This is a genomic window from Actinophytocola sp. (genome assembly GCF_049647105.1).
Taxonomy (GTDB): Bacteria; Actinomycetota; Actinomycetes; order Mycobacteriales; family Pseudonocardiaceae; genus Actinophytocola.
Window position 1 is genome coordinate 1 of record NZ_JBARWZ010000123.1, and the last position, 50448, is coordinate 50448.

The following is a 50448-nucleotide window of genomic DNA, read 5'->3' on the forward strand; positions in this document are numbered from 1 at the left end:
GACTCGCGGGTTCCCAACCGTGGACTCGCGGGTTCCCAACCGTGGACTCGCGGGTTCCCAACCGTGGACTCGCGGGTTCCCAACCGTGGACTCGCGGGTTCCCAACCGTGGACTCGCGGGTTCCGGACCGTGGACTCGCGGGGTTTAGGTGATTCCTGGGGAGCCGCCGTCGGTTATTGGTAGGCCTGCTTCGTCCCAGGCTCGGAAGCCGCCTATCAGGTCGGTCGCGTGTGGCAGGCCGATCCGGCGCAGGTCGCGGGCAGCGAGGCTGGATGCGAAACCCTCGTTGCAGAACACGATCACCGTGCGGTCTTCCGAGATCTCCGGGATGCGGTGCGGGCTTCTCGGGTCGAGCCGCCACTCCAGCACCACCCGCTCGACCGGCAGCGCGTTGAGGATCTCCCCTTCGGCCAGGCGGTTGTAGTAGGGCCGGATGTCCACCAGCAGCGCACCTTCCCGCTGCAGCCGGTAGGCCTTGAGCGCGTCGACCCGCTCGATCTCGGCCCTGGCCTCCGCCAGGAACGTCTCAGCAGTCACAGCACCTCCACGCGTGGTCCGGCACTCCGATGGTGACACCGTCCTGCCCACCGGCACACCTCAGACCACGATGTGGGAAGTACTTCCACGACGAGTGGACGAGCAGGTCGTCAGCGGAGCCGCTTCACGACCGCCAGGAACGCCGCGCCCTGAGACTCGTCGAGCGTCAGTACGGGACCGGAGGTGTTCTTGGAGTCGCGGATGCCGAACGCGGTCTCAGCGTGTGCGATCTCCACACAGGACCCGTTCTGTCCACCACTGAAGCTGGACTTGCGGAACTCAGTCTCCCGCATCACTTCACCTCCTTCATAGCTCTCTCGATGATCTTACGGGTGGTCTTCTGGTCAGCCGCCAGCGCGTGCAACCGAGTCAGCGCACGCTGATACTCGGTGATCTCCTCGATCTTCTCGAAGTACTGCCCGCCGGTGAGCAGTTCGAGGTAGACGAGGCCGGGATCGTTCTCCATCTCGGGCGGGAACTTCATCACGGTGAAGGTGCCGCCCTCCTGGGCGGGACTCGCGCCCGCGTCGAACGGCAGTACCTGGATGTCGACGCGTGGCTGATCCGACATGTCGAGCAAGTGCTTCAACTGGCCGCGCATGGTCGCCTCGTCACCACGCTGCCGGTGGAGCACCGACTCGTCGAGCACCGTCCACAGGTGGACCGGCTCGTGCGGGCGATCGAGGATCTGTTGCCGCCCAAGGCGAAGGTCCACACCCTGCTGAACCTGCTCGATGTCCAGCTCCGCGTTGCCACGCAACACAGCTGTCGCGTATTCGCGGGTCTGGAGCAGGCCGGGCACGACGACGGTGTCGAAGCTGTGCAGCTCGGCGGCGCCGGATTCCAGGCCAAGAAACAGGTCGAACCACTTCGGGGCCACGCCGGAAAGAGCTGTCCACCAGTTCTTCGCCTTGCGGGCAGCGGAAAGCAGCTCACGCATGAACGAGATCCGGTCAGCCTTGCCGTAGAGCCCGAGCAGCAACTCGAGGTCGGCGGCCGTGGGCAACTGCCCGGCTTCGAGGTTGCTGATGTGCTGGATGGTCCGGTCGAGCCGCCCGGCCGCGTCCTTCTGCGCGAGCTTCGCTTCGAGGCGCCACTTCTTCAGCGACAGCGCGATCGTCCGCTTGAACAATGCCGAACTGCCGGACCGGAGCGCCGGCGGGAGGCCTGACTCGTGCACGCCGTTCACCCCATCAGGCTACATAGTTGAGCTTGACTTTCTTGATTCCAACAAACCTAATTGAAGGCGGACTTGGTCAATCGCCGCCACGGAAACCTAACCCCGACCGTTTCGGCGCGATCACCGGGCCCCAGTCCCTGGCCCACCCAGTCTGACCTGCACAAACATCACAGAACCGAGCGCCGTCATGATCAATTTATCGCCGCCGTCGGTTTAGATTCATCCGATCGGGTGGAAGCATGAAAAGCAGAAGAAGGCGGGAGAACAGCATGCTGGGCACGAGTCTGGTCGTGAGTTCGTACGTGATCATCAAGGAGGGCTGCCCGATCGCGATCTCCGTCGACGGGCCCGACCGGGCACAGATCACGTGCGGGTGGATGCCGTCGGAGGCGTTCGAGTTCGTCGTGCAGCGCGAGGCGTTGCGTGCGCTGGTCGAAGTGGGCACCGACGCGCTGCAGGAGATGGCGCGACTCGACGAACCCGAGTAGTTCCCGGACCCCGGCCTGGTTCGCGACGCACGTCACCGCGTCGCGCTGTCACAGGGATCGCGTCGTCGGCATCTCGTGTTCGTACACGTCGCCGACAACGTCAGGAACCTCATGAACCTCGCTCTGTGGATTGTCGCCGGACTGCTTGCCGTGGCCTACTTCCTCGGCGGCAGCGGCAAGCTGATCATGCGGAAGGAGAAGATCGCCGCCCTTGGGGCCAGCGGAAAGTGGGTCGAGGACTTCAGCGCGGGCAGCGTCAGGGCCATCGGAGTCCTCGAGGTCCTGGCCGCGGTGGGCCTGATCCTGCCTGCCGTACTCGACATCGCGCCGGTGCTGGTGCCGCTGGCCGCACTGGGACTGGTGGTGATCATGATTGGGGCGACGATCACCCGCCTCCGGCGGCACGAGTACAAGCTCATGGCGTTGGACCTGGTCTATCTGGCCCTGGCCGCCTTCGTCGCGTGGGGCCGCTTCGGCCCCGGGTCCTTCACCGGCTGACCGGTGCGGTCAGCCGTTGTTCCGCATGGAGCGGCGGATCTCCTCGAGCTTGTCGAGCCCCGCCTTGTTCCGCGCCTCGAACTGGTCCTCGACCGCCCTGCCCTCTGGCGTGGCGTCGGCCAGCTCCTCGGCACCGATGCCAGTGTTGATCCTGTTCTCGACGCGGTCCCGCACATAGTCGAACGTGGGCACACCGGCGGCGGTGTAGTCACTGGGAGGTACCACCGGCAACGGCGAGTCCAGCGCCGTGCTCTCCTCGACGATCTCCGCGTCGACGGGTTCGTCGGTAGGTTCGTCGGTGGGGCCCTGGTCCGCGCTCATCGCTGCTCCGTTCGCCGTGAACGGTTCCGATCCTACCCGCACCTTGCCGGGCTCATTCCGAAACGGCGACGGGCACCGCGTCCCTCAGCGCGTTGGGGAGCGGTGCATCGACATCGGTGCCGGTGAGAGGACCGCCACGTCGCCGGTGGTGCCGTCGACACGGACCAGCGTGCCAGGGGCGAGCCGCGCCGACGCGTCCCGCGCGCCGGTCACGCACGGGATGCCCAGCTCGCGGGCCACGACCGCGGCGCGGGACAGCGGCCCGCCGAGATCGGTCACGATCGCGGCGGCCGGCCCGAACAGGGCGGTACGACCCGCGTCCGCGACCCGCACGACCGCGACCTCACCCGGTTCGACCTCCGCCCTGTCATCCGAGAGGATGCGGACCAGGCCCTCGACCACACCCGGTGACACGCCGAAACCGTGCAGCTGCTTGCCTTCCTGCGCCGGGTCGACCGCCGCCTCCGGGCGCCACGAACCGCTGACCACCGCGGGCATCCGCACCTGGCGCAGCCGTTCGCGGTCGGCGCGGCGGCGTTCGATCCGGCGCAGGGCGTCGGCGGGCGGGGTGAGCAGTTCGTCCAGTGTCAGGTAGAACGCGTCGTCGACGTCGACGAGACGGCCTGCGTGCACCTGCCGCGCGCCCCACTCGCGCACGATGCCACGCAGCTCGTCGGTGTAGCGGACGGTGGCGTCGACGGCCGTGTCCCGCTGCCTGCGGCCCGAGATCGCCAGCTTCTCCAGCATGGTTCGCTTCACGCGGGCAGGCGTGTCCGGTGTGGACTTCGCAGTGTCCTCTTCGGTCTTCTCCGCGTCGGCCGGGGTCGCGCCGGGGGTGTCCGAGTCCGCCGGGGCGGCCTCGGCCGGTTCCGGTTTCGGTTCGGCCGTTTCCGGTGCGGGCCCGGGTTCCGGCTCCGGCTTCGGGCGGCGGGCCGCGCCCAGCGCCGCCGCGAACACCAGTTCCGGCCGCTGCCGGAACGGCGTGCCGGACAGCTCGATCTCGCACGGCCCACGGTGCCCGATCCGCGCGAGCACCTCGTCGAACGCGGCGCCGAACTCCGGCGACTTCTGCCGCACCGCCTCGACGTCGCCCCACTCGGCGAGCGCACGCAGTTCGTCGTCGGCACTCAGCAGCTCCGCCAGGCCCGCGACGGCCGGGTACACCGGCTCGTGCTCGACGTCCACACCGCGGCCGAGCGCGGCGATGTCCGCCTTGGCCCGCTTCCGCAGCGGCGCACCCGTGAAGTACGCGACGAACTGCCCGAGCTGGGTGAGCGTCCAGCCCTCTGCCAGCCGGTCCCGCAGCAGCAGCGCCCGCACGGCCAGCGCGCCGTCCGGCAGTGTGGCCAGGTCGGCCGTCCGCTCCCCCGCCGACGTCGCCGCGAAGTCCCGCACGGACGCGCGGTAGCGCCGCACCATGCCAGCGAACCGGACCCACGCCGACACCCGCGCGGCGATCCCGCGCCGTGCGGGCCGCTCGAGCGGGAACAGGTCGGCGTCGGCGCGTGGCCCGATCAGCTGGTCGGTGACCGTGCGCTCGAACCAGCCGGGTGGTGGGCCCGCCGCGAGCGCCGACACCCCGGCGTACAGGTGGTGGCCGAACACCGCGTGGCCGCGGCTCGCCCATTCGTCCGCGACGGCCGATGGCAGGCCGAGGACCTGGGCGAGGGTCCGGCCGGCCGCACGCAGCCCGGCCGTGTGCACGTCGATCGACAGCGGCGTGAGGGACCCGGGGAACAGCTCGGCGGTCTGCTGCGCGGCGAACACCGGGTAACGCGGGTCGATCCGGTCGTCCATCTCGACCGCCATGCTCGGCAGTGCCACGGACGTGAGCGTGGTGCCGTCCGCAGGCGGGCGGCGGCGCGGCAGCACGTGCGCCGGGATCGGCAGCAGCACCGGGATGGACTCGGCGCCGTCCTTCGTCAGCTTGCGGCCACGGGCGCCCCGTGCGAGGTCTGCGACGACGTCCTCGGAGCTCCAGCCGCACTCGAAGCCCCAGTCCCGCGCACTGCCCTTGCGGTCCGATGTGGACATCGCGGGCCATGCCGGGATGCCGCGGGCCGCCACACCACGCAGCGTGTCGCGGGCGGCGCCCGCGACCAGGATGTCGGGCGCCGCGAGCGCCACCACGCCGACACGGTCGGACGTGACCGCGTGCAGCAGGAAGCGCACGAGGTCGTCGTGGTGCAGCAGCCGCCACTGTGTGTCCTTTGGCGCGGTCAGCAGCGTCGCGACCGTGCGGCAGGCCTGCCAGTCGAGCATCCGGCCGCCGAGCGGAGCCGTGCGGATCACGACGTGCTGGGATCCGCTGTCGCGCACCACCTTGTCCGCGTCGGACGCGTCCGGTCCGTGCACGATCGGGGTAACGAACCGGATCCCGTGCCGCGCCGCGGCGGTCGAGAGCCTGCGCAGCGCGGGAATGCCACCCGACCCCGGCACGTCGCGCTCGACCGGTGACAGGTGGACCACCACGTCCGTGCCCGCCACCAGCGACTCGGCGGTCGCCGCGTCACCCGCGGTGAACGTCACGCCTGGCGGCAGATCGGGGTGCGCCTCCTCGCCGACGCCGAGCAGCTCGTGCCCAGCACCCAGCGCGGCTCTCGCGAACGCTCGCCCGAGGTCCGACGTGACTCCGCTGATGAGAACGCGCATCGTGGCCCCTTCCCGCCGGCGCCGTACCCCCGCAACCCCGTCCGCGCGCAAGCGAACGGTCACTCGGCGGCACGGTACACGCGCAGTAACGGGGCCTCGAACCGACCTCGCCACCGAAACAGTCCTGTGACCTCGTCCTCGGTCAGGCCGCTCACCCGTCCTCCCACTCGACCTTCTGTCCGATGGGGACGGAAGCGGGGCCGAAGCCGAGGGCACCGGCCTGGTCACGGACGATCGAGGTCGTCCACCACGGTCGCGTTGGCCGGATCCGCCGGGTCGTAGGCGACGGTCGCCACGGTGCCGACGGGCAGGTGCGTGAAGGCACGCGCCTCCACCCGGAGGACGCGCCCGGCGGCGTGGGCCTCGAAGGTGTGGGCCTGGACCGTACGGTTCCTGATGCGCGTGGCGGTGGCGCGTGAGGAGATCAACCGGGCAGGCACCCGAGCCCCGGAGGAAAGCAGGGCCCCGCGCCGGGCGTCGGCTCGCTGCCAGCGGATCAGGAACACGAACACGAGCGCGAGCGCCACGAGCGAGATGGCGAGCAATGGCACGAGAAGGTCGTCGATCACCAGGGCCAGCAGGAGGAACAAGGCAACCTGCCCACCGAGGACCACGACCAGAACCCGCCGACCGGCACGCATGAACCGACGGTGGCCGACCCCTGCGTGCGGCGTCAACACCCTGCCCAAAGGTCCGCCCCGGCGGACGTCATGCGGGAGTGTTACGAGACTCGCCCCGGCAGCCAAGGTGACCACCGGGGCGAGCAATCTCAACGAGTTACCGCATCCAGGGCGTCAACGACGCCAAAACCATAGAAACCCTTACCGGAAGGCCCACCCTGGCAAGTAGCGAGCCAGGCACCAGTGCCGTCCGGGTCGTAGACCCCCGGCGGGCAGGCGAGCCGATCCGCCCGCAACCCAAGGGAAGCGGCCGCCAACGGCGCGGGCCAGTTACGGTGCGTGCTGCGGATCAACGCCAGCACACCGGTGGCATGCGGCGAGGCCATCGACGTCCCCTGCGAGTACCCGTAACCCCCGCCGGGAATGGTCGACAGGATCCGGCCGTTGCCGTCCGGCGTGCCGGCGACCTGTCGCGAGTCACCGCCGGGCGCGGTCACGTCGGCCTCGATGAGCCCGTAGTTGGAGTAGTACGACTTACGGGTCTCCGGCCCGATCGCCGAAACCCCGACGACACCCGGCAGTTCGGCCGGGATGTCCATGCACTCGTTGCCGACGGTGCGCTCGACCGGCGTCCCGTTGTTCGGGCTGCCGGCGTCGGTGATCTCGTGGGTCAGGTCCCAGTTGCTGTTGCCGAGCGCGGCGACGTTGATCACGTCACGACGGTGCGAGTAGTCGACGGCCCGCTTCACTGCCTGGATCACCGCCGACTGGTCCGGGTCGGTCTTGCACCACAGGAACCAGGGGTCGATGAAGTAGGAGTTGTTCGTGACGTCGATGCCCTTCTCCGCCGCCCACACGAACCCGCAGATGGCGTACTCGGGGTAGATGTAGCCGTCGTCGTCGACGACCTTCACCGACGCCAGCCGCACGTTCGGTGCCACACCGGCGACACCGATACCGTTGCGTGCCGCGGCGATGGTGCCCGCGACGTGCGTGCCGTGGGAGCTGGTGGTCGGGGCCCACGCGGCCGGGGACGTGTCTGGCACGCCCTCGTTCGTGCAGCCCACCGACTTCGACGCGTCCACGTTGGGCGCGAGGTCGGGGTGCGCCGCGTCGATGCCGGAGTCGAGCACGCCGACGAGCACCTCGCGGTTACCGCCGGAGATCGCGTTGGCCTGGTCCGACTTGATCGCCCGCACGCCCCACTGGTTGGCCTCGAGCGGTTCCGGCGTGACCGCACCCGCGACGGGCGCCGACTTCGCCGCGGTGGTCGCCACCGCGTCGATCTTGGCGAGCATGCCCTGCTGTTCCGCCGCACCGGCCGCACGTGCCGCCGCCTGGCCGAGCTCGGCCAGGTTCCTGGAGGCGCCCGCGGCGGCGACCCCCGGCTTGCCCCGCACGGTCGACGCGAACTCCGCGTCGGCCGACGTCGCGATGACGACCCCGATCTGTGGCCAGCTCTGCAGTACCTCGCCGCCCGCCGCGCGGATCGACGCCTCGGTCCTGCCCAGCGAGCCGTGCTGCGGGCCGAGGACGACGAAATGCGCCTCGGCCGCGTCCTGCGCGACAGCGGGGGCCGCGGTCGCCGCGGTGACGCCGGCAGCGGACACCGCCACCGCCGCCGCGACGAACGCTCGGAAGGTGGTTCTTCGCACTTGGGATACCTCCATCTGCCCGTTCCGCCCGACCCCGCCGGTCTGGCGGGCCGTGGAACGGCCGGATGCACGCAACCATCCGGATCGCCGAGGAACAAGGACCGTTCGGGCGTTCTTTGGCCGCGCGACGCCCTGACAGGACCTGGACCAGAGCGGTGCGTAGGCACGCGTGGCCGATTCCGTCACCTTGTGGCCGCTCGCCGGTTGCTCCGCCGCCACCGTGGTAACCCCCGGCGAGCGACGACGACAGCGTGAAGGAGCAGGCCATGCGTGCCGAGAGCCCCACAGACCTGCCGAAGCACTCGTGGTGGGCCGCGCTGAAGCGGACGTTCCGCGAGTTCATGGACGACAACCTGCTCGACTGGGCTGCCGCGCTCACCTACTACAGCGTGCTGTCCCTGTTCCCGGCGGTCATCGTGCTCGCCAGCGTGGTCAGCCTCGTCAGCGACCCCGACACGCTCATCGAGAACCTGCAACAGCTGGCGCCGGGCCAGGACGCCGTGGTGAACGTCGCGAAGGAACTGGCGTCGTCGTCGTCGATCGCGGGACCGGCGGCGATCATCGGCCTGCTGACCGCGCTGTGGGCGGCGTCGGGTTACCTCGGCGGCTTCATCCGCGCGTCGAACGTGGTCTACGACGTCGAAGAGGGCAGGCCGATCTGGAAGACCGTGCCGCTGCGGATCGCACTGACGCTCACGATGATGATCCTGCTCACGATCGCGGCCGTCGGCGTGGTCCTGACCGGCGGCATCGCCGACAACGTCGGCCAGGCACTCGGCATGGGTTCGACGGGCATCGTGGTGTGGAACATCGCGAAGTGGCCGGTGCTCGCGGTGCTGGTGAGCCTGGCGATCGCCATCCTGTACTGGGCGGCGCCGAACGTGCGGCATCCCGGGTTCCGCTGGCTGACACCGGGTAGCGCACTGGCGGTACTGGTGTGGGCCGCCGCGTCGGCCGGGTTCGCCGTGTATGTCGCGAACTTCGCCTCGTACAACAAGGTCTACGGATCGCTCGCCGGGATCGTGGTGTTCCTGATCTGGCTCTGGCTGTCGAACCTGGCCATCCTGTTCGGCGCCGAGTTCGACGCGGAACTCGCCCGAGGCAAGGAGATGGCGCAGGGCCTCCCCGAGTCGGAGGAACCGTTCCTGCCCCCAAGGGACACACGAGCTAGCCCGCCTTCCCGCGATTAAAAGTGTTGGTCCCGACCCAGCGACGCCTGCGGTCCGCAGGCGTCGCTGGCTGAGTGCCGTCACGTTCCCCTGAGGTCACTGTTGGTCAGACCCAAACCCTCGCACAAAGATTCATCGGGACAGGTCCCAACTAGCGGCTACCTGGGTTGGTCGCCGGTCCGGGTCTCCCCCCGCGCCCCTGCACCCAATAGAATTGGACATCTATATAGTCAATAGCTTATTGTGGCAACCAGGTCGGACAACGCCGTATCCATGGACGATGGGCTGATCAGGCGGAGGCGGGGACGGTCTCCGGGTTCTCCCCGGCAGGCACGACCGCCACGTTCTGTGTGCGGGACAGGCGTTCGTACGGAGCGGGCTCGTCGCCGAAGAAGACGGCCAGCGGGGCCCAGACGCCGACCACGAACAGCGACGCCAGCGAGCAGATCGGGATCAGGAGTTGTTGCGGCGCACTGAAAAAGTCCCAGTCGTCCACCGAAAGACCGAGCCACGCCAGCCACAGCGGCGAGAACAGCACCCCGTTGCGCACCAGCCACCCCAGCGGACCCGCCCGGTGGCCGTCCGTGCGTGCCACCCGCAGCAACATGGCGCGTTTGCCCACCGTGGTGTCGGTCAGCACGGGCACCACCCAGAAGTAACCGACCGCCAGCACCACGACGACCCACCCGCGGGAGACGTCGATGCCGAACAGCTTCACCAGGCCAAGCACGAGCACCAGCAGCACACCGAACGCCACCATGTCCGTCAGCAGCGCCAGCAGGCGACGGCTCGCCGTAACCCGCGTGGCGTAGCGGCGGCGGTCCCGTTCCGGGTCGAGGTCCGGCAGCATGCGGATCAGCGGGCCCGCCACGAGCCAGCCCAGCACCGCGCCCACCGTGTTGAGGATCAGGTCGTCCACGCTGAACAGGCGGTACGCGCACGGGTAGATGAACCACACACCGGTCAGCTGGGTCAGCTCGAAGAACAGCGAGGTGCCGAACCCGAGCGCGGCCGCCGCCATGAACCGGGTGCCGGCCAGGTACCGCAGGAAGAAGCCGAGCGGCGCCAGCAGCGCCACGTTCAGCGCGGTGCTCCACAGCGCCGGGTTGAGCCACGTGCCGGAGACCCCGGCCCGGGTCTCCAGGACGTCGACGAAGTAGAACGGCCGCAGCTGCGGCGTCGAGGCGTACGTCTGCTCCGCGCAGTACTCCCCCGGGTTGGCGGGCAGCGGGACGATCGTCTGCATCAGCGCCGCGAGCAGATAGAACAGAAAGCAGTAGAAGACGAGCGTCGTCCACCCGCCTGCCCGGCCGCGGCGACGGTACGTGACCACCGCGACCGGGAGCATCACGATCAGCGCGATCAGCGGAAACACCGTCAGCGCGGTCCTGACCGGCAGCAGGTAGGTCTCGAACACCCGCCGTTTCTACCTCACCACGCAGACGGTGCCGGTGGCGGCACCACCTGCGGCCGGTCGTCGCAGGTGATGGTGTTCGGCAGCATCCACGGCGCGAGCCAGCCGCCGTCGTTGCCACCCGCGTCGGTGACGGTGAACTCCGAGCCCGTCGCCGGGAAGTTGAACGAGCCGCAGTTGTTCACGCCCACGGCGCCGACGTTGCGCGCGTCGGTGTTCTCGAACGTCGCGTCACCCATCACGCGGGCACTCAGCACCGAGGTGCCCGTGCCATCGACCCTGGTGTCCGCGAAGCGCACGCCGCGGATCGCGTAGAGGTCCTTCACCGGCCAGTCGCTCACGAACATGATCGCGTTGTAGGTGTTGTCCAGGAAGTGGTTGCCGACCGCCTGGATGTCCGCGTCGATGTCCCGGTCCAGCGCGTAGAACCAGATCGCGCCGAGGCCGATGTTCCAGTTCAGCTCGTAGGTGCCGGCCCGGACGGTGGTGTTGTCCGTGATCCGCACGTGCCCGGTGAACGGCTCCGCGCCGAACCGCGAGCCGACGTGGATGCCGCTGCCCTCCCGGACCGGGTCGGCGACCAGGTTGTGCGACACCGTGTTGTCGGTGCCGCCGTACAGCGCGATCCCGTTGGCCAGCACCGGGGTCTGCACCGTGTTGTGGTCGAAGGTGTTGCGTGCGTTCTGCTCGTGCTCGGCCCACATGGCGAGCCCGTCGTCGCCGGTGTTGCGCACGAAGTTGTTCCGCACCACCGAGTCCGTGACGCCGGTGTGGAAGTTCAGCGCGTCCGCGACCTGGTCGGTGAGCACGTTGTCCTCGATCACGGTGTTCGACATCGGCCCGTCGAACCACAGGCCGACCTTGGTGTGGTGGATGTGCATGCCGCGGATCGTGGAGTCGCTCATCGCGCCGCCGATGCCGTTGACCTGGTCGGTGTCGATGCGTTCGCGGACGTCGCCCTCGATGGTGAACCCGGACAGGTGCACGTTCCGCGAGCCGCCGTCCTGCGCCGCCCGTCCGTAGAACCCGACGCCGGTGTGCGCGGACCCGTCCGGCGCGGGCGGGTCGAGCGCGACCTCCCTGCCCTTCACGACCGTGTGCCAGTTGCCGGCGCCGGTGATCGTCACGTCGTCCACGACGATGTGCCGGTTGACCTGGAACGTGCCCGGCGGCAGGTACACGGGCACGTTCAGGAACCGGGCCAGCGCGATGGCGTGCTCGATCGCGGGCGCGGCGTCGCGGCGGCCCGTGGGGTCGGCGCCGAACAGCCGGACGTCGAGCGCCCTCTTCTCGACGTGCGGCCGCCCGACCAGCTCGGAGTCGAGCAGGTCGATCACCGTCCACTCTGCGCGGTTGCCCGCCGTGAGCCGGACGGTGTCACCGGCGCGATAGGTGCGGTCGAGCCGCAGCCGCGCTTCGTCGTAGAAGTGACTGGGGCGGAAGGGTTTCGAGATCACGGGCGGCGGGTTCGTCTGCGACGGCACGCAGGCGCACTCGGTGATCCACCAGTCCGGGTGCAGCAGGTCGGCGCCGGGGTCGTTGGAGAACGGGTACTGGTTGTAGAGCCACGCGTACTGCGAGGTCAGCGTCATCGTCGCGCGGCGCTTGCCGTTCACCGAGACCTCGAGCGGCGCGGTGATGCCGCCACCGTCGCGCGCGTCCGGGATGCTGTACCGGACGGTGATCGCGTTCGCGTCGGCTGGCAGCGTGAACTCGACGTGCCGGCCGGGCAGGAGCCGGACCGCGGTGCGGCCGGACGCCTCGGCGGGCAGCGTGTATGCGGTGCGGTCGGGCCCGATGACCGTGCCGTCGGTGGCCGCGTTCTCGGCCTCCTGCTCCAGGAACGGGACGTCCGCGCCCCTGCCATCGACCAGCTGCGGCGCGAGCCCGGCCCGCGTGACGACCGGCTCCGCCTTCGGCCGCTCAGCCGCGGCGACCCCGTCGCCCACACCCAGAGCGACGACCGCTCCGACCACCAACCACGTCCGTGTCCAAGTCACGGCGGGACCGTAACCCAGATCACATTGAACTGATAGATACTTGCGCTGATTCGTCGAAAAATTGCGCTACTCAGCGCAGTCGGCGTGACGTTCGGTAGTCACGGTGACATAACACCTCGCACGCGTGCCGGTGCGGGGCGCAACAAGACCGAGGCCGGGGGCGATTTCCCCGGTAGAGCCATGGCGTCCCCACTCATCCGATGCGAAATGTCCCTTTTGGGGTTGCATGATGGATTCATTCGCCGTCAAAACGTATCGCTACCTGCGGATCTCGATGATCGCCGTGATCGTCATGCTCATCGCTTCGGTGATCATCGAATGGGTGAACACGAAGTCGGGTTGCCTGCAGGGTTCCATCAGCGCGTACTACTACACGCCGGTCCAGTCGATCTTCGTCGGTGCGCTCATCACCATCGGGGTGTGCATGATCGCCCTGCGGGGCACCACCGACTGGGAGGACACCCTGATGAACCTGGGCGGCATGCTCGCGCCGGTCGTCGCGCTGGTGCCGACGCCGGGCCCGGGTGGCTGCCGGTCGGTCGGGGAGGCCTTGTCCGCCGCGCCGGAGAACATCCAGAACAATGTCCTCGCCCTGTTCGTCGCGGGCATCATCGCGCTCGTCGCGGGGGCATTCACGCTGCGGGGTCAGGACGCGACCCCGCCGACCACCGCGCAGCGCCTCGGCATGATCGCGGCCGTGGTGATCTTCCTCGGCGGCGTCGGCTGGTTCGTCCTCGACCGCGCCGCCTTCGACCGCAACGCCCACTACACCGCGGCGATCACGCTGTTCGCCTGCATCGTCGTCGTGGTCATCCTGAACTCCCGCCGACAGGCCGAGGAGCAGCCTGGCGAGAGGAAGTGGGCGCCCGGTTACCTGGTGATCGCGGCGCTCATGGTCGCCAGCAGCGTGGTCATCGTGGCGATCACCCTGATCACCGGCTGGGAACACGGGATCCTGGTCGTGGAGGCGGCGCTCATCATCCTGTTCGCCATCTTCTGGGCCTACCAGACCAAGGAACGCTGGAACGCGTCCTGACTACGGTGCGGGGGTGCTGCCGTTCCTCGATCACGACACAGTCATGGCCCTGACCTACGCCGGAGCCGTCCACGCGCTGCGCGAAGCACTGCTGGACGGCCTCGACGTGGACGCCGACCCGGCCAGGACGGTCGTCCCGGTGCCCTCGGGCCAACTGCTGCTGATGCCGTCCTCCGGGACGCGGTACACCGGCGTGAAACTGGGGACGGTCGTGAACGAGGGCACCCCTCGGATCAAGGGCGTGTACGTGCTGATGGACGCCGCGACGCTCGCTCCGGTCGCGCTGTTGGACGGCCCGGCCCTGACCACCCTCCGCACCCCGGCGGTGTCCGCACTCGCGGTGGACCACCTTGCGCCGAGGTCCCCCGCCCGGCTCGTGGTCTTCGGCAACGGCCCGCAGGCACATGGCCACGTGGCGGCGATCAAGGCCATCCGCGAGGTAACCCATACGACAATGCTGGGCCGCGCCGACGATCCGGCCCCGATCCGGGACGCGGACATCGTCTGTTGCGCGACGACGGCCAGCACTCCCCTGTTCGCCGCAGGCCTGCTCCGTCCACACACGACGGTCGTGGCGGTCGGCTCCCACGAACCGGACGCCCGCGAGCTACCCGCGGAACTGATGGAGACGGTCGTCGTCGAGTCGATCCCCACCGCCCGCCGCGAAGCGGGCGACGTGATCCTCGCCGGGACGACCGACCTGATCCCACTCGCGGCGCTCGTCCGGCACGAGGCCACCGTGGCGGACGACCGCCCGCGCGTGTTCAAGAGCGTCGGCATGGCCTGGGAGGACCTGGCTGTCGCCGCCGCCGTCTACGAGGCCAGGACTTCCTGAACGCCCGGAGTCACCTCAGAACTGCAGGCTCCACGCGTTGATCGTGCCGGTGTCCTGTGCCGCGGCGTCACGGACGCGCAGGCGCCACGTGCCGTTCGCGACCTCGCTGGACGCGTTGACCGTGTACGTCGTCGCGATGTTGTCCGTGCTGCCACCCGACCGGTTGTGCAGGTTGTACACGCTGCCGTCCGGCGCCAGCACGTCCACGACGAGGTCACCGATGTAGGTGTGCCTGATGTCGACGGTCACCTGGAGACCGGCAGGCGCGTTCCCGGCGACACCCGTCACCGCGATCGGGCTTTCCACTGTGGACTGATCGGGAATCGCCACGTCCGTGGTGTTCTCGAAGCGCGGGCCGGTCGGTGGCGTCGTGCCCGCCGACAACGTCCAGATGGCGTAGGCGATCGCGTCGGTGTTGCGGTCCAGCGCGGTCACGTTGATGTTGCTCGTGGTGTCGCACGACGCGTGGTAGCAGCGGTCGAACGCCTGCCCCGCGGTGCCGCCCCACTTCGCAGCCTGCGACGAGGTCTTCGTCACCTCCGCACCGGTGAACAGGCCACCGACCGGGATGCCGACGTTCGCGAACGCGGCGTGGTCGGACCGGCCACCGACCGAGGTCAGCTCGGTCGGCACACCCATCGTCGCGAACGGCGCCTGCAGAACCTGTTGCAGCGCAAGGGATCCCGATGGCTGCCCGCTGGCCGAGTAGACGAAGTAGCCCGGGTTCGGCGAGCCGATCATGTCGAAGTTGACGTAGCCCTTGATGCGCGACCGCTCTGCGGACGGCAGGTTGTTCACGTAGTACGTCGACCCGATCAGGCCGCGTTCCTCCGCACCCCACCAGCCGAACCGGATCCGCTTGGCTGGGTCGAGGTTCTGGCTCGCGATGGTCAGCGCGATCTCCAGCAGCGCGGCGGAACCCGAGCCGTTGTCGTTGATGCCGGGCCCCGCGGTGACGCCGTCGAGGTGCCCGCCTGCCATGATCACGTTGTTGGCGTCGCCGCGCGGCCACTCCGCGATCAGGTTCCACCCGGTGGCACCGCCGGAGGTGAACGACTGCAACGAGGTCGTGTAACCGGCCGCGTTCAGCCTGCCCTGGACGTAGTCGATCGACGCGCGGTACCCGGGTCTGCCGTGCGCGCGGTTTCCACCGTTGCTCGTCGCGATCGACTGGAACTGGTTCAGGTGCGCCTGCACGTTCGCGACGGGGATGTCCGGCGCGGCAAGCACGGACGGCGGCGCCGCGGCCGCCGGTGCGGCGAACGCGACGAGCGCGCCCGCTGTCAGTGAGACGAGGAATGTACGCATGAGTCGCTGCCTCCAGCAGGGGTGGGAAGGACGACGACCCCGAGCGTGCAGCACGACTCGACCGGACACCTACAGCCGAACGAGTCCGGTAATTCCCGTACTTCCCATTAGGCGGGATTGGCTCCACGCTCACGGCTCACACACCGTGATCGCCGATGCTGCCCGACCAGGCTGATCGGTTGCGGCGGGGCGGAGCACGGCGCCAACCGCGGCTTCCCCACAGTACCCGCTGGTGCGGCGGCAGGACGCGGGCAATGCTGACCGCTGGCATCGGCAACACCCCCAGCGTTGCCGATGCCAGCGCCCCACCGACATTACCGGGTGTGATCAACCGGTTTCCGGACGCGCGTGCGGACGAACCGGTGGAACCACACCACAACCACCGATGCCACGACCGGTAGCCAGTTGATCACCCGCAGGCTGTTAACCGGGAAAAACTCCACCTCTCGCACGTGAAACACCCGGTGCCCCCAAACCGAGAAGACGAGGTACGGGGGCATGTACAACGTGCCCGCTCGTGGGCACAACCACGGCGGACGCGCATATCGAAAGGGTTTCCATGCGACGACGCCGATTAGTCTCGGCCGCGGCCGCCTTGCTCGTGGTGCCACTTCTCCAGGTGCTGCCCGCCTCGGCGGCGGCAGGGGCGCCGACCGCGGCGCCGCCTGCCGACGACACCCGTGAGCTGACCCGCAAGGACTTCACGCTCAACGGCAAGCCGGTGAACGTGCCGGCCAGCTACCAGCCAAGCGCCAAGCGGGCCGCGGCCGCCGGGGTCACCCCGCCGGTCGGCACCGTCCGGCCGTGGCTCGCGCTGGACGACGCCGAGGGCCAGTTGTACCTCAAGGAGTACACGCTCCGCGGTGCCGGCGACAAGATCGAGGTCTGGGTCGCGAACGACACGTCCTTCCCCGCAGGCGACTGCCGCAACCAGATCGCGGGGACGACCGACGTCACGGACGCCCAGGTCGCCGATCTCGTCACCCAGTTCGACACGAACATGTTCCCCAAGGAGACGGCGTCCTTCTCCACGCCGCCCGACCGGGACGGCACCAACGTCGACCCCGCGCTGGAAGGCCTCGACTTCTCCGGCGACGGTGACAACACCGTCGCGCTGATCGACAACGTGCGTGACGACAACTACTACACGTTCCCTGCGGCGCCGACCTACATCGCCGGCTTCTTCTCGGCCCAGTTCAACGAGCTGGTCGACCGGAACGTGATGACCATCGACGCGTTCGACTGGGCGCACCGCACCGGTGCCGAGCCCGCCGACGAACCGACGGCCGACCTGTGCACCAGCCGCCCGGCCCGCCCGCGCCTGTACGAGGGCACGTTCGCGCACGAGTGGCAGCACCTGCTCATGTACTACACCGACCCCTTCGAGGGGAACTGGGTCAACGAGGGCCTCTCGGACTACGCCCAGACGCTGGTCGGCTACGTCGACCCGCGCCTGACCGTGTTCGACAAGGGCGGCGACAGCCACATCTACTGCTACCAGGGTTTCGGCACGGTCCAGACGCCGTACAACACGAACCCGAGGGACTGCGGTGGTGCGGAGAACTCGCTGAACCTGTGGGGTGAGGGCAACCCGAACGCGGTGCTCGCGGACTACGGCAACGCGTACTCGGTCATGCAGTTCCTCTCCGACCGGTACGGCACCGACTTCATGTCGCGCCTGCACCGCGACGGCGAGCACCAGGGGCTGGCCAGCCTCGACGCGGCGCTCGAGGCCGAGGGTGTTTCCGACATGTACGACGTGCTGCACGACTACCAGTCGGCGACGCTGCTGGACAAGATCGTCGGCGACTCGAACCGCGGCATCATGCTCGGTGTGCCGAAGAAGCGGGTGACCTCGCCGAGCCTGCGCTCGACGGTGAACCTGGCCAACCCGCAGTCCTACGACGACCCGGGGGCCGCGCCGAACGGCGCCGACTTCGTGCCGTTGCAGAAGGCGGACGGCACGGTGCTGAAGGGCAAGGACCTGCGGTCGCTGTCGTTCGACGGTGCTGCGTCGCTGCCGTCGATCCCGCTCGAGTGGACGATCGTCAACGACGACCCGGACAGCGCCGGTGACCCGGTGCTGTGGTCGGGCAACGCCAACAACATCAACGCCACCGCGGTGACGTCCGTCGCGGTGCCGACGACCGACCCGACGCTGCGCTTCGAGGCGAAGTACGGCGCCGAGCTCGGCTACGACTACGGCTACGTGGTCGTGTCCACCGACGGCGGCGCGACCTACACGGCGATCGACGGTGACAAGACGGTTCCCGGTCCGCAGGGCCCGTCGCTCAACGGGACCACCGACGGTTTCGAGCCGCACTCGTTCGACCTTTCCGCGTACGCGGGCCAGACGGTGCTGGTCGGTTTCCAGTACATCAGCGACGGCGGCGTCAACGAGGGCGGTCTGAAGGTCGACGACATCACCGTCGGCGGCACGGCCGTCAGCGACGGCGCCTCGCTGGAGCCGTTCGACTCGCCGACCGAGATCAAGCCGTTCCCGGTGGACAACTGGAACGTGCGCCTGATCGCGTACGACGAGCGCAACCAGGTCGCGTTGCAGCTCGAGGCCGATGGCAAGAACAAGGTCAAGCTCGGCTGGCTGCAGCTGCTGCTCCTGACCCCGTTCCCGAAGGTCGTCGCGGTGGTCGCGTACGACGAGCCGACCGAGCTCGTCAACCAGTACGCGCCGTACACCCTGACGGTCAACGGCGTCGTCCAGCCGGGCGGCGCGAGCTGACCAGCTGAATGAACAAAACGGCCCCCTGCGCTCCCGGAGCGCAGGGGGCCGTGCCATGCCGGTCTCGCGGCGAACACCTCACCGACGCCGTGCTCTGACCTTCCGGTACGACCACCCCAGCAGCGCGAACAACACGATCCCGGACAGGATCAGGCTCGATCCGGTGCTCCACCCGGCCAACGGCAGCCACGAGAACACCCGCAGCCCCCAGATGATCCCGCCCGCGATGAGCCCCAGCCCGACGATCACCGACCCGGCGATCCGCAGCGGTGACGACACGCTGTCCTCCGCCGCCTTCATCGCGCGGTCCCGCACCGGGTCGACATGCTTCTCGAGCGCCGGGAACTCCGACGAGAGGATCAACAGGCCGGCGAGCACCAGCAGCAGGCCGGGCCCCGGCAGGACCAGCAACGCGATCCCGATCAGGAGCACGACCACTCCGGCCACCGCGATCGTCGCGCGTTTCACCTGTCTTCCGGCTGCCATGGTGTCGCATCTTGCCTTGTCCACACGGTTTTCGCACGGTTTCCGTTCGTTCGTCATGCGGATCACCCGCGCGTGCGGCACGGTGGACACGTGCGGACGACAGTGCTGTTATCGGTGATGGCGATGGTTGCGACGACGACGGCGGCTGTCCCGGGAGGTGACGCGCCAGGCGGACCCGGCGAACCCGCCGTGTACCAGCCCGCCGACAAACAAGGCTTCGGCACAGCCAACAGCGGCACGGCGAGCCCCGTCTGGTTCACCCTCGGCGGCGGCCGGATGACCGAGGTCTTCTATCCCGACCTCAGCACCCCCGCGGTGCGGGAGCTGCAGCTCGTGGTGACCGACGGCAAGTCGTTCACCGAGCCGGTGCGCGGCCGCACCGAGCAGGTCGGCGACCTGACCTTCCGCCAGACCGCCCACGGCACCGGCTGGACCGCCGTGACCACCTACGTCACCGACCCTCGGCGTGCGACGGTGTTGGTGGACCTCGACTTCCGGTCCCGCGAGTCGCTGCGGGTGTACGCCATGTACGACCCGGCGCTGTCCCGCGAGGGCGGCGACGACACCGGCTCGAGCGGCGACGCGCTGGTCGCCTCGGACGGCGCGGCGGCGTCGGCCCTGGTGGCGGGGCGTGGTTTCTCGGCGACGTCGACGGGCTACCTCGGCACGAGCGACGGCTGGACCGACCTTGCCGACCACCGCATGGACTGGCGGTATCCGAAAGCGGGCCCCGGCAACGTGGTGCAGACCGGCGAGCTGCGCGTGGACGGCAAGCGGCACCGGCACGACACCCTCGCCCTCGGCTTCGGCCCGACCCGGCAGTCCGCGGTGACCACGGCCCGCGCGTCACTGTCGACAGGCTTCGCGAAGGTGGCCGCGAGGTACGCGAAGGGTTGGCAGGACTACGTTTCCGGCCTGCGCACGCCGCGGCTGGGCTCCCGCCACGAACGTGCCGTGTACCGCAGCTCACTGCTGGTGCTGGCGGCGTCGGAGGACAAGCTCCACCCTGGCGCGTACATCGCGGCGCCGGGCTTCCCGTGGGCGTTCGGCTTCGACCGGGAGATCGCGCCGGAGTTCGGCTCCTACGCGCTGGTGTGGCCCCGCGACCTGTACCAGATAGCGACCGGCCTGCTGGCCGCCGGTGACACCGACGGCGCCAACCGATCCCTGGACTACATGCTGAACGTCCAGCAGCAACCGGACGGCCACCTGGCACAGAACACGAGGGTCACGGGCGAGCCGTACTGGACGAGCGTGCAACTCGACGAGACCGCGGCGCCGATGCTGCTCGCCTGGCTGCTTGACCGGACCGACGAGTCCACATTGGACGATCTCAGGCGCGCGGCCGAGTTCATGGTGAACTACCCGGACGCCCCCTTCACCGAACAGGAACGCTGGGAGAACCAGAGCGGCTACTCCCCCGCGACGATCGCGTCGGAGATCGCGGGCCTCGTGTGCCTGGCCGACCTGCTGACCCGCGCGGGCGACACGGAGACCGCCGAACGCTACCTGGCGATCGCCGACGAGTGGGCGGCGAAGGTCGAGGAGTGGACCGTCACCGAGACGGGCCCGCTGTCCCCCGACCCGTACTACCTGCGCCTGACGAAGGACGGCAACCCCAACGCGGGCACGACGTACAACCTGGGCGACAACAACGTCGGCGAGGTCGACCAGCGCACGGTCGTCGACCCGAGCTTCCTGGAGCTGGTCCGCCTCGGCCTCCGCCCGGCCGACGACCCGGTCATCCGCAACACGATCGCGGTGGTGGACAAGGAACTCGGCGAAGACACCCCCGCCGGCCGGCTGTGGCACCGCTTCACCAGCGACGGTTACGGCGAGCAGGCGGACGGCGGCCCGTGGAACGTGAACTGGCCGGCCCCGACCCGCACCTACGGCCGCCTGTGGCCGATCTTCGCGGGCGAACGCGGCGAGTACGAGCTGCTGGCAGGCGACCCGGCCGCGGCCCGCACCCGCCTGTCGACCATCGCCGCGACGGCGAACAGCGGCCTCATGCTCCCCGAACAGGTGTGGGACAACGCGGCACCACCCGGCATCCGCCCGGGCACCGCCACGACGTCGGCGACCCCGCTCGCGTGGACCCACGCCCAGTACATCCGCCTGGCCTGGTCCCTGGCCGAAGGCCATCCGGTGGAACGACCATCGGTGGTCGCCTGCCGCTACGCGAAGGACTGCTGACTCAGAGCACCTCCATGACCGTCCTCCGCAACGAGGTGGCGGCCATTGCCACGACGGCGTCGGCCACCGAGGACAGGATCGGCGAGTCGAGTTTCCACTGTTGCCAATACAGCGGTACGTCCATCGACGGTTCAGAACCCGCGAGTCCACGGTTCGGGACCCGCGAGTCTTCGGTTCGGGACCCGCGAGTTGGGGGTTCGGGCCGGTCGGCGAGCGTCACCAGCGCGCCCGCCCGCAGCCGGGGCTCGGCCTGCACCTCCGGCACCATCCCCCACCCCAGCCCCGCCGTGACCGCGTCCGCGAACGACTCGGACGCCGGGATGTGGTGCCGCAACGTGCTCGCGTCGCGGCCGCTCACCGCGCGCACGAACCTGTCCTGGAGGTCATCCCGCCGGTCGTACACCACCACCGGCGCCCGCGCCAGGTCCTCGGCGAACGACCCGGTGAACCACCGCGCCGCGAACGCCGGGGTCGCCGATGGCAGGTACCGCAGGCCGCCGAGCGGGCGCACCGAACAGCCCTGCACCGGTGCCGACGACGACGTGACCGCGGCCATCACCGTGCCGTCCCGCAGCAACGTCGTCGTGTGGTCCTGGTCTTCGCGGTGCAACTCGAAACAGACGGGCGGGTCCGTCGGCACCCGCGTGAGCGCGGGCAGGAACCACGTCGCGAGCGAATCCGCGTTGACCGCGATCGGCAGCCGGACCGGCTCACCGGCACCGCTCATGCCCAGCTCGGCACGGGCGTCCCGTTCGAGCGCCGCGAGCCGTCGCGCGAACCGTACGACGACCTGCCCCGACTCGGTGAGCCGTGCCGGTTTCGTCCTGGTCACCAGCACGCTGCCGGTGCGCTTCTCGAGCGCCTTCACTCGCTGGCTCACCGCGGACGGCGTCACGTGCAGCACGGCCGCCGCCGCGTCGAACGTGCCCTCGTCGGCCACGGCCAGCAACGTCCGGACCTGGTCGAGGGGCAGATCTGTCATCACGATCGCTAATGTTACGTAAGAATCCTTAGCTGTACTGTTGGTAGCTCCGCACCTAGCCTCGGGTTCATGAGAGACGCCCTGTTCGCGGCGGCCGCCGGGTTCGGCACCGGCCTGTCCCTGATCGTGGCCATCGGCGCGCAGAACGCGTTCGTGCTGCGGCAGGGCATCCGCCGGGACGGGGTGCTCGCCGTGGTCGCGATCTGCGCGCTGTCGGACGCGGCGTTGATCGCGCTCGGGGTCGGCGGCGTCGGCGCGGTGGTGGCGGCGTACCCGCGGGTGCTGACGATCGTCGGGATCATCGGCGGCGCTTTCCTGCTGTGCTACGGATTTCTCGCGGCGCGAAGGGCGTTCCGCCCGTCGGCCATGAACGTCACCGGCGCGCCGACGGGGTCCGCGCGCCGGGTCGTGTTCACGTGCCTGGCGCTGACGTGGCTGAACCCGCACGTGTACCTGGACACCGTGCTGTTGCTGGGCACCGTGGCCGCCCATCGCGGCGACCTGCGGTGGGCGTTCGGCGCGGGCGCCACGCTCGCGAGCCTGTGCTGGTTCGCGGCACTGGGCTTCGGCGCGCGCCTGCTGACCGGCTTCTTCGCGCGGCCGTCGTCATGGCGTGTGCTGGACGGCCTGGTGGCCGCCACGATGGCCGCCCTCGGCGTCTCGCTGGTGGTCGGCGCGACCTGACGGGAACGCGCGCCCGCGCGCGGCGACCACGACGGCCAGCACGAGCGGCATCAGCACCGGCGCACTCCACGGCAGCGCGCCGGGACCACCCCGGTCGAGCAGCAGGCCGCCGACCACCCCGCGGTCGAACCTGACACAGGTGTGAGGTTCAACCAGCTGTGACCGCGATCGCACCAGAAGGCCGCGTGGGCCGTGGGAGTCAGCCGTCGACGCGGGCGGTCACGCGTTCGCCGAAGCCGCTGACCTGGTCGGCGAGCCAGCCGCACGCCTGAGCGGCGTAGCGGCCCGCGGCCTCGCCCGCCTGGCCGCTCACGCGCGCCGCGGTGAGTGCCGCCGAGTCCGACACGTCGGCCAGGACGGCGGCCGTGTCGTCGAGGAGACCAGCCGTGCGGCCGGTGAGCCAGGCGACTCCGTCGGCAGCCTCGTCACGTGCCCGGTCGAACAGCTGGGACAGGGGAAGGTCGGACATTCGACACCTTTCACCGGAGCGGCTGACACCGCCGTGGATACCCGTGCACCTCGGGTCCCATGCCACGGACCCAGGTGGAGATAGGGTCACCTGCCGTGGAGCCCATGCCGCCTCAGCTCAGTGACCCGACCGACGCGCTCTCCTCGGTGCCCGCCGCCGGATCGCGGCGGGCCGTGCCCGTGGTGGGGCACCTGCGGTTCTACTACGGACCGATGGACTGCGGGAAGTCGACGCTCGCGTTGCAGGTCGACCACAATCAGGCCAGACAGGGTCGCAAGGGCCTCGTGCTCGTCCACCACGACCGTTCCGGCAAGCCGCAGATCACCAGCCGCATCGGCATCACCCGCCAGGCGATGGAGGTGCACGGCGAGGTCGACCTGCGCGAGCTGGTCCGCGGCCGATGGGCCGAGGGCCAGCGGGTGGACTACGTGATAGTCGACGAGGCCCAGTTCCTCACCCCCGCGCAGGTGGACCAGCTGGCGGAGCTGTCCGACGACGTGCAGGTCGACGTGTACTGCTTCGGCATCGCCACCGACTTCCGCAGCCGCCTGTTCCCCGGTTCGCGCCGGCTGTTCGAGCTCGCCGACGACCTGGAGCCGGTCCAGGTCGACGTGCTCTGCTGGTGCGGGCTGCCCGCCCGGTTCAACGCCAGGGTCGCGGACGGCGTGGTCATCCGCGCCGGCGACACAGTGCTCGTCGCGGATACGGACCGTGAATTACCGGATTCCACCCCGACAACTACCGTGCGTTATCAAGTTCTGTGTCGGCGACACTTTCGTGTGGGTGATCTCGGGCCGGCCGTCGCGGGACGAGGGCAGCTCAGCCTGGCCTGACCGGCCATCCTGGGCAACACTTACCCCCAAGTGGGCGACATCATTCGGCAACCTGACGAGTGTAGCGTCACGAACACGTTTACGGCGTACCGCTACGGTGGAAGCTATAGAAGCAGGGGTTGCCGCAGGTCACCCTGAGCGACCGGGCGCGGCGGGCGGGAACGTTTCACCGCACTCGGGCGTTGCTCTTGGTGAGCACCACCCTGGCTGCAGCTGGGAGCTCCAGCCGAACGAAAGGACGTCGCCATGGCCGACCGTGTACTCCGTGGAAGCCGACTTGGCGCGGTCAGCTACGAGACAGATCGTAACCACGACCTCGCGCCTCGGCGGACGATCCGCTACGCATGCCCGAAGGAGCACGAGTTCGAGGTTCCCTTCTCCGACGACGCCGATGTTCCCGCGATGTGGGAGTGCCGTCTGCACGGCACCGTGTCGAAGCTGATCGACGGCACCGAGCCGGAGACCAAGAAGGTCAAGCCTCCGCGCACTCACTGGGACATGCTCCTCGAACGCCGGACCATTCCCGAGCTGGAAGACCTGCTGACCGAACGGCTGCAGGAACTGAAGGTTCGCCGCAGCCGGTCCGCCTGAGCCCTCCCACACTGAATGCCACATCGGGACGCCCGATGTGGCATTCGGCGTGTTCACCGCTTCGTAGTCCTTGACGGGCATCGAGTCGTGCGGCCGCGGGCCGGGTCATTCGGCCAGGAACCCACGCTCCGGCAGGGCGACCCACCCCTTGACTGGTCTGGACCAATGCGTCATGGTGGTGACACTCCGGAATTACCCTGCATCGAGGAGTGACCATGAAGCGGCTACTGGCGACCCTGTTCGCCGTCGGGGTGGCGCTCACCATGGCGTCGTCCCAGGCGACGGCCACCCCGGGCCAGGACACGAGCGGCGCGAAACGCGCGTTCGTCGTGTCCGAGGCCCAGTTCAACCAGATGTTCCCGAACAGGAACCCCTTCTACACCTACAACGGCCTGACCACGGCGCTGGACGCGTTCCCCGCGTTCGCGGCCGCGGGCGGCGACACCATCGCGAAGCAGGAGGCGGCGGCGTTCCTCGCGAACGCGTCCCACGAGACCGGCGGTCTCGTGCACATCGTCGAGCAGAACGAGGCCAACTACCCGCACTACTGCGACTGGAGCCAGCCCTACGGCTGCCCGGCGGGGCAGGCCGCGTACTACGGCCGCGGCCCGATCCAGCTGAGCTGGAACTTCAACTACAAGGCGGCCGGTGACTACCTGGGCATCGACCTGCTCGGCAACCCGTGGCTGGTCCAGAACGACGCGGCCGTCGCGTGGAAGTCCGCGCTCTGGTACTGGATGACCCAGAACGGCCCAGGCACCATGACCCCGCACGACGCCATGGTGAACCAACGCGGTTTCGGCGAGACGATCCGCAGCATCAACGGCTCACTGGAATGCAACGGCGGCAACCCGGGCCAGGTCCAGAGCCGGGTCGACAACTACAACCGTTTCGTCGGCATCCTGGGCGTCCCAGCAGGCGGCAACCTGTACTGCTGACAACCACCTGGGGGTTCGGACCCCGCGAGTCCACGGTTCGGAACCCGCGAGTCCACGGTTCGGAACCCGCGAGTCCACGGTTCGGAACCCGCGAGTTGGGGGTTCGGAACCCGCGAGTCCACGGTTCGGAACCCGCGAGTTGGGGGTTCGGAACCCGCGAGGCTGAAGGGTCTCTTCGAGACTTTCACCGTCTCGAAGGGACCCTTCAGCGCATCACATCCGACGACGCGTCGCCCCAGCGCCAGTCCCCCGGGCGGGGACCGCGTGCGTCACTTCGAGAACAGCGACTTCACCTGGTTGCCGCGGCGGCGCAGGCCCCACTTCGTGACCCGGATCAGCGCCTCACGGATCACGTCGCTGCTCATCTTCGACACGCCGTACTCGCGTTCGGTGAAGGTGATCGGCACCTCGACGACCGTGAAGCCGGCCTCGATCGTGCGCCAGCCGAGGTCGATCTGGAAGCAGTAGCCGCGGGAGGCGACGTTGTCGATGCGGATCTTCTGCAGTGCCTCGCGGCGGTAGGCGCGGAAGCCCGCGGTCATGTCCTTGACCCTGGCACCGAGCGCCACGCGGACGTAGGTGTTGGCGCCCCACGACAGGAAGTACCTGCGTTTCGGCCAGTTCACGACCTTGCCGCCCGGCACGTACCGGGAGCCGATCGCGAGGTCGGCGTCGTCGAGCGCGTCGAGCATGCGCGGCAGGTCCTCCGGCGAGTGCGAGCCGTCGGCGTCCATCTCCACCAGCACGGCGTAGTCGCGCTCCAAGCCCCACGCGAACCCGGCGACGTAGGCGGCGCCGAGACCGTTCTTCTCGGTCCGGTGCATGACATGCACGTGCCCGTCGGACTCGGCGGACAGACGGTCGGCGATGTCGCCGGTGCCGTCCGGGCTGCCGTCGTCCACGATCAAGGCGTGCGCCTTCGGCAGTGCCGCACGCAGCCGGCTCACGATTCGCTCGATGTTGTCCCGCTCGTTGAACGTCGGGATCACCACGAGCACCGGCTCGAGCTGCTCCGCCATACGTCACCCTCCTCGCCGGCACGTCCCGCGTGCCGGTCCCTCGCTTCGTCTGTCAGTTGCTTGCTCTGGCACGCCGCCGGACCACGATCGCGACGCCGAGCGCGGCGAGTCCGGCGAACACCATGATCCACTCCGGGGCCGGGCCCAGTTGGTCGGACAGCGTAGTCGTCGACCGCAGCGGCACCGTCTCGACCAGGGCCGCGGGCGTGAACATGCCGGTCGACTGGCTCACGGAACCGTCCGGCCGGACGAACGCGCTGACCCCGCTCGTCGCCGCCACCGCCACCGCCCGCCCGTGCTCAACGGCACGCACGCGATCCATGGCGAGCTGCTGGTAGGTCATCTCCGTGTAGCCGAACGTGGCGTTGTTCGTCGGCACGGCCAGGAGGTTGGCCCCCTCGGCCGACTCCCGCACCACGCCGTCGAAGGCGACCTCGTAGCAGGTCGCGAGGCCCACCCTGGCGTCGCCCATGGCGAACACGGTCGCCTTGTCGCCCGGCACGAACTGCCCGGCGCGGTCGACCGCCGAGGTGAAGATCCGGAAGAACGACCGCATCGGCATGGTCTCGCCGAACGGCTGCAGCTGCCGCTTCGTGTACTGCTCGATCGGCCCGCGCTGGGGGTCCCACAGCAGCATCGTGTTGCGGGGCAGCCCGTCGTCCCCGAGCAGCACCGAGCCGACCGCGATCGGCGCGTCGATGGCCTTGGCCGCGTCGTCAATGCGGGCCCAGGCGTCCGGGTTGCGGTAGGGGTCGATGTCCGAGGAGTTCTCGGGCCAGATCACCAGGTCGACCTTGCCGGGGCCGATGTCCCTGGCGAGTTGCTCGGTTCGCGCGACGTGGTTGTCGAGCACCGCGCGGCGCTGGGCGTTGAAGTCGAGGCCCGCGCGCGGCACGTTGCCCTGGATGACCGCGACCGTCACCTCGCCGTCGTTGGCGTCCGTGCCGACCAGCGGCAACGCGCCGAACGCCGCCACGACTGGCAGCACGAACGCCAGCGCGGGCGCGACGATCCGGCGCGGCCGGCGATCGAGGATCGACGTGCGCACCAGCATGGCGAGCCCGAAGCCGGTCATGGTGACCGCGAGCCCGATCAGCGGTGTGCCCGCCACGGAGGCCAGCGGGAGGTAGATGCCGTCCGGCTGCGTGAACGCGATCCGCGCCCACGGGAACCCGCCGAACGGGAAGATCGAGCGCAGGTACTCCCCCGTGACCCACACCAGCGCCGCCCACACCGGCCAGGCCGGGAGGACACTCACCACGGCGATGCCCGCGCCCGCGAGGCCCATCAGCGCCGCCTCGAGGAGGGCCAGCGGCAGCCAGGCGACCACGCCGACGAACTCGCCGGTCCAGGCGAGCAGCGGGACGGTGAAGCCGAGACCCGCGCACAGCGTGTAGCCGAAACCGTCCCGTGCGCGGCGGCCGTAGATCACCGCGCCGAGGATGGCGAAGCCGATCGGCGCGAGCCACCACAGGGTGCGCGGCGGGCCGCTGAAGTAGATCAGCAGGCCCGCGGCGGTCGCGAGCACGACACGCAGGAGCACGTTTCGCCAGGCTGGCGAGCGTGCGTCCGTTTTGTCGGACACTGCCGGCTCATCCGGCGAGACTGCTGGTGCGACCACCCGGCAAGGGTACGGCGTCGGATCCGTGTGAAGGTCCGCGCCTGACACTCTTGGTTCCGGGGAGGCTTCCTAGCTCCGGTACTGCGCTGCGTAGCGGGCTTGTGCTGCCTCTTCCGCCTTTTCGTTGCGGGCGTCCCGGGTGGCGCGGGCGATGCCGTGCTCGTGGCCGTGTTTCGCTGCTCGCAGTTCACAGCTCTCGTCGACGTACGACAGGGAGAAGTAGACACCGACGATGGCGACCAGCAGCACCATCGCCAGCCGGAGGCCAAGCGGGCCGGGAAGCAGCAGGCAGGCGGCCGCGATCGGCGACAGCACCACCGCGCCGCGGGCCGCGTGACGCAACACCCACGTCCGCGCCGTCACGTCGTGCAGCACCCACGGCCTGAGTCGTTCGGGCAGCCTGCCACCCACCGCGTACCACAGCCACTGGAGGGGATTGGGACGTCGCATGGTTAGTACTCTAACATTTAGCACACTAACCATTAGGGGACTATGAACCATGCCACCCATCGATCTCGGCCCCGACCCGCTGGCTCTGGACCGGCAGGTCTGCTTCGCGCTGTCACTCGCCTCGCGCGGCGTCATCGCGATCTACCGGCCACTGCTGGAGCCACACGGACTGACGCACCCGCAGTACCTGGTGCTGCTCGCGCTGTGGGACCGCTCGCCCCGCACGGTCCGGGACATCGGCGAGACGCTGCGTCACGAGCCCGCGACCCTCTCCCCCATGCTCAAGCGGCTCGAGGCGCTGGGCTACCTCAGCCGCGCCCGCAGCGCCCGCGACGAACGCGCGCTGGCGGTCGACCTGACCGACAAGGGCCGGGCACTGCGCGCGGAGGCCGAGAAGATCCCGTACAAGGTCGTGGAGCGGCTCGGCATGGACCTGGCGGAACTGGAGGAGCTGCACGCGGTCCTGTCCCGCGTGCTGACCGCCACTCAGAAGACGCCGGGAGACACCAGCCCGGTCTCGTAGGCGACCATCACGGCCTGTGCCCGGTCCCGGATGCCGAGCTTGACGAAGATGCGGCTGACGTGCGTCTTCACGGTTTGCTCGGCAAGCACCAGCCGCGCCGCGATCTCCGCGTTCGACTCGCCCCGCGCCACCCGCACCAGGACCTCCCGTTCCCGGGGCGTGAGCCCGGCCAGCGACGGCGGCGTGCCCACCAGCGTGGGCTGACGCGCGAAGTGCGCGATCAGCCTGCTCGTCACCGCGGGCGCGAGCAGCGACTCCCCCGTCGCGACCACACGCACCGCCGCCACCAGCTCCTCGGGTGTCGCGTCCTTCAGCAGGAACCCGGACGCGCCGGCGCGCAGTGCCGCGTAGACGTAGTCGTCGATGTCGAACGTCGTGAGCATGAGGACTCGCGACGGGGTGTCCGCCAGGCGTTTCGTGGCCTCGACCCCGTCGAGGACCGGCATGCGGACGTCCATCAGCACCACGTCGGGTGTGGTCGCCGCGCACACGTCCAGGGCGGCCTGCCCGTCACTGGCCTGGCCGACCACGGAGATGTCGGGCTGCGCACCGAGGAGTGCCGCGAACCCGGCCCGCACCATGTCCTGGTCGTCGACCACCACCACGGTGATCGGTCTGCTCTCCTCGGTCACAGCGGCAGCTCCGCCCTCAGTCGCCAGCCGCCGTCCGGTTGGTCCACCTCGAACCGGCCACCAAGCAGCGTCACCCGTTCCCGAACGCCCACGAGCCCGTGCCCGCCTTCCTTCTCCGTGAGCGGGCCGCCATCTGCCGCCCGCTCGTTCGTCACCGCCACCTTGAGCGTCTGATCGGTGCGGGTGACGTCGACCCAGGTTCTCGCGCCGGGGGCGTGCCGGACCACGTTGGACAGGCCCTCCTGCACGATGCGGAACACCGCCAGCTGCAGCACCTGCGGCAGGTCCCCGGTGCCGGGGGCGACCGTCAGGGTCACCGGTGTTCCCGCCGCCTCGATCCGTGCCACCAGCGCGGGCAGTTCCCCGAGCGTCGGTTGCGGGGTGCGGTTCGGGTCGGCGCCGTCGTCGCGTAGCGCCGACAGCAGGCCACGTAGCTCCGATAGCGAGCCGCGGGCCAGCCGCGCGATCTCGGTGAACTCGGCGGCCGCGTCGTCGGGCAGGCCGGTCAGCCGGTAGCGGGCCGTCTCCGACTGGACGACGATCACCGACATGTGGTGTGCGACAACGTCGTGCAGCTCACGGGCGATCCGCGCACGCTCCTCCACGACCGACCGCAACTCCCGTTCCTCGGCGCTGACCTGTCGCTCCTCCGCCAGCTCCACGGCGATGCTGCGGCGGGCCCGGACGACGTCGCCGACGAGGATCCCGGCCCCGCACAGGGCCGAGGTGACCACGACCGCCGTCAGGTCGCCCCGGCCCGGCCAGATCCACAGCAGCAGGCCGAGCCCGGTCAGCACCCCCAGCATGGTGACCGAGAGCCGCCGGTGTCCCCTGGACGCGACGAGCCCGCCGAGCGCGGTGAGCGCCGCGGTGGTGGTGCCGGCCCACGGCCACGGCTCCCCGGACATCACCGGGGTCGAGACCACCGCGAGCGCGACCGCCGCCGCCAGTCCGGTCAGCCATGCCTCGAGCGGCATCCTGCGGTAGAAGAGCAGCGGCACGGCGCGGACGGCACTGAAGGCGAACGCGGCGGCCGGATCCGTGTGGTAGTGCTGGACGAGGTCGAGCGCGCCGAGCGCCACCAGCAGGGTCACGGTCGCACCGAGCCCGAGTCGGCGATAGGTCACGGCAGCCATGAGGCCCCGTTCCATGGATTCATGGGCACAACGCTATGAGCGGCGTGGCGGCCGGGCATCACACCGAGGAGCCAACCTGCGCGTAGTACCGGGGTACTACGAGAATCGCGGCATGCTCAGAATCGGATCGACTGTCCTGGGGGCTTCCGACGTGCAGCGCGCCGCACGGTTCTGGAGCCGTGCGCTCGGCTACGTGCCGCGCGACGAGATCGAGGAGACGTGGGCGGTGCTGGTGCCCTCCGACGGCGTCGGTCAGCACGTCTCGATCATGCTCAGCGAGACACCCGTCCAGGAGAAGCCGCGCGTGCACCTCGACCTCTACACCGCGACCCCGGCCGAGGAGATCGACCGGCTGCTCGGGCTCGGCGCCACCCGCGTCGACTGGCAGGACTACCCGCCCGACCCGGACTTCACGGTGCTCGCCGACCCCGAGGGCAACCGTTTCTGCGTGATCGACAAGCGGTAGCGGCTCGGGCAGATCCGATAGAAAACCGCAGACTCGCGGGTTCCGAACCGCAGACTCGCGCGTCCCGAACCGCAGACTCGCGCGTCCCGAACCGAAGACTCGCGCGTCCCGAACCGAAGACTCGCGGGTTCCGAACCGTGGACTCGCGGGTTCCGAACCGAAGACTCGCGGGTTCCGAACCGAAGACTCGCGGGTTCCGAACCGTGGACTCGCGGGTTTTGAGCCGGGGATTCGTGGGGGGTGCTGTTAGTCCATGACCAGGCGGCGGCGGACTACCTTGCCTGTTGCGTTTCTCGGTAGTGCCTGTACGAAGATCACGTCCCTTGGCACCGCGAACCTCGACAGGTGGGCGTGCACGTACTCGCGCACCACCGTCGGGCTGATCGCGGTCCCCGGTCTTGGCACCACGTACGCAGCGAACCGCTGCCCGAACTCGCGGTCGGGCACCCCGATCACGGCCGCGTCGAGGACCTGCGGCAACGTCATCAGCAGCTCCTCGACCGGCCGGGGAAAGACGTTCTCCCCACCGGAGACGATCATGTCGTCGTCCCGGCCGGACACGTACAGCCTGCCGTCCGCGTCGATGTAGCCGCGATCGCCGGTGACCATCATGTCGTCGTAGATCGCGTTGCTCCCGCCGCCCGTGTACCCCTCGAACAGCATGTCGTTGCCGACGCAGATCTGGCCGACGGCACCGGGCGCGACCGGGCGGCCGTCCGGGTCGAGGATGCCGACCCGCGTGCCGACCGGGCACCGGCCCGCGGTCGTCGGCGCGGCCTTCAGATCCTGCGGGTCGGCGATGCTCGCCCATGACACCTCGGTCGACCCGTACAGGTTGTAGAGCACGTCCCCGAACTCGGCCATGAAGTCGGTGACCAGCGACGCGGGCATCGCCGAGCCGCTGGACGCGACGATCCGCAACGACGACAAGTCGTAGCTGCGGATGACCGGGCGCGGCAGGTCGAGGATGCGCTGGAGCATGATCGGCACCGCGATCAGCGTGGTGCAGCGGTGTTCCTCGATCGCCTGCAGCGTCGCCTCGGCGTCGAACTTGCGGTGCAGCACCAACTGCGCGTGCAGCGGCATGCCGAGCTGTATCGCCGCGAGCCCCCACGTGTGGAACAGCGGCGCCGCCACCATCATCCGCTCGCCTGCCTGGAACGGGATCCGCGACAGCACGGCCGCCGCGGTACGGATGCCGTGCGGGTTGCGGCGCCGCGCGCCCTTCGGGTTGCTGGTGGTGCCGGAGGTCAGCACGATGATCTTGCCGGGCGACGACGGCGCCTTGATCCGCTCTGGCGACGCGTCCTCGATCAGCCCGTCGATCGTGAGGTCGCCCTCGTGGCCGTTGCCCCAGGTGAGGACGCGCGGCAGCGAAGCAGGCAGGTAGTGCATCAGCGAGATGAACTCCTCGTCGACGAGGAGGGCCGCCGGCCGGTGCGTCATCACCGTGTCCCGCACCTGGTTCGCCGACAGGCTCGTGTTCAGCAGCAGCACGCTCGCGCCGAGCTTCCCGCACGCGACGATCGCCTCGACCATGCCCGCGTGGTTGCGGCACATCACCGCGACCCGGCGCCCCTGCCGCACCCCGTGCTTCGCCAGCCCGTTCGCCAGGCGGGTGGTGCGCTGGTCCACCTCGGTGAAGGTCAGCGTGCCCAGCTCGTCGACGAGCGCCTGCTCCTGCGGGAAGCGCACGCAGATCGCGCGGTAGCCGCCCGCGACGGTCGCACCCCACCTCGCCAGCACGTTCAGCTGCCGCAGCAACCGGTCCGGCCGTCCCGGCGTCAGCACACCGGCCTTCGTCAGGATCCGCGCGACGGTCAGCTGCGACTGGCTCTTCGCGGTCTGGTCGATCCCCTTGCGTGAGGTGGTGATCGGGATGCCTGCGAGGTGGTGGTGGACGAGCGTGAACGCGCGAGCGGCGCGTTTCCGCAGCCAGGACGCGGTGATCGGGGTTTCCACGTTCGGCAGCGAGACGGTCAGGTGCACCTTGGTGCTCGCCCGGTCGACGGCCGCGAACCTCAGCGACACGTGCCCGCCGGGCCACTGGTCGCTGACGATCACCAGGTGCTCCTGCGGCCGGTTGACGAGGATCTCGAGCTCGTGGCGCGCCACCTGTCCCCGCTCGATGCCGAAACGTGTCTCGTACCGCCCGGCACCCGCCTCGCCGAGGTGCTCGCACCAGGCCACCTCGGCGACGAACCTCGGGTAGCCCTCGAGATCGGTCAGCAGTGACCACACCTGGTCGAGCGGGTGGTCGAGGATTTCCGTCACCTCGACGAGATCGGTCGCCATGCTCCTCCGTCCGCGGGGCGAAGGCCCAGAGCTAGTGTTACTAGCAGTATGCTCCATTCGGAGCAAGACCCGGTTCCGTGATATGGACGTTATATCGCACGCGACAGCAGTTCCGTGGCCACCCCGGGGTCACTCTCCAGCGGCGCGCGCACGCCGGTCGGCTCGAACCCCTGCCGCAGGAACAACCTCCGCGCCGCGTCGTTGCCGTCCGCGACCCGCAGCACAACCCGGGACCAGCGGTTTTCCGCTGCCCACCGCAACACGTCCGTGATCAACGAGTCGCCGACGCCGAGCCCGCGCGAACCGGGGCGCACCCACATCGACACGATCATCGGCGTGTCCTGTTCCGTTAGGTACGCACCCACCAGCCCGACGGGTGCGCCGTCCACGAGCGCCACCACCCACAGCCCGCCGCCCGCGAGGCGGCGCCGCCAGTCGTCCTCGGCGAAGCCTTCCTCGACGGCGAGCGACGAGCCGTAGGCGTGGGGCGCGTCGGCGAGCGCGGCCAGCCGGACGTCGCGCAGCAGCCGCCAATCGTCGCCGGTCAGCCGTATTGTCTCCATGCGCCGACGGTAGGACCGACCGGACGGGACCGCCTTCCTATTTCGCGGTGAGAGCCGTCGGCGGCACGACGATGGTCGCGGCCGCCCTCGTCGCCACCACCGGCGGGTCGAGCACGTCGGCGGCGGACGGACCGCGTTCCGGCGCGGCGCGGCAGAGCACCCGGGCCTCGAACGCGAGGTCGCGGGAGCGCGTGCCGACGCGGGTCACCGTCGCGGTCACCTCGACCACGTCACCGGCCTGGATGGGTGCGAGGAACTCCACGTTCGAGTACCCGGCGAGCAGGCTCTCGTCACCGTCGGTGTGGATGGCGAGATCGGTCGCCACGTCACCGAACATGGCCAGCCCGTAGGCGCCGTCCACCAGGTTGCCGCCGTAGTGCGCGTGCGCGTAGGGCACGTACCGCCGGTGCGTAACAGAGAAACCCACCTCGAGAGTCACGCCGCCACCTTCCTGTTCTCCTTCATCGCGTGTACGAGATAGCTCGCGACCTCGCCCGGCGTGGTGCCGCGGCCGAAGACCCGGTCCACCCCCAGCTGCCCGGCCATCATGGGGTCGAACCGGGGACCACCGGCGATCAGCACCGGGCGCCGGTCGCCCATGGCCTCGCGGAACGCCGCCGACATCTCCTGCGTGTTGAGGATGTGCGCGTCGCGCTGGGTGACGACCTGCGACACCAGCACCGCGTCGGCCTTCTCCGCACGGGCGCTCTTCACCAGCTCCGGCACGGTGACCTGCGCACCGAGGTTGACCACCTTCAGCTCGCGGTAGTACTCGAGGCCCTTCTCACCGGCGAAGCCCTTGATGTTGAGGATCGCGTCGATGCCGACCGTGTGCGCGTCGGTGCCGATGCAGCCGCCGACCACGACCAGCTTGCGCCGCATCATCTTCCTGACCTCGCCGTTGACCTCCGTCGGCGACAGCAGCGGGTACTCGCGCTCGACGACGGTGATCGCGTCGAGGTCCACCAGGTGGCGCACCGACCCGTAGACCACGAAGAACGTGAACTCCCCGCCGATGCCGTGCGAGTGCACGACCATGGCTGGCTCGATGCCCATCTTGTTGGCCAGCTGCATGGCCGCGCCCTCGGCCTTCGGGCCGGGCGGGATGGGCAGCGTGAACGAGGTCTGCACCATGCCGTCGCCGGTGGTGTCGCCGTACGGCCGGATGTGCTGCGCCGCGCCGCGGTTCGCCGAGCTCATTTCGTCTCCCCCGTCTCCAGCAGGTCGGCTGCCGGGTTGCGGTAGCCGTCGGCCTTCTCGATCACGCCGTCGGCGCCCTTTCCCTTGTCCGGCGGGCGTTTCATGAGTCCGAACGTGCCGTCGGCGATGGCGTCGAGCAGGCCGTCGCGGACGATCCGGTCGAGCAGGTCGACCGCCTCGCCGAGCACCTGGTGGGCACGCTTGACGATGAGCCCGCCGGGCGCAGGGCGGAAGTCCTCGCGCAGTCCCGCGGCCGCGTCGAGCACGTACCGCACGTTCTGCAGCGCGAGGTCGCGGTCGGACAGGAACGGCGTCACCACGGCCTCGGTCATCATGCCGACCAGCAGGATCGACTGTCCGGTGAGGACACCGGCGAGGTTGAAGAACCCGTCGAGCAGGTAGCCGTTGAACACGTCGCCCGTCATGTGCTTCGTGGGCGGCATCCACTTGAGCGGCGCGTCGGGGAACAGCTCCCTGGCCAGCAGCGCGTGCGCCAGTTCGAGGCGGAACGACTCGGGGACCTTCGGGTTGATCTCGAACGCGTGGCCGAGGCCGAGCAGCTCGTCCGGCAGGCCGGCCTCGTGCGCGAAGTGCTCGTTGAGCAGCTGCGACACGGTGACGGTGTGCGCGGCGTCCACGGCGTCGGCGGTGGTGAGGTAGTTGTCCTCGCCGGTGTTGATGATGATGCCGGCGCGGGCGTGGACCTGCCGGGAGAACCGCTGGTCGACGAACGTGCGGATCGGGTTGATGTCGCGGAACAGGATGCCGTACATCGAGTCGTTCAACATCATGTCGAGGCGCTGGAGGCCGCCGAGGACGGCGATCTCCGGCATGCACAGGCCCGACGCGTAGTTCGTCACGCGGATGTAGCGGCCGACCTCCTTGGACACGTCGTCCATGGCGGCACGCATGATCCGGAAGTTCTCCTGCGTGGCGTAGGTGCCCGCGAACCCGTGGTGTGTCGCGCCTTCCGGCACGTAGTCCAGGAGGGACTGCCCGGTGGAGCGGATCACCGCGATGATGTCCGCGCCCGCGCGGGCGGCGCTGGCGGCCTGCACGACGTCCTCGTCGATGTCGCCGGTCGCGACGATGAGGTAGATCCAGGGCCGTCGCGGCGGGTTGCCGTACTTGCCGACGAGCCGGTCGCGCTGGGCGCGGTTGCGGTCGACCGTGCGCAGGCCCCTGGCGATCGCGACCCGGCTCGCCTTCGCGGCACGATCGGCTTCGCGGCCTTCCGGGACGCGGTACTGGATCTGCCCGGCCGCGGTCGCCTCCGCCAAGTCGGTGAGCGAGCCGAGATCGTGTTCGCGCATGGCGTGGAAGGCGGGCAGGACGACGCCGTGCTCGAGGCCGCAGTGCTCGCGGACGGTGTCGACGACGCGGTTGACCCACGGCACGTCGCCCGCTCTGTGGGTGGAGTCCGCACCCGTGATGCCCGCGAGCCGCAGGGTCGCGCGCTCGACGGCGACCGTGGTGTGCGCTCTCGCGATGCGCACGACCGGTGCCGCGGCCCGCGCGGCGAGCTTGCGCGCGGTCGCGACGACGTCGGGATCCAGGTCAAGCAAGGGCATCATCGCACTCCGTTGCGTGTATGGTCATTCCATTGTGGACAGTGCGAAGGCAGCGCGGCGACGACGTGCGGGGATCGCCGTCCCACACCGCGAAGGTCGCGGGAGCACCGACCTCGAGGCGGCCGCCGGTCAGGCCCGCCGCGTGCCAGCCGCCCTCGGTGTGCGCGGCGAACGCCTGCTCCCACGTCAGGCCTGAACCGGGCGTGCGGTGTGCCACCGCCGCGCGGACCGTGGCCAACGGGTCGACCGTGGTGACCGGGGCGTCGGAGCCCAGCGCCAGCCGGACGCCCCGCGCGGCGAGCTTCGCGAAGGGGTTCAGCGCCGCGGCGCGATCGCCGAGCCGTTGCGCGTACATGCCATCCGGTCCGCCCCAGTACGCGTCGAACAGCGGCTGCACCGACGCGATCACACCGAGGCGCGCCAGTTCGTCGATCTGCGCGTCGGTGACCATCTCCAGGTGCTCGATGCGGTGGCCAGCGGCGACGAGCGCCCGCTCCCCGTTCACCTTCTCGGCGAGCTGGAAACCGGTCACCACCTCGGCCGCCGCCGCGTCGCCGATCACGTGGAAACCGGCCTGGCGACCGGCCTCCGTGCAGGCGACGACGTGGTCGGCGATCTGCTCGGCGCTCAGGTAACGCGCGCCGCTGGTGTGCGGGGCGTCCGTGTAGGGCGCCAGCAGCGCCGCGGTGCGGGAGCCGAACGCGCCGTCGACGAACAGGTCGCCCGCCAGTCCCTTTACACCGGGCACAGGCTCGCCGAGCGCACCCCAGTAACCGACCACCTGTGGCAGGTCACCCGACCTGGCAAGCAGGTCGGCGAGGTCGTCGGCACCGGAGATGTCCGGGCCAGCGCACTCGTGCACGCAGGCGATGCCCATCGACGCGGCGTGCCGCAAAAACGCCAGCTGGGCCGCCGTGCGCTGCTCCTGGGTGATCGACTCGCGGGCCGCGCGGCGCACGTGGTGGTGCGCGTCCTGGGCCAACGGGCCGTCGGCGGACCAGCCCGCGGCCGTCCGCGCCGCCGGCACGAGGTCGACGAGCGCCGTCGACGCCAGGGCCGAATGCACGTCGACCCGCGACAGGTACACGGCCGCCCCGGCTGCCACCGCGTCCAGCTCCGCCCGGGTCGGCGGCCGGTTCTCCGGCCAGCGGGTCTCGTCCCAGCCGTGGCCCCACAGCAATACATCCGTATCGGCACGATCGCGGACCGCGTCGAGCAGGTCGGACAACGACTCGGTGCCCGTCAGGTCCAGGCCGGTGCGCAACAGACCTGCCGACGTGGCGTGCACGTGGGCGTCCACGAACGCGGGCGTGACGAACGCACCGGCCAGGTCGACCGTGCCCGCGACCTGGCCCGGGTACTCCGTGCCGAGCCAGGTCACCTGACCTGCTTCGACGGCCATGGCGGTCGCGCCGCCCTGGACCCGCGCGTTGGTGTACAGGGTCGTCATGTCGGTGAAGTGTGCCGTTCCCGACGCTCGAACAACTCGCGGACGCCTGGCGTTTCGCGGAACAGGTCGAGCGCGAACGCCGCGTGACCGGGCACGTACCCGTTGCCGATGAGCATGCGGACGTCCGAGGCAAGCCCTTCCGCACCGAGCGCCGCCGCCGAGAACGACGTGGCCATCGAGAAGAACACGACCGTGCCGCCGTCCGAGGTGGCCAGGACCGCGCCGTGCTCGCAGCCGGGTACGTCGACGCACACGATCGTCACGTCGACCTGGTCGCCGACCGCCTCGGCCACCGCCACCGCGTTCCGCGCGTCGGCGACGACGATCTCGTCGGCGAGCCCGGCCGCCAGGACCGCGTCGGCCTCGGCCTCGGTCGGCACGAGCGCCACGAGCCGCCCAGCACCCGCCCGTCGGGCCGCGGCCAGCGACAGGCTGCCCGACTTGCCGCCACCGCCCAGTACCAATACGGATGACCCGGAACCGGCGTCACGCACGACCCGGTCGGTCAGCGCTGGTGCGCCGCACACGTCGAGGACCGACAGTGACAGCTCGTCGGGCAGGTCCGGTGGCAGCACGGCCGCGATGGAGCGCCCGAACAGCACCGCCGTCCCCCGGCACGGCACCTGCTCGCTCTCCCCCGACCAGTCGGCGAGCCCGTCCAGGCCACCATCGATCCGGAGCGGCGTGAGCGTGAGCGACACGAGCGTCGCGATCCGGTCGCCCACCTTGAGACCGAGCGGGGACTCGGGCCCGACCTCGCGGACCGTGCCGAGCAGCATCCCGCCGGAACCGGTCACGGGATTGTGCATCTTCCCGCGCTGCTCGATGATCCCGGCGACCGCGCGGCGCATGGCGTCCGGGGTCCCGTGCTCCTCCCGTAGCTGACGGTAGGAGGCCGCGTCCAGGTTCAGGCGCTCGACGTCAACCAGGATTTCATCCGGCCACGACCCAGGCTCGGTCGACAGTCGCCACGCTTGCTGCGGCAGCACGCCAGCGGGCTCGACCACCCGATGCAGTCCGTAGGGGGATGATCCGTAAGGGGATGACACGCGCAACCCTCCTTCCGTAGGATTTACGTCTGTACTACGTTCTGGCAGCATATCTTTACGTCAACCTAGCCACCAGGAGGACGGATGACGGCGCTGCACGATGCGGTCACCGCCGCCACGACGGTCTCCGACGCAGTCGAGGAGACCGGACGGCAACCGTACGAGTACGTCAGACGAGAGCTGGTCGAGCCGGACTGGCGCCGGTTCCCCGGATGGCGCCACGTCACGGACGCCCAGTGGCGCGACGCGCAGTGGCAACGTGTGCACTGCGTGAAGAACATCAAGCAGCTACGCGCGGTGATGGGCGATCTGCTGGCGGAGTCGTTCTACGAGGACCTCGCCGCGGACCAGGAGCGGCTGGCGACGATGTCGATGCTGCTGCCGCCGCAGATGCTGAACACGATGGCGCCGACCGCGACCGGTGACGACATCACCAAGGAGTTCCTCACCGACCCGGTGCGGCGCTACATGATGCCCGTCGCGAGCGATCGCGACCCGGCGTGGCCGAACCACCCGCACTCGTCGCGCGACTCCCTGCACGAGGCGGAGATGTGGGTCGTCGAGGGACTGACCCACCGGTACCCGACCAAGGTGCTGGCCGAACTGCTGTCGACGTGCCCGCAGTACTGCGGCCACTGCACGCGGATGGACCTGGTCGGCAACTCGACCCCCTCGGTGGACAAGCACAAGCTGACGCTCAAGCCGGTCGACCGCCAGGACCAGATGATCGACTACCTGAAGCGAACCCCCGGCGTCCGCGACGTGGTGGTCTCCGGCGGCGACGTGGCGAACGTGCCGTGGCACCAGCTCGAGTCGTTCCTGATGCGGCTGCTGGACATCGAGACCGTGCGGGACATCCGCCTCGCCACGAAGGCGCTCGCCGGCATGCCGCAGCACTGGCTGCAGCCCAAGGTCGTCGAGGGTCTCGAGCGGGTCGGGCGCACCGCGCACCGCCGCGGCGTCAACCTGGCGATCCACACGCACGTCAACCACGCGCAGTCGGTGACCCCGCTGGTCGCGGAGGCCGCGAGGACGGCGCTGGAAGTCGGTGTGCGCGACGTCCGCAACCAGGGCGTGCTGATGCGGGGCGTCAACGCGACCCCGGATGACCTGCTGGACCTGTGCTTCGCGCTGCAGGGCGAGGCGAACATCCTGCCGTACTACTTCTACATGTGCGACATGATCCCGAACGCCGAGCACTGGCGGGTCGCCGTATGGGAGGCGCAGTCGCTCCAGCACGCGATCATGGGCTACCTGCCCGGCTACGCGACCCCGCGCATCATCTGCGACGTGCCCTACGTGGGGAAGCGGTGGGTGCACCAGCTGGCCGAGTACGACCGCGAGCGCGGCGTCTCGTACTGGACGAAGAACTACCGCACCGGCATCGAGGGCGCCGACGCCGACGCCCTGTCCCGCCACTACCCGTACTACGACCCGATCGGCACGCTGCCAGAGTCGGGGCAGCAGTGGTGGCGGGACCACGGGGACAGCGACTGAATCTGGCCCCTTGAAGGCCTGACGGGATGCGCCCGGCGTGCGCAGGGGCGACGCCGGGCGCACGACCCGTGTCATCCGACGCCAACAGCAGTCCTTTTGGCGGCTGTGCCCGGTGCAAGGCTCGGGAACAATCCCCGCGAGGTGACCCTGCGACCCCGAGGGAGTCTCGCGTGCACAACCGAAGAAGAACGTTCGCGGCGATGGCGGCAACCCTGCTCGCCACCACCGCGATCGGCCTCACCACGACCGCGTCTGCCCATGCCGCGCCCGCCGACATCGCCGACCGGCTCGCCGCGATCCCCGGCATGACCGTCGTGTCCGAGGAGGCTCCACCCTCTCCGGGCCACCGGTTCTTCTTCCTCACGTACCGGCAGCCGGTCGATCACACCAATCCGTCCGGGCCCACGTTCGAACAGCGGCTACAGCTGCTCCACCGTGACGTGAGCCGCCCGATGATCCTGCACACCACCGGCTACGACATGCCGGAGTACGCGTTCCGCGCCGAGCCGACACAGCTCGTCGACGGCAACCAGATCTCGGTGGAGCAGCGGTTCTTCGAGCCATCGCGGCCCAACCCGGCGAAGTGGGACAAGCTCGACATCTGGCAGGCGGCGACCGACCACCACCGGATCACGCAGGCGCTGAAGGGTGTCTACGCGGCGAAGTGGCTGTCCACCGGCGCCAGCAAGGGCGGCATGACCTCGGTGTACCACCGCCGCTTCTACTCGAGGGACGTCGACGGCGTGGTCGCGTACGTCGCGCCGAGCGACCCGGACAACCGCGACGACCGGGCGTACGACGAGTTCTTCGACTCGGTCGGCAGCACGCCCGCGTGCCGCACGGCGCTGAAGGAGCTGCAGGACGAGGCGTTGTCGCGGCGCACCGACATGGTGAACCGGTACGACGCCCTCGCCGCCGAACAGGGCCTGCACTTCGACCGGGTCTTCGGGTCGACGGACAAGGCGTTCGAGATGGCGGTGCTCGACACCGAGTGGGCGTTCTGGCAGTACAACTCCGAGGCGAACTGCGACGTGCCCGGCCGGGACGCGACGAGCGACGAGATCTTCGCGTTCATCGACCAGATCGCGGGCTTCGGGTTCTACGCCGACGAGGGGATCCTGCCCTACGCGCCGTACTACTACCAGGCGGCGACCCAGCTCGGCTGGCCGCAGCCGAAGTTCCGCTACCTCGCCGACGGGCTGCACTACCCGGCGCTCTACCAGGCGAACTCCAGCCTGCCCGCCGAGCTCAAGTCGCGGCACGACGCGTGGCCGATGGCCGACGTCGACAACTGGGTCACGAAGAAGTCCAGTCAGATGCTGTTCGTGTACGGCTCCGACGACCCGTGGGGTGCGGAACCGTTCCACCCCAGCAACAAGGACTCGTTCACGTTCACCGCGCCGGGTGCCAACCACGGTGCGAACATCGCCCGCCTGAACGCGGCGGACGCTGCGGCGGCGCGGGCGACCGTGCTGCGGTGGGCCGGGGTCAGCGCGCAGACGGCGCAACAGTCAACGGCGACCGCCGCGCTCGACGCCCGCAACCCCGACCTGGAACGACGCCCGATCTAGTGCCTGTCCTTTGATCTTTGCGCGAGGGTCTTGGCCTGACCAACAGTGATTTCGGGGGAACGTGACGGCACCCAGCCACCAACCACCCGCGATCCGCAGGTGGCGCTGGGTCGATACCAGCACTTTTGATTTTCCGGGGAGGCGGACTAGCGGCCGACCCCCGCGGTAACCGGGGGTCGGCCGCGTCATGCCGCGCACGGTGGCCTCCCTACACTGGGTCCTGATGCGACCATCGGGATGGCTTGTTCTCCTTCTCGTCCTCGTCGTGGCCACGCTCGGGCTGGCCGGTGACCACCGGTTCCCGGCGCCGGAACCGTTGCGGGGACCGCCGGAGGACGCACCGACGGTGATCGTCGCCATGGGTGACAGCACGATTTCCGGTGAGGGCGCTGGCGACTACGAGCCGGGCACCGACGGGGACAAGGGCAACTGGTGCCACCGCTCCCCCCACGCGTCGATCTTCCAGGTACGGGTGCCCGGCGTGGACGCGGCCTACAACCTCGCCTGTTCCGGCGCGCCGTCCGCGCAGGTCGGGCTCGGCAAGGTCGAGCAGTACACCGAGACCTCGCAGTCCAAGCAGCTCGCGCGGATCGCCACCCGCAACCGGGTGACGGCGATCGTGGTGGCGTCCGGCGCCAACGACGACCCGTCCTTCTCCCACGTGCTCGACTCGTGCGTGCAGGCGTGGGCCGGGCGCGGGCAGCCGTGCGGCAAGCAGGTCGGCCCGGGGTGGGAGCGGCGCGTCGACCGGATGATCCCCAAGCTGACGATGGCGTTGCGGGACATCAGGACCGTGATGCGCAACGCGGGTTACGCACGCGACGACTACTCGCTGGTCGTCCAGTCGTACGCGGCGCCGGTCGGCCCGGACGTCGACCGCGACCTGCTCGACCTGTCCGGCTGCCCGTTCCTGACGCAGGACCTGAGGTGGGTGGAGGAGGACGCGGTACCGGTGCTCACCGCCGGGGTGCGCACGGCGGCACGCAACGCGGGCGCCCGGTTCCTCGACCTGTCGCGTGCCGGGACCGGACGGGAGGCGTGCTCCTCCGAGCGCGACCCGAGCAGCGAGTGGTTCCGCCGCCTAGCGGTCGAGTGGGACAACCTCGAACACGACGACCGCGCCACCCACGCGCTGCAGGAATCCTTCCACCCCAACGCGAACGGGCACAAGCAGTTCGGTCAGTGCCTGTCGGAGTTCCTCACCTCGGTCGACCGGGCGGCGTCGTGCCTCCCCGACGAGGAAGGCGACCTGCACGCAGCCGCCAGCTAGGGCGGAGCACCCCGTCGAGGTCGCACAGGATGGCGTCGACGCGGTAGTGGCGTTCGGGTGCGGTGTCGGCCATGGCCTCGATCATGCCCGGCGACGATCATCGGGGGTTCACCCGTGGTTCGTCGCGGTGCCCTACCGTGTCGGCCACCCGAAGACTCTGGAGGTTGTCCCGTGCGGCGTCCCCTGCTCCTACTGCTGGCCGTCCTCGGCCTCGTCGCCGGCTCGGTGCCCGCGACCGCCACACCCGTGCACGACCGGGTCCGCCCGCTCGCGCAAGCCCACGCGCACAACGACTACGAGCACGACCGGCCCCTGTTCGACGCGCTCGGCGAGGGCTTCACGAGCGTCGAGGCCGACATCTACCTCGTCGGCGGCGATCTGCTCGTCGCGCACGACCCCGAAGACCTCGACCCGGCGCGGACGCTGACGTCGCTGTACCTGGAACCGTTGCGGGAGCGGGTGATCGACAACCACGGCGGCGTCTACCGCGGCCATCGGGGCTTCCAGCTGCTGATCGACCTCAAGACAGAGGGCGAGTCGACCTACGCCGCGCTCGACACGCTGCTGCGCGAGCCGCGCTACGCGTTCCTGTGGACCGCCTACCGGTACGGCCACGTGCGCCGCGGCGCGGTCACCGCGGTGGTGTCGGGCAACCGGCCCCGCGCCACGATGGAGGCCCAGCGCACCCGCGTCGCGTTCTATGACGGTCGTATTGCCAACGAGTCGGATCTCGGCCCTGGCTCCGACGCGCGCCTGACGCCACTGGTGTCGGACAACTGGACGACCCTGTTCTCGTGGACCGGCGCCGGCCCGATGCCTGCCGACGAGAAGGCCGAGCTGCGGGAGATCGTGCGGACCGCGCATCGCGCGGGCCAGCGGGTCCGGTTCTGGGCCACCCCGGACGTCGCGGGCCCGGAGCGGGACGCGGTGTGGCGGGAGCTGGTGGCCGCGGACGCCGACCACATCAATACGGATGACTTGAAGGGCCTGGCGGACTTCCTGCGCTCCGCCCGGTAAGAACGCCCGCCAGCGGTCCGCCCTGTCCGAGTGCCTCCACCTCGGACAGGGCGGCCGCCTTGACCCGGTTCTGGCAGGCGCGTCCTCTTGCTACAGCGCGGGCGACCGGCCCTCGTACGGGGTCGACAGCACGACCGTGGTCCGGGTGGACACCTTCGCGGCCTCGCGGATCTGCCGCAGCAGGTCCTCGAGCGCGGCCGGGGAGGCCACCCGGACCAGCAGGATGTAGGACTCGTCGCCCGCCACCGAGTAGCACGCCTCGATCTCGCGGATGTGCTCGAGCCGGTGCGGATAGTCGTCCGGCGCGGCGGGGTCGATCGGGGTCAGCGAGATGAACGCGGTCAGCGACAGGCCGATGACCTCGCCGTTGAGCTGCGCGTGGTACCCGCGGATGACGCCGCGCTGCTCGAGCCGCCGCACCCGCTGGTGCACGGCGGACACGGACAGCCCGACCCGCTCGGCCAGGTCGGTGAAGCTGCACCGGCCATCGTCGGCCAGCTCCCGCGCGATCGCCTGGTCGATCGGCTCCAGCTCGGACGCGGTCATCGGGTCGGCAGCGACACGAGATCGTGCGGGCGGGTGTTGAGCGGCTCGACGCCGTCCTCGGTGACCACCACGATGTCCTCGATCCGCGCGCCCCACCGGCCCGGCTGGTAGATGCCGGGCTCGACGGAGAACGCCATGCCCGGCTCGAGCGGCATGTCGTTGCCGCCCACGATGTACGGGTGCTCGTGCACGTCGAGCCCGATGCCATGACCCGTGCGATGGATGAAGTACTCGCCGAGGCCTGCGTCGGCGATCACCTGGCGGGCGGCCGCGTCGATGTCCTGTGCCCGCACACCGGGGCGGACAGCGTCGACCGCGGCCTGCTGGGCCGCCTGCAACACCGCGTAGGTCTTCGATACATCCGTATCGCGTGGCTCGCCCATCACGTAGGTGCGCGTGCTGTCCGAGCAGTAGCCCTCGGGCACCGGGCCGCCGATGTCGATCACCACGACATCCCCGTCCTCGATGACGCGATCGGACAGGCTGTGGTGCGGGCTCGCGCCGTTCGGGCCGGAGCCGACGATGACGAACTCTGCGACCGAGTGCCCCTCCTCGACGATCGCGTCGGCGATGTCCGCGCCCACCTCGGCTTCCGTGCGGCCGACCCGCAGGAACTCGCCCATGCGGGCGTGCACGCGGTCGATCGCGGCACCCGCGGCCCGCAACGCGGCGACCTCCTCGGCGTCCTTGCGCATCCGCAGCTCACGCACGATCGGCCCCGCCAGCACCTGCTCCGCGTCCGGCAGCGCGCCACGCAGCCCCAGTACGTGCAGCGCGACCATCATGTCGCCGACCGCGACCTTCGCCGGCTTGCCGACCACGGACGCGACCAGGCCGTACGGGTCCTCGCCGTCGACCCACGTCGCCAGCTCGATCCCCAGTTCCCCGATCGGCACCGGGTCGTAGCCGGGTGCCTCCAGCCTCGGCACCACGAGTGTCGGCGAGCCGTCGGCAGGCACCACGAGACAGGTGAGGCGCTCGAACGAGCCGCCACCGGCGCCGAGCAGGTACCGCAGGTCCGAACCGGGCGCCATGAGCAGTGCGTCCACCCCGGCACTCGCGGCGGCGGCCGCCGCCCGGTCGAGGCGCTTCGACAGTGCCACGGGATTGATCGCGGAGACGGTGGTCGACATGTCGGAAAGCCTAGTCCTCACGCTGTGTCAGCCGTACTGACACGCGGATCAGGCAGATCTCAGCCCCGTGTCAGCTGCCGGGCGCATCGTCGGCGACGACACCGGGACGATCACGTCCCGGGCTTGTTTCCCGAGGGGGACCATCATGAACAACGCCGTGCTGGCCGAAGGGCTGGCCAAGCGGTTCGGGGAGACGACGGCGCTCGACGGCGTCGATCTCGCGGCACGCACCGGCAGCGTGCTCGGCATCCTCGGCCCGAACGGCGCGGGCAAGACGACCGCCGTCCGCATCCTCGCCACGCTGCTCGCACCCGACGCCGGGCACGCGGAGGTGTGCGGGTACGACGTCGCCCGCGACGCGCACCGGGTGCGCCAGGTCATCGGCCTGACCGGGCAGTACGCCTCGGTCGACGAGATGCTCACCGGCACCGAGAACCTGCTGCTCATCGGCAGGCTGCTCGGCCAGTCCCGGGCCGAGGCCAGGTCCGGCGCCCGCGAGTTGCTCACGCGGTTCGGGCTGGCCGACGCCGAGGGCCGGGCGGCGAAGACGTACTCGGGCGGCATGCGCCGCAGGCTGGACCTGGCCGCCTGCCTGGTCGGCAGGCCAAGGGTGCTGTTCCTCGACGAGCCGACCACCGGGCTGGACCCGCGCAGTCGCCTCGACCTGTGGCAGATCGTGCGCGACCTCGTCGCGGACGGCGTCACCGTGCTGCTCACGACGCAGTACCTCGATGAAGCCGACGTGCTCGCGGACGAGATCGCGGTCATCGACCACGGCCGGGTCATCGCCACCGGCACGCCACAGGAGCTGAAGGCACGCACCGGCGTGCAGCCACTCGTGGTGCGGCCGTCGGATGCCGCCGACCTGCCGGTCGTGACCGCGATCGTGCGGGAGCTGACCGGGTTCGAGCCGGCGGTGGAGGGCGCGACCGTCACCGCGTCGGTGACCGATCCGGCGCTGCTGCCCGCCGTGGTCCGCAGGCTCGACGACGCAAGGGTGACCGTGGCCGAGCTGGCGCTGCGGAGCGCGAGCCTCGACGAGGTGTTCCTGAGCCTGACCGGGCACCGCGCGGAAGAACCAACCAATACTCCTGACTTGGAAAGGACCTCAGCATGACCGCCGCCGTGGCGCTGCCGCAGCGGGTGCGGCCGGCAGAAGGTCTCCGCCAGAGCGTGTCGCTGTCGTGGCGCACTCTGGTGCAGATCAAGCACAACCCGATGGAGCTGATCGACTTCAGCATCCAGCCGATCATGTTCCTGCTGCTGTTCACGTACGTGTTCGGCGGCGCGATCGCCGGGTCCACCGGCGACTACCTGACCTTCGCCCTGCCCGGGATCATCGTGCAGAACGCGTTGTTCGGCACCTTGAACACCGGTGTCGGCCTGAACAACGACCTGACCAAGGGCGTGTTCGACCGCCTGCGCGCGCTGCCGATCGCCAGGTGGGCACCGCTCGCCGGGCGGATCGCGGCGGACGCGGTGAAGCAGGCATGGGCGATGGCCCTGCTGCTCGGGCTCGGCGCGATCATGGGCTTCCGGGTCGGCACCGGCGTCGCGGGCGTGCTCGGCGCGTTCGGTCTGCTGCTGACGCTCGCGATCGCGTTCTCGTGGATCTCGGTGCTGGTCGGCATGCTGGTGAGCGAGCCGGACCGGGTGATGATCTTCGGGTTCGCGGTGATGTTCCCGCTGACGTTCGTGTCCAACGCGTTCGTGCCGACCGACACGATGCCCGGCTGGCTGCAGGGCTGGGTCGACGTGAACCCGGTGACGATCCTGGCCGACGCGGTCCGCGGTCTGCTGGTCGGCGGCCCGGTCACGGGCCCGGTGACCGGTGCGCTGCTGTGGGCGGCCGGTGTGATGGCGGTCTTCGCGCCGCTCGCGGTGCGTGCGTTCCGCAAGCGGGTCTGACCCGAGGTGGTGGCCGGTCCGGGGGGCCGGCCACCACCTCGTTCATGCCGCGCTCGGGTGACCGACGAGGTCGCGGACGGTGTCGACCGTCGTGGTGCGGCCCACGGCGTAGGCCTCGTCGAAGGCGGCGTCGCCCAGCGCCGCGCGGGCGCCTGCCTCGACTCGCTCGTAGTCCAGCATCGAGAGGTCCTTGATGCCGCGGACCCCCTCGCTCGCACCGAGCAGCAACGCGGCCCGGCGCGCGTCGCCCCGGCACAACGCGAGATCGGCGAAACCGACCAGGACGGTCGCGACGACCGGCGCGTCGTGGCTGTCGATGGCCAGCTCCATCGCCCTGGCGTGGTGGGACGCGGCGGCGTCCAGGTCGCCCTCCGCCGAGGCGAGGTAGCCGCCCGACCCCTCGAGGATCGCGCGGAACTGCGGCGCCACCGCACTCCCCGGCTGCCCTCGGATGACCAGGTCCGCCGCGACGTCCAGCCGCCGGTGCGCCTCGGCGAGGTCACCGGCGAAGCGTGCGAACTCACCACGCGCGTGCGCCACGGCGGCGAAGCTCTCCGGCCTGCCGGAGAGCTCGGCGTCGCGCTCGGCCTCCGCGAGGGCGGCCGCGGCCGCGTCGTGGTCACCGAGCAGCATCCGCAGCCTCGCGAGGCTCAGCCGGTAGCGCACCAGATCCTCGTTGGTGACGAGCTCGGCGAACAGCGTGTTCGCCTCCTCGTAGTAGGTGATGGCGGTCGCGAAGTCGCCGCGCCACGCGACCAGGTCCGCGAGTGACCACAGCGTGAACGACATGCCCCACCGCTCGCCGACGGACCGGAACGCGGCGAGCCCGGCGCGGAAGTCCACCTCCGCCTTCGCGAGCTGCTCGCCCGCGTTGAGGTAGGAGTGCGCCCGGATCGCCCGCGCGGTCCCCACGACCCATGGGTCCTCCTCGGCGTCGATGACGTCGCTCAGGTGCTGCCGCATCTCCTCGCCGTGCCCGCCGAAGGTCGTCATCACCTCGTCGAGGGCCACGAACAGCCGCAGCAGCGGATGGTCGTCCACGTGCTCCGTGACGACGAGCTCGACGGCCTGCCGGAACCACGTCTTCGCGCGTGACTGGTCGTAGACGCTGTCGATGGCGAGCAGCGCCGCGAGTCCGAGTGCGAGTGCGCGGTCCCTCGGCGGCACCTCGCCCGGCATCGTGACCGCGGCCGCGGCCAGCTCGGCGCCCTCGGTCTTCTCCCCGCTCAGCCACCAGTACCAGCCGACACTGTTGACCAGGCGGGTCGCCATGGTTGCCGCACCGGTCGCGATCGTGGTGCGGACCGCGGCATGCAGGTTGTCGCGGTCGGCGTCGAGCAACGCGATCCACTCGAGCTGTTCCGCGCGCCGCAGATGCGGCTCCGCGACCTCGGCGAACCGGGTGAACCAGTCGACGAACGCGGTCTGCGCCGCGCCGGTCTCCCCCGCCTCGGTGAGCCGTTCCCGGCCGTACGCCTTGATCGTCTCCAGGAGCCGGTACCGGTCGCCCGCAAGCAATACGAGTGACTTGTCCACGAGCGCGGTGAGCAGGTCGAGCACGCGGTCGGCAGGCAGCCCGGAGCCGGCGCACACCTGCTCGACCGCCTCCGGCGTGGCACCGCCGGAGAACACCGAGAGCCTGCGCAGGAGCGTCCGCTCGCTGTCGTCGAGCAGGTCCCAGCTCCAGTCGACGACCGCACGCAGCGTCTGGTGACGCGGCAGTGCCATCCTGCTGCCGCCGGTGAGCAGCCGGAACCGGTCGTCGAGGCGGGCGGCGAGCTGGTCGAGCGACATCGTGCGCAGGCGGGCGGCGGCCAGCTCGACGGCGAGCGGCATGCCGTCGAGCGCCCGGCAGATCTGGATGACCGTCGGCGCGGTGGCCGCGTCGACGGTCAACCC

Annotated in this window: 47 protein-coding genes; 19 read left to right on the plus strand and 28 right to left on the minus strand. The window is 70.0% G+C overall.

Going from position 1 to position 50448, the window contains the following annotated elements; translation table 11 throughout:
• Positions 1-144 precede the first annotated feature (144 nt).
• From WBA97_RS15150 to WBA97_RS15160, 3 genes are all read right to left on the minus strand, one after another.
• Complete coding sequence (locus WBA97_RS15150) at positions 145-537, minus strand: rhodanese-like domain-containing protein (RefSeq protein ID WP_424231442.1); 393 nt, start codon at positions 535-537, stop codon at positions 145-147.
• Positions 538-647: 110 nt separating this feature from the next.
• Positions 648-830, minus strand: coding sequence for a DUF397 domain-containing protein (locus WBA97_RS15155; protein ID WP_424231443.1), 183 nt, complete (start codon positions 828-830; stop codon positions 648-650).
• Positions 830-1726: a helix-turn-helix domain-containing protein gene (locus WBA97_RS15160; RefSeq protein ID WP_424231444.1), complete on the minus strand. Its 897-nt coding sequence runs from the start codon at positions 1724-1726 to the stop codon at positions 830-832. The genes WBA97_RS15155 and WBA97_RS15160 overlap by 1 nt, the downstream gene beginning before the upstream one ends.
• A gap of 230 nt (positions 1727-1956) precedes the next feature.
• Here WBA97_RS15160 and WBA97_RS15165 point away from each other — a divergent pair, with 230 nt between their 5' ends.
• Together WBA97_RS15165 and WBA97_RS15170 are read left to right on the plus strand one after the other, a co-directional pair.
• Positions 1957-2205 (plus strand): hypothetical protein, encoded by a 249-nt coding sequence (locus tag WBA97_RS15165; protein WP_424231445.1) that lies wholly within the window; start codon positions 1957-1959, stop codon positions 2203-2205.
• A gap of 111 nt (positions 2206-2316) precedes the next feature.
• Positions 2317-2703, plus strand: a complete 387-nt coding sequence (locus WBA97_RS15170) for a DoxX family protein (RefSeq protein WP_424231446.1) — start codon at positions 2317-2319, stop codon at positions 2701-2703.
• 9 nt (positions 2704-2712) lie between these two features.
• On the opposite strand, the gene WBA97_RS15175 is transcribed toward WBA97_RS15170, so the two are convergent.
• The 4 genes from WBA97_RS15175 to WBA97_RS15190 form a co-directional block, all read right to left on the minus strand.
• The gene (locus tag WBA97_RS15175; RefSeq protein WP_424231447.1) at positions 2713-3024 is read right to left on the minus strand and encodes a hypothetical protein; all 312 of its coding nucleotides are present in this window, start codon (positions 3022-3024) and stop codon (positions 2713-2715) included.
• An 84-nt stretch (positions 3025-3108) separates the two neighbouring features.
• On the minus strand, positions 3109-5676 hold the full coding sequence (locus WBA97_RS15180) for a PEP-utilizing enzyme (RefSeq protein WP_424231448.1): 2568 nt from the start codon (positions 5674-5676) through the stop codon (positions 3109-3111).
• Positions 5677-5900: 224 nt separating this feature from the next.
• The gene (locus tag WBA97_RS15185; RefSeq protein WP_424231449.1) at positions 5901-6317 is read right to left on the minus strand and encodes a hypothetical protein; all 417 of its coding nucleotides are present in this window, start codon (positions 6315-6317) and stop codon (positions 5901-5903) included.
• Positions 6318-6445: 128 nt separating this feature from the next.
• Positions 6446-7951 carry a S8 family peptidase gene (locus WBA97_RS15190; protein ID WP_424231450.1) on the minus strand — a complete coding sequence of 502 codons (1506 nt, stop codon included), beginning with the start codon at positions 7949-7951 and terminating at the stop codon, positions 6446-6448.
• 266 nt (positions 7952-8217) lie between these two features.
• On the opposite strand from WBA97_RS15190, the gene WBA97_RS15195 reads away from it, so the two are divergent.
• Positions 8218-9141, plus strand: a complete 924-nt coding sequence (locus tag WBA97_RS15195; RefSeq protein WP_424231451.1) for a YihY/virulence factor BrkB family protein — start codon at positions 8218-8220, stop codon at positions 9139-9141.
• Between the two features lie 268 nt (positions 9142-9409).
• Here the strand turns inward: WBA97_RS15195 and WBA97_RS15200 are convergent, their stop codons facing one another.
• The gene (locus tag WBA97_RS15200) at positions 9410-10537 is read right to left on the minus strand and encodes a VanZ family protein (protein WP_424231452.1); all 1128 of its coding nucleotides are present in this window, start codon (positions 10535-10537) and stop codon (positions 9410-9412) included.
• Positions 10538-10551: 14 nt separating this feature from the next.
• On the minus strand, positions 10552-12534 hold the full coding sequence (locus WBA97_RS15205) for a glycosyl hydrolase family 28-related protein (protein WP_424231453.1): 1983 nt from the start codon (positions 12532-12534) through the stop codon (positions 10552-10554).
• A gap of 226 nt (positions 12535-12760) precedes the next feature.
• On the opposite strand from WBA97_RS15205, the gene WBA97_RS15210 reads away from it, so the two are divergent.
• Both WBA97_RS15210 and WBA97_RS15215 read left to right on the plus strand, forming a co-directional pair.
• Entirely contained in the window at positions 12761-13570 is an 810-nt protein-coding gene (locus WBA97_RS15210; RefSeq protein ID WP_424231454.1) for a hypothetical protein, read from the plus strand.
• Between the two features lie 13 nt (positions 13571-13583).
• Positions 13584-14405, plus strand: coding sequence for an ornithine cyclodeaminase family protein (locus WBA97_RS15215; RefSeq protein WP_424231455.1), 822 nt, complete (start codon positions 13584-13586; stop codon positions 14403-14405).
• A gap of 15 nt (positions 14406-14420) precedes the next feature.
• On the opposite strand, the gene WBA97_RS15220 is transcribed toward WBA97_RS15215, so the two are convergent.
• A complete protein-coding gene (locus WBA97_RS15220; RefSeq protein ID WP_424231456.1) occupies positions 14421-15713 on the minus strand; it encodes a M28 family metallopeptidase in 1293 nt (430 codons plus the stop codon).
• A gap of 604 nt (positions 15714-16317) precedes the next feature.
• Between WBA97_RS15220 and WBA97_RS15225 the strand changes: the two genes are divergently transcribed.
• Positions 16318-18453, plus strand: a complete 2136-nt coding sequence (locus WBA97_RS15225; RefSeq protein ID WP_424231457.1) for a choice-of-anchor J domain-containing protein — start codon at positions 16318-16320, stop codon at positions 18451-18453.
• Between the two features lie 78 nt (positions 18454-18531).
• Here the strand turns inward: WBA97_RS15225 and WBA97_RS15230 are convergent, their stop codons facing one another.
• On the minus strand, positions 18532-18939 hold the full coding sequence (locus WBA97_RS15230; protein WP_424231458.1) for a PGPGW domain-containing protein: 408 nt from the start codon (positions 18937-18939) through the stop codon (positions 18532-18534).
• Positions 18940-19029: 90 nt separating this feature from the next.
• Between WBA97_RS15230 and WBA97_RS15235 the strand changes: the two genes are divergently transcribed.
• On the plus strand, positions 19030-21135 hold the full coding sequence (locus WBA97_RS15235; RefSeq protein WP_424231459.1) for a glycoside hydrolase family 15 protein: 2106 nt from the start codon (positions 19030-19032) through the stop codon (positions 21133-21135).
• 1 nt (position 21136) lies between these two features.
• Here the strand turns inward: WBA97_RS15235 and WBA97_RS15240 are convergent, their stop codons facing one another.
• Complete coding sequence (locus WBA97_RS15240) at positions 21137-22117, minus strand: LysR family transcriptional regulator ArgP (protein WP_424231460.1); 981 nt, start codon at positions 22115-22117, stop codon at positions 21137-21139.
• 69 nt (positions 22118-22186) lie between these two features.
• Here WBA97_RS15240 and WBA97_RS15245 point away from each other — a divergent pair, with 69 nt between their 5' ends.
• Entirely contained in the window at positions 22187-22801 is a 615-nt protein-coding gene (locus WBA97_RS15245; RefSeq protein ID WP_424231461.1) for a LysE/ArgO family amino acid transporter, read from the plus strand.
• A gap of 199 nt (positions 22802-23000) precedes the next feature.
• Here WBA97_RS15245 and WBA97_RS15250 read toward each other — a convergent pair whose 3' ends face one another.
• Positions 23001-23270, minus strand: coding sequence for a hypothetical protein (locus tag WBA97_RS15250; protein WP_424231462.1), 270 nt, complete (start codon positions 23268-23270; stop codon positions 23001-23003).
• A gap of 104 nt (positions 23271-23374) precedes the next feature.
• Between WBA97_RS15250 and WBA97_RS15255 the strand changes: the two genes are divergently transcribed.
• The 3 genes from WBA97_RS15255 to WBA97_RS15265 all read left to right on the plus strand — a co-directional run bounded on the left by WBA97_RS15255 (position 23375) and on the right by WBA97_RS15265 (position 25632).
• On the plus strand, positions 23375-24103 hold the full coding sequence (locus WBA97_RS15255) for a thymidine kinase (protein WP_424231463.1): 729 nt from the start codon (positions 23375-23377) through the stop codon (positions 24101-24103).
• Positions 24104-24349: 246 nt separating this feature from the next.
• A complete protein-coding gene (locus WBA97_RS15260) occupies positions 24350-24694 on the plus strand; it encodes an RNA polymerase-binding protein RbpA (protein ID WP_424231464.1) in 345 nt (114 codons plus the stop codon).
• Positions 24695-24957: 263 nt separating this feature from the next.
• The gene (locus WBA97_RS15265) at positions 24958-25632 is read left to right on the plus strand and encodes a chitinase (protein WP_424231487.1); all 675 of its coding nucleotides are present in this window, start codon (positions 24958-24960) and stop codon (positions 25630-25632) included.
• Positions 25633-25901: 269 nt separating this feature from the next.
• On the opposite strand, the gene WBA97_RS15270 is transcribed toward WBA97_RS15265, so the two are convergent.
• The 3 genes from WBA97_RS15270 to WBA97_RS15280 form a co-directional block, all read right to left on the minus strand.
• A complete protein-coding gene (locus WBA97_RS15270; protein WP_424231465.1) occupies positions 25902-26651 on the minus strand; it encodes a polyprenol monophosphomannose synthase in 750 nt (249 codons plus the stop codon).
• 52 nt (positions 26652-26703) lie between these two features.
• Positions 26704-28194 carry an apolipoprotein N-acyltransferase gene (gene lnt / locus WBA97_RS15275; RefSeq protein ID WP_424231466.1) on the minus strand — a complete coding sequence of 497 codons (1491 nt, stop codon included), beginning with the start codon at positions 28192-28194 and terminating at the stop codon, positions 26704-26706.
• 147 nt (positions 28195-28341) lie between these two features.
• Positions 28342-28722: a DUF5313 family protein gene (locus WBA97_RS15280; RefSeq protein ID WP_424231467.1), complete on the minus strand. Its 381-nt coding sequence runs from the start codon at positions 28720-28722 to the stop codon at positions 28342-28344.
• A gap of 49 nt (positions 28723-28771) precedes the next feature.
• On the opposite strand from WBA97_RS15280, the gene WBA97_RS15285 reads away from it, so the two are divergent.
• Positions 28772-29245, plus strand: a complete 474-nt coding sequence (locus WBA97_RS15285) for a MarR family winged helix-turn-helix transcriptional regulator (protein WP_424231468.1) — start codon at positions 28772-28774, stop codon at positions 29243-29245.
• Here the strand turns inward: WBA97_RS15285 and WBA97_RS15290 are convergent.
• Together WBA97_RS15290 and WBA97_RS15295 are read right to left on the minus strand one after the other, a co-directional pair.
• On the minus strand, positions 29209-29877 hold the full coding sequence (locus WBA97_RS15290; RefSeq protein WP_424231469.1) for a response regulator: 669 nt from the start codon (positions 29875-29877) through the stop codon (positions 29209-29211). The two genes, WBA97_RS15285 and WBA97_RS15290, sit on opposite strands and share 37 nt — an antisense overlap.
• Complete coding sequence (locus tag WBA97_RS15295) at positions 29874-31004, minus strand: sensor histidine kinase (RefSeq protein WP_424231470.1); 1131 nt, start codon at positions 31002-31004, stop codon at positions 29874-29876. The genes WBA97_RS15290 and WBA97_RS15295 overlap by 4 nt, the downstream gene beginning before the upstream one ends.
• A gap of 121 nt (positions 31005-31125) precedes the next feature.
• Between WBA97_RS15295 and WBA97_RS15300 the strand changes: the two genes are divergently transcribed.
• On the plus strand, positions 31126-31479 hold the full coding sequence (locus WBA97_RS15300) for a VOC family protein (protein WP_424231471.1): 354 nt from the start codon (positions 31126-31128) through the stop codon (positions 31477-31479).
• Positions 31480-31725: 246 nt separating this feature from the next.
• Here the strand turns inward: WBA97_RS15300 and WBA97_RS15305 are convergent, their stop codons facing one another.
• From WBA97_RS15305 to WBA97_RS15335, 7 genes are all read right to left on the minus strand, one after another.
• A complete protein-coding gene (locus WBA97_RS15305) occupies positions 31726-33774 on the minus strand; it encodes an AMP-binding protein (RefSeq protein WP_424231472.1) in 2049 nt (682 codons plus the stop codon).
• Between the two features lie 89 nt (positions 33775-33863).
• Complete coding sequence (locus WBA97_RS15310; protein ID WP_424231473.1) at positions 33864-34337, minus strand: N-acetyltransferase family protein; 474 nt, start codon at positions 34335-34337, stop codon at positions 33864-33866.
• A 37-nt stretch (positions 34338-34374) separates the two neighbouring features.
• Positions 34375-34776: a hotdog domain-containing protein gene (locus tag WBA97_RS15315; RefSeq protein WP_424231474.1), complete on the minus strand. Its 402-nt coding sequence runs from the start codon at positions 34774-34776 to the stop codon at positions 34375-34377.
• Complete coding sequence (locus WBA97_RS15320) at positions 34773-35537, minus strand: OAM dimerization domain-containing protein (protein ID WP_424231475.1); 765 nt, start codon at positions 35535-35537, stop codon at positions 34773-34775. The genes WBA97_RS15315 and WBA97_RS15320 overlap by 4 nt, the downstream gene beginning before the upstream one ends.
• Positions 35534-37111 carry a lysine 5,6-aminomutase subunit alpha gene (locus tag WBA97_RS15325; RefSeq protein WP_424231476.1) on the minus strand — a complete coding sequence of 526 codons (1578 nt, stop codon included), beginning with the start codon at positions 37109-37111 and terminating at the stop codon, positions 35534-35536. The genes WBA97_RS15320 and WBA97_RS15325 overlap by 4 nt, the downstream gene beginning before the upstream one ends.
• Positions 37095-38558, minus strand: coding sequence for an amidohydrolase (locus WBA97_RS15330; protein ID WP_424231477.1), 1464 nt, complete (start codon positions 38556-38558; stop codon positions 37095-37097). Before WBA97_RS15330 ends, WBA97_RS15325 begins: the two co-directional genes overlap by 17 nt.
• On the minus strand, positions 38555-39565 hold the full coding sequence (locus tag WBA97_RS15335) for an L-erythro-3,5-diaminohexanoate dehydrogenase (RefSeq protein WP_424231478.1): 1011 nt from the start codon (positions 39563-39565) through the stop codon (positions 38555-38557). Before WBA97_RS15335 ends, WBA97_RS15330 begins: the two co-directional genes overlap by 4 nt.
• Before the next feature lie 126 nt (positions 39566-39691).
• Here WBA97_RS15335 and WBA97_RS15340 point away from each other — a divergent pair, with 126 nt between their 5' ends.
• The 4 genes from WBA97_RS15340 (at position 39692) to WBA97_RS15355 (ending at position 44962) form a co-directional block, all read left to right on the plus strand.
• Positions 39692-41104: a KamA family radical SAM protein gene (locus tag WBA97_RS15340; RefSeq protein WP_424231479.1), complete on the plus strand. Its 1413-nt coding sequence runs from the start codon at positions 39692-39694 to the stop codon at positions 41102-41104.
• A 170-nt stretch (positions 41105-41274) separates the two neighbouring features.
• On the plus strand, positions 41275-42675 hold the full coding sequence (locus WBA97_RS15345; protein WP_424231480.1) for an aminopeptidase: 1401 nt from the start codon (positions 41275-41277) through the stop codon (positions 42673-42675).
• 223 nt (positions 42676-42898) lie between these two features.
• On the plus strand, positions 42899-43945 hold the full coding sequence (locus tag WBA97_RS15350) for a GDSL-type esterase/lipase family protein (RefSeq protein WP_424231481.1): 1047 nt from the start codon (positions 42899-42901) through the stop codon (positions 43943-43945).
• Between the two features lie 171 nt (positions 43946-44116).
• Complete coding sequence (locus WBA97_RS15355) at positions 44117-44962, plus strand: phosphatidylinositol-specific phospholipase C/glycerophosphodiester phosphodiesterase family protein (RefSeq protein ID WP_424231482.1); 846 nt, start codon at positions 44117-44119, stop codon at positions 44960-44962.
• 90 nt (positions 44963-45052) lie between these two features.
• Here WBA97_RS15355 and WBA97_RS15360 read toward each other — a convergent pair whose 3' ends face one another.
• Together WBA97_RS15360 and WBA97_RS15365 are read right to left on the minus strand one after the other, a co-directional pair.
• Positions 45053-45508: an Lrp/AsnC family transcriptional regulator gene (locus tag WBA97_RS15360; RefSeq protein WP_184809867.1), complete on the minus strand. Its 456-nt coding sequence runs from the start codon at positions 45506-45508 to the stop codon at positions 45053-45055.
• Positions 45505-46641, minus strand: coding sequence for a M24 family metallopeptidase (locus tag WBA97_RS15365; RefSeq protein WP_424231483.1), 1137 nt, complete (start codon positions 46639-46641; stop codon positions 45505-45507). The genes WBA97_RS15360 and WBA97_RS15365 overlap by 4 nt, the downstream gene beginning before the upstream one ends.
• A 145-nt stretch (positions 46642-46786) precedes the next feature.
• On the opposite strand from WBA97_RS15365, the gene WBA97_RS15370 reads away from it, so the two are divergent.
• On the plus strand, positions 46787-47758 hold the full coding sequence (locus WBA97_RS15370; RefSeq protein WP_424231484.1) for an ATP-binding cassette domain-containing protein: 972 nt from the start codon (positions 46787-46789) through the stop codon (positions 47756-47758).
• Entirely contained in the window at positions 47755-48549 is a 795-nt protein-coding gene (locus tag WBA97_RS15375; protein ID WP_424231485.1) for an ABC transporter permease, read from the plus strand. Before WBA97_RS15370 ends, WBA97_RS15375 begins: the two co-directional genes overlap by 4 nt.
• Before the next feature lie 42 nt (positions 48550-48591).
• Here WBA97_RS15375 and WBA97_RS15380 read toward each other — a convergent pair.
• Positions 48592-50448: ATP-binding protein (locus WBA97_RS15380; RefSeq protein WP_424231486.1), on the minus strand; the 1857-nt coding region annotated here is incomplete at its 5' end.

Coding starts and splice junctions, on each gene's coding strand:
- WBA97_RS15155 (WP_424231443.1), bottom strand. CDS start 830: ATGCGGGAGACTGAGTTCCGCAAGTCCAGCTTCAGTGGTGGACAGAAC.
- WBA97_RS15165 (WP_424231445.1), top strand. CDS start 1,957: ATGAAAAGCAGAAGAAGGCGGGAGAACAGCATGCTGGGCACGAGTCTG.
- WBA97_RS15170 (WP_424231446.1), top strand. CDS start 2,317: ATGAACCTCGCTCTGTGGATTGTCGCCGGACTGCTTGCCGTGGCCTAC.
- WBA97_RS15175 (WP_424231447.1), bottom strand. CDS start 3,024: ATGAGCGCGGACCAGGGCCCCACCGACGAACCTACCGACGAACCCGTC.
- WBA97_RS15180 (WP_424231448.1), bottom strand. CDS start 5,676: ATGCGCGTTCTCATCAGCGGAGTCACGTCGGACCTCGGGCGAGCGTTC.
- WBA97_RS15185 (WP_424231449.1), bottom strand. CDS start 6,317: ATGCGTGCCGGTCGGCGGGTTCTGGTCGTGGTCCTCGGTGGGCAGGTT.
- WBA97_RS15195 (WP_424231451.1), top strand. CDS start 8,218: ATGCGTGCCGAGAGCCCCACAGACCTGCCGAAGCACTCGTGGTGGGCC.
- WBA97_RS15210 (WP_424231454.1), top strand. CDS start 12,761: ATGATGGATTCATTCGCCGTCAAAACGTATCGCTACCTGCGGATCTCG.
- WBA97_RS15220 (WP_424231456.1), bottom strand. CDS start 15,713: ATGCGTACATTCCTCGTCTCACTGACAGCGGGCGCGCTCGTCGCGTTC.
- WBA97_RS15230 (WP_424231458.1), bottom strand. CDS start 18,939: ATGGCAGCCGGAAGACAGGTGAAACGCGCGACGATCGCGGTGGCCGGA.
- WBA97_RS15240 (WP_424231460.1), bottom strand. CDS start 22,117: ATGACAGATCTGCCCCTCGACCAGGTCCGGACGTTGCTGGCCGTGGCC.
- WBA97_RS15245 (WP_424231461.1), top strand. CDS start 22,187: ATGAGAGACGCCCTGTTCGCGGCGGCCGCCGGGTTCGGCACCGGCCTG.
- WBA97_RS15250 (WP_424231462.1), bottom strand. CDS start 23,270: ATGTCCGACCTTCCCCTGTCCCAGCTGTTCGACCGGGCACGTGACGAG.
- WBA97_RS15255 (WP_424231463.1), top strand. CDS start 23,375: ATGCCGCCTCAGCTCAGTGACCCGACCGACGCGCTCTCCTCGGTGCCC.
- WBA97_RS15260 (WP_424231464.1), top strand. CDS start 24,350: ATGGCCGACCGTGTACTCCGTGGAAGCCGACTTGGCGCGGTCAGCTAC.
- WBA97_RS15265 (WP_424231487.1), top strand. CDS start 24,958: ATGGCGTCGTCCCAGGCGACGGCCACCCCGGGCCAGGACACGAGCGGC.
- WBA97_RS15270 (WP_424231465.1), bottom strand. CDS start 26,651: ATGGCGGAGCAGCTCGAGCCGGTGCTCGTGGTGATCCCGACGTTCAAC.
- WBA97_RS15280 (WP_424231467.1), bottom strand. CDS start 28,722: ATGCGACGTCCCAATCCCCTCCAGTGGCTGTGGTACGCGGTGGGTGGC.
- WBA97_RS15285 (WP_424231468.1), top strand. CDS start 28,772: ATGCCACCCATCGATCTCGGCCCCGACCCGCTGGCTCTGGACCGGCAG.
- WBA97_RS15300 (WP_424231471.1), top strand. CDS start 31,126: ATGCTCAGAATCGGATCGACTGTCCTGGGGGCTTCCGACGTGCAGCGC.
- WBA97_RS15305 (WP_424231472.1), bottom strand. CDS start 33,774: ATGGCGACCGATCTCGTCGAGGTGACGGAAATCCTCGACCACCCGCTC.
- WBA97_RS15310 (WP_424231473.1), bottom strand. CDS start 34,337: ATGGAGACAATACGGCTGACCGGCGACGATTGGCGGCTGCTGCGCGAC.
- WBA97_RS15320 (WP_424231475.1), bottom strand. CDS start 35,537: ATGAGCTCGGCGAACCGCGGCGCGGCGCAGCACATCCGGCCGTACGGC.
- WBA97_RS15325 (WP_424231476.1), bottom strand. CDS start 37,111: ATGATGCCCTTGCTTGACCTGGATCCCGACGTCGTCGCGACCGCGCGC.
- WBA97_RS15330 (WP_424231477.1), bottom strand. CDS start 38,558: ATGACGACCCTGTACACCAACGCGCGGGTCCAGGGCGGCGCGACCGCC.
- WBA97_RS15340 (WP_424231479.1), top strand. CDS start 39,692: ATGACGGCGCTGCACGATGCGGTCACCGCCGCCACGACGGTCTCCGAC.
- WBA97_RS15350 (WP_424231481.1), top strand. CDS start 42,899: ATGCGACCATCGGGATGGCTTGTTCTCCTTCTCGTCCTCGTCGTGGCC.
- WBA97_RS15360 (WP_184809867.1), bottom strand. CDS start 45,508: ATGACCGCGTCCGAGCTGGAGCCGATCGACCAGGCGATCGCGCGGGAG.
- WBA97_RS15365 (WP_424231483.1), bottom strand. CDS start 46,641: ATGTCGACCACCGTCTCCGCGATCAATCCCGTGGCACTGTCGAAGCGC.
- WBA97_RS15370 (WP_424231484.1), top strand. CDS start 46,787: ATGAACAACGCCGTGCTGGCCGAAGGGCTGGCCAAGCGGTTCGGGGAG.
- WBA97_RS15375 (WP_424231485.1), top strand. CDS start 47,755: ATGACCGCCGCCGTGGCGCTGCCGCAGCGGGTGCGGCCGGCAGAAGGT.